The organism is Inquilinus ginsengisoli, from assembly GCF_050434925.1.
Taxonomy (GTDB): domain Bacteria; phylum Pseudomonadota; class Alphaproteobacteria; order DSM-16000; family Inquilinaceae; genus Inquilinus; species Inquilinus ginsengisoli_B.
Genome location: NZ_JBNDJK010000001.1, coordinates 8,400,351 through 8,455,789, shown reverse-complemented (window position 1 = coordinate 8,455,789; position 55,439 = coordinate 8,400,351). Strand labels below are relative to the sequence as shown.

At 66.3% G+C, this 55,439-nt stretch carries 54 protein-coding genes and 8 pseudogenes (2 of these 62 cut by a window edge); 24 read left to right on the top strand and 38 right to left on the bottom strand.

Features of this window, described 5'->3' with window-relative positions:
* The 3 genes from QFZ27_RS39440 to QFZ27_RS39430 all read right to left on the bottom strand — a co-directional run.
* On the bottom strand, positions 1-547 hold the 5' portion of the coding sequence (locus QFZ27_RS39440) for an SDR family oxidoreductase (RefSeq protein ID WP_429232395.1). The gene continues 173 nt to the left of window position 1, outside the view; only the first 547 of its 720 coding nucleotides appear in the window; it begins with the start codon at positions 545-547; its stop codon lies off the left edge, out of view.
* A gap of 286 nt (positions 548-833) precedes the next feature.
* Complete coding sequence (locus QFZ27_RS39435) at positions 834-1,508, bottom strand: OsmC family protein (protein ID WP_429232394.1); 675 nt, start codon at positions 1,506-1,508, stop codon at positions 834-836.
* A gap of 23 nt (positions 1,509-1,531) precedes the next feature.
* A complete protein-coding gene (locus tag QFZ27_RS39430; protein ID WP_429232538.1) occupies positions 1,532-2,266 on the bottom strand; it encodes an oxidoreductase in 735 nt (244 codons plus the stop codon).
* 417 nt (positions 2,267-2,683) lie between these two features.
* On the opposite strand from QFZ27_RS39430, the gene ltrA reads away from it, so the two are divergent.
* A complete protein-coding gene (gene ltrA, locus QFZ27_RS39425) occupies positions 2,684-4,162 on the top strand; it encodes a group II intron reverse transcriptase/maturase (RefSeq protein ID WP_429225542.1) in 1,479 nt (492 codons plus the stop codon).
* Positions 4,163-4,209: 47 nt separating this feature from the next.
* Here the strand turns inward: ltrA and QFZ27_RS39420 are convergent, their stop codons facing one another.
* Entirely contained in the window at positions 4,210-4,611 is a 402-nt protein-coding gene (locus tag QFZ27_RS39420; RefSeq protein WP_429232393.1) for an oxidoreductase, read from the bottom strand.
* A gap of 110 nt (positions 4,612-4,721) precedes the next feature.
* On the opposite strand from QFZ27_RS39420, the gene QFZ27_RS39415 reads away from it, so the two are divergent.
* A complete protein-coding gene (locus QFZ27_RS39415; RefSeq protein ID WP_429232392.1) occupies positions 4,722-5,633 on the top strand; it encodes a LysR family transcriptional regulator in 912 nt (303 codons plus the stop codon).
* Between the two features lie 312 nt (positions 5,634-5,945).
* On the opposite strand, the gene QFZ27_RS39410 is transcribed toward QFZ27_RS39415, so the two are convergent.
* Together QFZ27_RS39410 and QFZ27_RS39405 are read right to left on the bottom strand one after the other, a co-directional pair.
* On the bottom strand, positions 5,946-6,914 hold the full coding sequence (locus tag QFZ27_RS39410) for an NADP-dependent oxidoreductase (RefSeq protein WP_429232391.1): 969 nt from the start codon (positions 6,912-6,914) through the stop codon (positions 5,946-5,948).
* Positions 6,915-6,969: 55 nt separating this feature from the next.
* A complete protein-coding gene (locus tag QFZ27_RS39405) occupies positions 6,970-7,374 on the bottom strand; it encodes a cupin domain-containing protein (RefSeq protein ID WP_429232390.1) in 405 nt (134 codons plus the stop codon).
* A gap of 89 nt (positions 7,375-7,463) precedes the next feature.
* Between QFZ27_RS39405 and pdxR the strand changes: the two genes are divergently transcribed.
* Both pdxR and QFZ27_RS39395 read left to right on the top strand, forming a co-directional pair.
* The gene (gene pdxR / locus QFZ27_RS39400) at positions 7,464-8,870 is read left to right on the top strand and encodes a MocR-like pyridoxine biosynthesis transcription factor PdxR (protein WP_429232389.1); all 1,407 of its coding nucleotides are present in this window, start codon (positions 7,464-7,466) and stop codon (positions 8,868-8,870) included.
* Between the two features lie 161 nt (positions 8,871-9,031).
* Positions 9,032-9,682, top strand: a complete 651-nt coding sequence (locus QFZ27_RS39395) for an HD domain-containing protein (protein WP_429232388.1) — start codon at positions 9,032-9,034, stop codon at positions 9,680-9,682.
* A gap of 565 nt (positions 9,683-10,247) precedes the next feature.
* Here QFZ27_RS39395 and QFZ27_RS39390 read toward each other — a convergent pair.
* The 5 genes from QFZ27_RS39390 to QFZ27_RS39370 all read right to left on the bottom strand — a co-directional run bounded on the left by QFZ27_RS39390 (position 10,248) and on the right by QFZ27_RS39370 (position 14,607).
* Positions 10,248-11,081: an IS91 family transposase gene (locus QFZ27_RS39390; protein WP_429232387.1), complete on the bottom strand. Its 834-nt coding sequence runs from the start codon at positions 11,079-11,081 to the stop codon at positions 10,248-10,250.
* 10 nt (positions 11,082-11,091) lie between these two features.
* Positions 11,092-12,000: a tyrosine-type recombinase/integrase gene (locus tag QFZ27_RS39385; protein ID WP_429232386.1), complete on the bottom strand. Its 909-nt coding sequence runs from the start codon at positions 11,998-12,000 to the stop codon at positions 11,092-11,094.
* Between the two features lie 316 nt (positions 12,001-12,316).
* Positions 12,317-13,558 carry an extracellular catalytic domain type 1 short-chain-length polyhydroxyalkanoate depolymerase gene (locus QFZ27_RS39380; protein ID WP_429232385.1) on the bottom strand — a complete coding sequence of 414 codons (1,242 nt, stop codon included), beginning with the start codon at positions 13,556-13,558 and terminating at the stop codon, positions 12,317-12,319.
* 125 nt (positions 13,559-13,683) lie between these two features.
* The gene (locus tag QFZ27_RS39375) at positions 13,684-14,103 is read right to left on the bottom strand and encodes a CopG family transcriptional regulator (RefSeq protein ID WP_429232384.1); all 420 of its coding nucleotides are present in this window, start codon (positions 14,101-14,103) and stop codon (positions 13,684-13,686) included.
* Between the two features lie 126 nt (positions 14,104-14,229).
* Complete coding sequence (locus QFZ27_RS39370) at positions 14,230-14,607, bottom strand: PRC-barrel domain-containing protein (RefSeq protein ID WP_429232383.1); 378 nt, start codon at positions 14,605-14,607, stop codon at positions 14,230-14,232.
* A 298-nt stretch (positions 14,608-14,905) separates the two neighbouring features.
* Between QFZ27_RS39370 and QFZ27_RS39365 the strand changes: the two genes are divergently transcribed.
* The 4 genes from QFZ27_RS39365 (at position 14,906) to QFZ27_RS39350 (ending at position 18,075) form a co-directional block, all read left to right on the top strand.
* Positions 14,906-15,400, top strand: coding sequence for a YciE/YciF ferroxidase family protein (locus QFZ27_RS39365; RefSeq protein ID WP_429232382.1), 495 nt, complete (start codon positions 14,906-14,908; stop codon positions 15,398-15,400).
* Positions 15,401-15,853: 453 nt separating this feature from the next.
* Complete coding sequence (locus QFZ27_RS39360) at positions 15,854-16,399, top strand: 2'-5' RNA ligase family protein (protein ID WP_429232381.1); 546 nt, start codon at positions 15,854-15,856, stop codon at positions 16,397-16,399.
* 15 nt (positions 16,400-16,414) lie between these two features.
* Positions 16,415-17,002 (top strand): P-loop nucleotide/nucleoside kinase family protein, encoded by a 588-nt coding sequence (locus tag QFZ27_RS39355; protein WP_429232380.1) that lies wholly within the window; start codon positions 16,415-16,417, stop codon positions 17,000-17,002.
* A complete protein-coding gene (locus QFZ27_RS39350) occupies positions 16,999-18,075 on the top strand; it encodes a tyrosine-type recombinase/integrase (RefSeq protein WP_429232379.1) in 1,077 nt (358 codons plus the stop codon). Before QFZ27_RS39355 ends, QFZ27_RS39350 begins: the two co-directional genes overlap by 4 nt.
* Before the next feature lie 121 nt (positions 18,076-18,196).
* Here the strand turns inward: QFZ27_RS39350 and QFZ27_RS39345 are convergent, their stop codons facing one another.
* The 3 genes from QFZ27_RS39345 to QFZ27_RS39335 form a co-directional block, all read right to left on the bottom strand.
* Complete coding sequence (locus tag QFZ27_RS39345; protein WP_429232378.1) at positions 18,197-18,418, bottom strand: hypothetical protein; 222 nt, start codon at positions 18,416-18,418, stop codon at positions 18,197-18,199.
* A 277-nt stretch (positions 18,419-18,695) separates the two neighbouring features.
* On the bottom strand, positions 18,696-19,643 hold the full coding sequence (locus QFZ27_RS39340) for a homocysteine S-methyltransferase family protein (RefSeq protein ID WP_429232377.1): 948 nt from the start codon (positions 19,641-19,643) through the stop codon (positions 18,696-18,698).
* Between the two features lie 2 nt (positions 19,644-19,645).
* Positions 19,646-19,780 carry a YjiS-like domain-containing protein gene (locus QFZ27_RS39335; protein ID WP_429232376.1) on the bottom strand — a complete coding sequence of 45 codons (135 nt, stop codon included), beginning with the start codon at positions 19,778-19,780 and terminating at the stop codon, positions 19,646-19,648.
* Here QFZ27_RS39335 and QFZ27_RS39330 point away from each other — a divergent pair.
* Positions 19,718-21,058 (top strand): AraC family transcriptional regulator, encoded by a 1,341-nt coding sequence (locus QFZ27_RS39330; protein ID WP_429232375.1) that lies wholly within the window; start codon positions 19,718-19,720, stop codon positions 21,056-21,058. The two genes, QFZ27_RS39335 and QFZ27_RS39330, sit on opposite strands and share 63 nt — an antisense overlap.
* A gap of 174 nt (positions 21,059-21,232) precedes the next feature.
* Here the strand turns inward: QFZ27_RS39330 and QFZ27_RS39325 are convergent.
* The 3 genes and pseudogenes from QFZ27_RS39325 to QFZ27_RS39315 form a co-directional block, all read right to left on the bottom strand.
* Positions 21,233-21,502 (bottom strand): annotated as a pseudogene (locus tag QFZ27_RS39325) (ISKra4-like element ISBte1 family transposase); the annotation flags it as partial.
* A 59-nt stretch (positions 21,503-21,561) separates the two neighbouring features.
* A pseudogene (locus tag QFZ27_RS39320) lies at positions 21,562-21,753 on the bottom strand (Tn3 family transposase); the annotation flags it as partial.
* Between the two features lie 32 nt (positions 21,754-21,785).
* A complete protein-coding gene (locus QFZ27_RS39315; protein ID WP_429232374.1) occupies positions 21,786-22,505 on the bottom strand; it encodes a DUF4158 domain-containing protein in 720 nt (239 codons plus the stop codon).
* On the opposite strand from QFZ27_RS39315, the pseudogene QFZ27_RS39310 reads away from it, so the two are divergent.
* Positions 22,469-22,819, top strand: a pseudogene (locus tag QFZ27_RS39310) (IS6 family transposase); the annotation flags it as partial. The gene QFZ27_RS39315 and the pseudogene QFZ27_RS39310 sit on opposite strands and share 37 nt — an antisense overlap.
* On the opposite strand, the gene QFZ27_RS39305 reads toward QFZ27_RS39310, so the two are convergent.
* A complete protein-coding gene (locus QFZ27_RS39305; protein ID WP_429232537.1) occupies positions 22,786-22,872 on the bottom strand; it encodes a hypothetical protein in 87 nt (28 codons plus the stop codon). The pseudogene QFZ27_RS39310 and the gene QFZ27_RS39305 sit on opposite strands and share 34 nt — an antisense overlap.
* Before the next feature lie 503 nt (positions 22,873-23,375).
* Here QFZ27_RS39305 and QFZ27_RS39300 point away from each other — a divergent pair.
* Positions 23,376-24,536, top strand: a complete 1,161-nt coding sequence (locus QFZ27_RS39300) for an FUSC family protein (RefSeq protein WP_429232373.1) — start codon at positions 23,376-23,378, stop codon at positions 24,534-24,536.
* A 70-nt stretch (positions 24,537-24,606) separates the two neighbouring features.
* On the opposite strand, the gene QFZ27_RS39295 is transcribed toward QFZ27_RS39300, so the two are convergent.
* The 5 genes from QFZ27_RS39295 to QFZ27_RS39275 form a co-directional block, all read right to left on the bottom strand.
* Positions 24,607-25,032, bottom strand: a complete 426-nt coding sequence (locus QFZ27_RS39295; protein WP_429232372.1) for a cupin domain-containing protein — start codon at positions 25,030-25,032, stop codon at positions 24,607-24,609.
* Positions 25,033-25,552: 520 nt separating this feature from the next.
* Complete coding sequence (locus QFZ27_RS39290; protein WP_429232371.1) at positions 25,553-26,023, bottom strand: AP2/ERF family transcription factor; 471 nt, start codon at positions 26,021-26,023, stop codon at positions 25,553-25,555.
* Positions 26,024-26,335: 312 nt separating this feature from the next.
* On the bottom strand, positions 26,336-26,656 hold the full coding sequence (locus QFZ27_RS39285; RefSeq protein WP_429232370.1) for an MbtH family protein: 321 nt from the start codon (positions 26,654-26,656) through the stop codon (positions 26,336-26,338).
* Positions 26,653-31,140: a non-ribosomal peptide synthetase gene (locus tag QFZ27_RS39280; RefSeq protein ID WP_429232536.1), complete on the bottom strand. Its 4,488-nt coding sequence runs from the start codon at positions 31,138-31,140 to the stop codon at positions 26,653-26,655. The genes QFZ27_RS39285 and QFZ27_RS39280 overlap by 4 nt, the downstream gene beginning before the upstream one ends.
* On the bottom strand, positions 31,130-33,820 hold the full coding sequence (locus tag QFZ27_RS39275; RefSeq protein WP_429232369.1) for an amino acid adenylation domain-containing protein: 2,691 nt from the start codon (positions 33,818-33,820) through the stop codon (positions 31,130-31,132). The genes QFZ27_RS39280 and QFZ27_RS39275 overlap by 11 nt, the downstream gene beginning before the upstream one ends.
* Positions 33,821-34,257: 437 nt before the next feature.
* Between QFZ27_RS39275 and QFZ27_RS39270 the strand changes: the two are divergent.
* Positions 34,258-34,569, top strand: a pseudogene (locus tag QFZ27_RS39270) (transposase); the annotation flags it as partial.
* Positions 34,570-34,931: 362 nt separating this feature from the next.
* On the top strand, positions 34,932-35,651 hold the full coding sequence (locus tag QFZ27_RS39265) for a hypothetical protein (RefSeq protein ID WP_429232368.1): 720 nt from the start codon (positions 34,932-34,934) through the stop codon (positions 35,649-35,651).
* A 10-nt stretch (positions 35,652-35,661) separates the two neighbouring features.
* Here QFZ27_RS39265 and QFZ27_RS39260 read toward each other — a convergent pair whose 3' ends face one another.
* On the bottom strand, positions 35,662-36,114 hold the full coding sequence (locus QFZ27_RS39260) for a GlxA family transcriptional regulator (RefSeq protein ID WP_429232367.1): 453 nt from the start codon (positions 36,112-36,114) through the stop codon (positions 35,662-35,664).
* Positions 36,111-36,602 carry an AraC family transcriptional regulator gene (locus tag QFZ27_RS39255; RefSeq protein WP_429232366.1) on the bottom strand — a complete coding sequence of 164 codons (492 nt, stop codon included), beginning with the start codon at positions 36,600-36,602 and terminating at the stop codon, positions 36,111-36,113. The genes QFZ27_RS39260 and QFZ27_RS39255 overlap by 4 nt, the downstream gene beginning before the upstream one ends.
* Positions 36,603-36,962: 360 nt before the next feature.
* On the opposite strand from QFZ27_RS39255, the gene QFZ27_RS39250 reads away from it, so the two are divergent.
* Positions 36,963-37,715: an SDR family oxidoreductase gene (locus tag QFZ27_RS39250; protein WP_429232365.1), complete on the top strand. Its 753-nt coding sequence runs from the start codon at positions 36,963-36,965 to the stop codon at positions 37,713-37,715.
* A gap of 273 nt (positions 37,716-37,988) precedes the next feature.
* Here the strand turns inward: QFZ27_RS39250 and QFZ27_RS39245 are convergent, their stop codons facing one another.
* Positions 37,989-38,864 (bottom strand): N-acyl homoserine lactonase family protein, encoded by an 876-nt coding sequence (locus QFZ27_RS39245; RefSeq protein ID WP_429232364.1) that lies wholly within the window; start codon positions 38,862-38,864, stop codon positions 37,989-37,991.
* 49 nt (positions 38,865-38,913) lie between these two features.
* A complete protein-coding gene (locus QFZ27_RS39240) occupies positions 38,914-40,146 on the bottom strand; it encodes an MFS transporter (protein WP_429232363.1) in 1,233 nt (410 codons plus the stop codon).
* A 177-nt stretch (positions 40,147-40,323) separates the two neighbouring features.
* Here QFZ27_RS39240 and QFZ27_RS39235 point away from each other — a divergent pair, with 177 nt between their 5' ends.
* The 3 genes and pseudogenes from QFZ27_RS39235 (at position 40,324) to QFZ27_RS39225 (ending at position 42,545) form a co-directional block, all read left to right on the top strand.
* Complete coding sequence (locus QFZ27_RS39235; protein WP_429232362.1) at positions 40,324-40,878, top strand: TetR/AcrR family transcriptional regulator; 555 nt, start codon at positions 40,324-40,326, stop codon at positions 40,876-40,878.
* A 74-nt stretch (positions 40,879-40,952) separates the two neighbouring features.
* A pseudogene (locus QFZ27_RS39230) lies at positions 40,953-41,234 on the top strand (DDE-type integrase/transposase/recombinase); the annotation flags it as partial.
* A 66-nt stretch (positions 41,235-41,300) separates the two neighbouring features.
* Positions 41,301-42,545: an IS256 family transposase gene (locus tag QFZ27_RS39225; RefSeq protein ID WP_429232361.1), complete on the top strand. Its 1,245-nt coding sequence runs from the start codon at positions 41,301-41,303 to the stop codon at positions 42,543-42,545.
* 109 nt (positions 42,546-42,654) lie between these two features.
* On the opposite strand, the pseudogene QFZ27_RS39220 reads toward QFZ27_RS39225, so the two are convergent.
* From QFZ27_RS39220 to QFZ27_RS39195, 6 genes and pseudogenes are all read right to left on the bottom strand, one after another.
* Positions 42,655-42,909 (bottom strand): annotated as a pseudogene (locus QFZ27_RS39220) (transposase domain-containing protein); the annotation flags it as partial.
* A gap of 62 nt (positions 42,910-42,971) precedes the next feature.
* Positions 42,972-43,325 carry an IS66 family insertion sequence element accessory protein TnpB gene (tnpB, locus tag QFZ27_RS39215; RefSeq protein WP_429232360.1) on the bottom strand — a complete coding sequence of 118 codons (354 nt, stop codon included), beginning with the start codon at positions 43,323-43,325 and terminating at the stop codon, positions 42,972-42,974.
* On the bottom strand, positions 43,322-43,774 hold the full coding sequence (gene tnpA / locus QFZ27_RS39210) for an IS66-like element accessory protein TnpA (protein ID WP_429232359.1): 453 nt from the start codon (positions 43,772-43,774) through the stop codon (positions 43,322-43,324). The genes tnpB and tnpA overlap by 4 nt, the downstream gene beginning before the upstream one ends.
* A gap of 99 nt (positions 43,775-43,873) precedes the next feature.
* Positions 43,874-44,418 (bottom strand): annotated as a pseudogene (locus tag QFZ27_RS39205) (helix-turn-helix domain-containing protein); the annotation flags it as partial.
* A gap of 105 nt (positions 44,419-44,523) precedes the next feature.
* Positions 44,524-45,303: an amidohydrolase family protein gene (locus QFZ27_RS39200; protein ID WP_429232358.1), complete on the bottom strand. Its 780-nt coding sequence runs from the start codon at positions 45,301-45,303 to the stop codon at positions 44,524-44,526.
* Positions 45,245-45,577, bottom strand: a complete 333-nt coding sequence (locus tag QFZ27_RS39195) for an amidohydrolase family protein (protein ID WP_429232357.1) — start codon at positions 45,575-45,577, stop codon at positions 45,245-45,247. The genes QFZ27_RS39200 and QFZ27_RS39195 overlap by 59 nt, the downstream gene beginning before the upstream one ends.
* A 103-nt stretch (positions 45,578-45,680) precedes the next feature.
* Between QFZ27_RS39195 and QFZ27_RS39190 the strand changes: the two genes are divergently transcribed.
* The 7 genes and pseudogenes from QFZ27_RS39190 to QFZ27_RS39160 all read left to right on the top strand — a co-directional run bounded on the left by QFZ27_RS39190 (position 45,681) and on the right by QFZ27_RS39160 (position 52,207).
* A complete protein-coding gene (locus tag QFZ27_RS39190; RefSeq protein WP_429232356.1) occupies positions 45,681-46,466 on the top strand; it encodes an AraC family transcriptional regulator in 786 nt (261 codons plus the stop codon).
* A 43-nt stretch (positions 46,467-46,509) separates the two neighbouring features.
* Positions 46,510-47,060 (top strand): annotated as a pseudogene (gene istB, locus QFZ27_RS39185) (IS21-like element helper ATPase IstB); the annotation flags it as partial.
* 186 nt (positions 47,061-47,246) lie between these two features.
* Positions 47,247-47,684: a site-specific integrase gene (locus QFZ27_RS39180; protein ID WP_429232355.1), complete on the top strand. Its 438-nt coding sequence runs from the start codon at positions 47,247-47,249 to the stop codon at positions 47,682-47,684.
* A 243-nt stretch (positions 47,685-47,927) separates the two neighbouring features.
* The gene (locus QFZ27_RS39175) at positions 47,928-49,835 is read left to right on the top strand and encodes an adenylate/guanylate cyclase domain-containing protein (protein WP_429232354.1); all 1,908 of its coding nucleotides are present in this window, start codon (positions 47,928-47,930) and stop codon (positions 49,833-49,835) included.
* Between the two features lie 229 nt (positions 49,836-50,064).
* Positions 50,065-50,769, top strand: a complete 705-nt coding sequence (locus QFZ27_RS39170; RefSeq protein WP_429232535.1) for a substrate-binding domain-containing protein — start codon at positions 50,065-50,067, stop codon at positions 50,767-50,769.
* 240 nt (positions 50,770-51,009) lie between these two features.
* A complete protein-coding gene (locus QFZ27_RS39165) occupies positions 51,010-51,408 on the top strand; it encodes an autotransporter domain-containing protein (RefSeq protein ID WP_429232353.1) in 399 nt (132 codons plus the stop codon).
* A gap of 508 nt (positions 51,409-51,916) precedes the next feature.
* Positions 51,917-52,207, top strand: coding sequence for a hypothetical protein (locus QFZ27_RS39160; protein ID WP_429232352.1), 291 nt, complete (start codon positions 51,917-51,919; stop codon positions 52,205-52,207).
* On the opposite strand, the gene QFZ27_RS39155 is transcribed toward QFZ27_RS39160, so the two are convergent.
* From QFZ27_RS39155 to QFZ27_RS39135, 5 genes are all read right to left on the bottom strand, one after another.
* A complete protein-coding gene (locus QFZ27_RS39155; RefSeq protein ID WP_429232534.1) occupies positions 52,147-52,452 on the bottom strand; it encodes a DJ-1/PfpI family protein in 306 nt (101 codons plus the stop codon). The two genes, QFZ27_RS39160 and QFZ27_RS39155, sit on opposite strands and share 61 nt — an antisense overlap.
* Positions 52,453-52,667: 215 nt before the next feature.
* Positions 52,668-53,561: an alpha/beta fold hydrolase gene (locus QFZ27_RS39150; protein ID WP_429232351.1), complete on the bottom strand. Its 894-nt coding sequence runs from the start codon at positions 53,559-53,561 to the stop codon at positions 52,668-52,670.
* A gap of 30 nt (positions 53,562-53,591) precedes the next feature.
* Positions 53,592-54,080: a RidA family protein gene (locus QFZ27_RS39145; RefSeq protein WP_429232350.1), complete on the bottom strand. Its 489-nt coding sequence runs from the start codon at positions 54,078-54,080 to the stop codon at positions 53,592-53,594.
* Positions 54,074-54,799: an SDR family NAD(P)-dependent oxidoreductase gene (locus tag QFZ27_RS39140; protein ID WP_429232349.1), complete on the bottom strand. Its 726-nt coding sequence runs from the start codon at positions 54,797-54,799 to the stop codon at positions 54,074-54,076. The genes QFZ27_RS39145 and QFZ27_RS39140 overlap by 7 nt, the downstream gene beginning before the upstream one ends.
* A gap of 49 nt (positions 54,800-54,848) precedes the next feature.
* Positions 54,849-55,439 carry the end of an epoxide hydrolase family protein gene (locus QFZ27_RS39135; protein WP_429232348.1) on the bottom strand. The gene runs 705 nt beyond the window's last position, so the window shows 591 of its 1,296 coding nt (coding positions 706-1,296); its start codon lies beyond the right edge, outside the window; the stop codon is at positions 54,849-54,851.

Sequence of the window (55,439 nt, the reverse complement as noted above, 5' to 3'; positions counted from 1 at the left end):
CAGGGGTGTTGCGGCGGAACATCTCTGTTTCCACAGGACCAGGTGCGACCGCGTTTGCGGTGATGCCCGTCTCGGCCAGCTCCATCGCCCACGTCCGGGTCAGGCTGTTCAGCGCGGCTTTGGCGGCGGCATAGGCGCTACGCAGTGGCGTGCCCGTGACGACAACGCTGGTCACGTTGACGATCCGCCCCCAGTCCTTCTCTCGTAGCGTGGGCAGGATGGCTTGCGTCGTCAGGATGGCCGAATGCACGTTCATTCTGAAGAGGTCGTCGGCGTCGGCCAGAGTGATCTGCCCGAGCGGCGCCAGCCGGGCTAGTCCGACGTTGTTGACCACGCCGTCGAACGAGTAGCGGCGGGCGAGGTCAGTGAACGCTTCCTGCGCGCGGCTTGTGTCATCGAGGTCGATCGGGACCAGTGTACCGGGGAAGTCCGGGGCCTGCCCGCGAGCGATGCCGACGACGTCATGGCCGGCGTCCGCGAGCCGGTCTGAAAGGGCGCGGCCGATTCCTTTGCTGGCGCCCGTCACCAGAAAAGTCCGTTTGGTCATTGCCATTCCTTGGAGTTGGATGGGAAAGGCCGCTGCGCTACGACTTGCCGGCGTGAGGATTTCGCTGTCTTGGAGGCCGTCGTAGGGGCGGCAGACCGAGAGCGCGAGCGCAGGCCTTACCGCTCCGGTGAGAAGTGTCCTGTCCGCGGGGACGCGCGCCAGAACACGAATTCCCATGAACATCGCCAGCAATTGTCGCGCGGCATCGTCCGCGAATGCGCGAACGAAATTTCCCCGCACGCCTGGCCATGGCCGAGATTACGTCTGGGGTTGCGCCATTGTGCCATCACTCGACGATCAAGGCAGGTTTGAGAGCAACAGCTTGAGATAAATTGTAAAAGTTCGGCGAGGTGGCCATCACGGCGTTGTGGATCTCGGTGAACTGCTCATTTGTGCCGCTGCCTTTGATACGGACCCTGTAGCTGAGCTTTTCATAACCTGGCGGCACGGCGGAATCGATTCCGAGGAAGCCGCGAAGATCGATGTCGCCATCGGTCTCAATCGACAGACTTTCGAGGGTGATTCCACGCACTGCGCACTGCGCTACATATCCGACAGTCATACAGGCGTTGAGAGCCGCGATAAGATACTCCTGCGGATTGGCGAACTTGTTCGATCCGCCGAGTTCGCGAGGCTCGTCGATATCGATCGAAAACCATCGTGGTATCTTTTCTCCGCCGAACTCATAACCCTCGACTTCTGCGCGGCTCCGCATCTGGCCCTGCCAGGTGGTAATGACGTGCCAGTTCGTCTTGCCTTTTTCAGGTTCCCGCTTGATATCGTCGATCAGCGCAAACAAGTCGTCGACATTGATGCCGTTGACTACGGTGGATTCTGTAGCCTTCATTGACGCACCCATGATGGTGTTGATGTTTAGGGTTGTGTCGATTGCAGCGTCGCGAGCGCCTGCTGAATTTGGCATGGTCGACCAGCGGGGGCGGCAGAACCGCCCGGCACCCAACGCCCGCTCGACCCACGCGGCGGTCAGGCTGCGCCGCGTGCAGCACTCCCGATTGTATATGCTGGGAAGTCCGTGTACCCCAGCTCGCCGTTGCGAGTGTAATAGGCCGACCGGTCCGCTACCGCCAACGGCCAGCCGTGCTTGAGACGCTCGGCAAGGTCTGGGTTTGCGATATGGGGTCTGCCGAAGGCGATCAGGTCGACCAATCCGGTGTCGAGCGAAGCCTGGGCGCGCTCGCGGTCATTGAAGCCGCCACACCATATGAAGGCGCCAGGAAAAACGGCCCGGGCCTTGGCAAGGAGAGCGTGGTCGAGGTACCGAGGCTTGAACACCCCCGTCTCCATGTTTCCTTCGGGCAACAGTTCGTAGAGCAAATGGATATATGCCACGCCGCGGCGCCCCAGTTGCTCGACGACATAGAGGAAGGTTTCCTCTGTAAGAGGGTCGGTCGGCATGGAGCCGTACTTGCCGAACGGAGACAGGCGAACACCCACACGGCCTTGGCCGAATTCGGCCACGACCGCATCGACGACTTCCATCAGGAAGCGCGTCCGATCTTCCATGCTGGCGCCGCCGTAGCGGTCGGTGCGTGTATTGAGCACCGAGTTCATGAACTGTTCGATCAGATAGCCGTTGGCCGCATGGAGCTCGACACCATCGAAGCCGACATCCCGTGCACGGACGGCGGCTTTGGCGAAAGTGCCCACCATGGCCGACACCTCATCGGTGCTGAGGGGCCTCGGCGTGTCCGCTGGCATGAAACGCAACCGGCCGTCCGGGCCGTGGGCAAACACCTCTGAGCCCTCAGCTCGTTGCTCCGTCAGAGCGCCGGGAGACCGGCAAGGAGTAGGTGGTGGAAGTCCACTGCGATGAAGGAGTAGCGATCCACATCGGCCCCGAGCCGTGCGTTGTTGTCCGTGAGGGCAGGAGCGAAGCGTCGGCAGGGGAGAGCATAGGCCAGCCATCGAGCCGCGAAAGGCACAAATCCGGGCGCCGACGCCGTTGACAGGGTGGAAGGCAACATGGACGGGCGCGTCATGCGAGCACCCGTCCGGCCCGGCGTGGTCGCAGACCCTGGCATGTGCAGACGCTCCTTGTTCGGGAACCGGGAGGTCCCGCGTCCGACCGCCGTGTGGTGCGGCGGCCCGCATCGGGAAGGTGAGGAGCCGTAGCCGATGATGCACGGGCGCGGGACGTCAGACGCCGCCATAGTAGCTGTGAAGCCGACGAACAAGGCGGAGCGATCCGCTGCGGAGCCGGTGGAGCCAAGGGCGGCGACCGAGGGGAATGCGGGCCGGAACCGCACGCGCCGGGCGCAGAACCGGGCAAGCGTGTCCCAGGCGCTGGACCGCATACGGCAAGCCGCAAGGCAAAGGAAGAAGGAGAGGTTCAACGCGCTGTTCCACCATCTCAGCCTGGCCCTGCTCGAGGAGGCGTTCTTCGATCTGAAGAAGAATGCCGCTCCCGGCGTCGACGGGCTGACATGGCAGGACTATGAGGCAGATCTGGAGCGCAAGCTCGCAGACCTGCACGCCCGGGTCCAGCGGGGCGCGTATCGGGCGCTGCCGAGCCGGCGGGTCTTCATTCCCAAGCCGGACGGCCGGCAGCGGCCGCTGGCGGTTGCCGCCCTGGAGGACAAGATCGTCCAACGGGCGACGGCCGCGGTGCTGAATGCGATCTATGAGGAAGACTTCCTCGGGTTCTCGTATGGGTTCCGACCCGGGCGCGGGGCGCATGATGCGCTGGATGCGCTCGTGGTCGGGATCACCAGCACCAAGGTGAACTTCATCCTGGACGCCGATATCCGCAGCTTCTTCGACACGGTGAGCCAGCCCTGGCTTGTCCGCTTCCTGGAGCACCGGATCGGCGACCCGCGCGTCCTCCGCCTGATCCGCAAATGGCTCAGGGCGGGCATTCTTGAAGACGGGGTCGTGACAGCCAGTGACCAGGGGACGGGACAAGGGTCGGTGATCTCACCGCTCCTGGCCAACGTCTACCTGCACTATGTCTTCGACTTGTGGGCCCATCGCTGGCGACGGCGAGAGGCCACGGGCAACGTCATCATCGTGCGCTACGCCGACGACATCGTCGTCGGCTTCGAGCACGAGGCGGACGCCCGGCGCTTCCTGGAGGCGATGCGCGAGCGGTTCGAGGCGTTTGCGTTGTCGGTGCATCCGGACAAGACCCGCCTGATCGAGTTCGGCCGCCATGCGGCGGCCGACCGCGAGCGGCGCGGGCTCGGCAAACCGGAAACCTTCGACTTCCTGGGCTTCACCTTCATCTGCGGGCGATCGCGGGCGGGCAAGTTCCTGGTCAAGCGCAAGACCCGGCGCGATCGCATGCGGGCGAAGCTGCAAGCCATCAAACAGGAACTGCGGCAACGCATGCACCAGCCCATCCCCGATCAGGGCAGATGGCTGGGGCAGGTCGTCAAAGGCTACTTCAACTATCACGCCGTGCCGACCAACAGTCAGGCGCTGGTCACGTTCCGCTTCTTCGTCACCGAACTCTGGCGGCGAACGCTTCGGCGGCGCAGCCAGAAGGACAGCATGACCTGGACGCGGATGACGCGGCTGGCCAATGACTGGCTCCCCAAACCGCGAGTCCTACATCCCTGGCCACAACTGCGCTTCGCCGTCAAACACCCAAGGTAGGAGCCGTATGCCTTAATCGGGCACGTACGGATCTGTGCGGGGGGCGCTCAGCAATGGGCGTCCCTACCGCGATCGCCCATCGGGGCCTGGCGGTTCGGCAGAAGCGACGAATGGGCCAACCTGCCGACGTGCCACAACTGCGTGAAGGCGGTGCCGCCATGACGGTGAACCTCCGCGGTCACCAGACGCCAGCCCCGCATTTGGGCTTCCGAGTGGATTCCCGGTGTTCTCGCATAGCCGTGGCCGGACGGATCGACGTCGGTGGCCTCGGTAATGATCAGGCCGGCACCGGCCCGCTGGCCGTAATAGGTGGCCATCAGCTCGTTCGGGACGTCACCATCGGTCGGGAGATCGCCCTCGGACGTTCGCGTGCGAGTCATAGGCGGCAAGACGATGCGGTTCTTGAGGTGGACAGGGCCCAAAACGTAGGAGTCGAATAGAGACGGCATGAGCAAGCTCCGTTGGAGAATTGGTGCTCCATCGTACCTAATGTCATAATGGATGGTTATTAGGTGGCCTGGGATCGACTCACTGGTGCGTCTGGAGCTACAAAGCGCAGATGGAAAATCGTTTCGATGGCATTGCGGAATTCGTCGCTGTGACGCGATTGGGCAGTTTCACCGCCGTGGCTGCGGAGCTTGGCATGACCAAGTCCGCTGTCGGACGGGCGGTGTCGCGACTAGAGGCCCGATTGGGCTCCAAGTTGCTGCATCGAACGACACGTCGTTTGGTGTTGACGCCGGCTGGCGAGGCTTGGCTCGAACATTGTGTCGCAGCACTCGCTGAACTCGATCGGGGCGAGAGCGAACTCATGCTCGCTCGGGATACACCAAGTGGCGAAGTGCGGATCGATCTGCCGACAGCGTTCGGCCGGCTGTACATCATGCCTGTGCTGCTCGAGGTGGCTGAACGCTATCCGGCACTGCATTTCAACGTGAGTTTCACAGACCGGCGGGTCGACCTTATCGGCGAGAACATCGACCTCGCGGTGCGTATCGGCAATCTTGACGACTCGGCTGACTTGCTCGTTCACCAGATCGGGGTCCAGCACATGGCGATCGTTGGATCACCTGGTTATCTCGCGAAGAAAGGCGTTCCCCGGTCCTTGGACGATCTTGGACATCAGGACTGCATTGTCGGCCGACGTCGAGATAATCGAATTGCCTGGTTACTCAAACAACCGGACGGCTCTATTGCGCGGCATATTGTTTCCGTTAAACATGAATTTCAAGACTTCGAAGCCGTGCATATGGCAGTGAGCGAAGGACACGGCTTGGCGCAGCTTCCATTCTGGTTGGTTCGAGACGACATTCGTGATGGAAAGCTGCTGACCGTCCTGGATGGGATGTCAGGCGGTGAGGTGCCGATCAACATCCTTTGGCCGCGTACAAAGGCTTTGCCGGCTAAGCTAAGAGTTCTCATAGACGGTTTGGTCCGCGGGGTGCGCGAACTATCAAGTGCTATCGCTTGAACGAGATAGTATTTCGCAGTCTATTGTTGCCCATCGCGGAGCCAACGGGATCAGCGATCGTCCGCAACGAGCCGGCAGACCAGACAAAAAGCATGAGCTCGCTGCGTCCCATGACCGCCAAGGGGTCGTGTCCGGTCATGACCGGTTCGGGACCCGCCCGCGATGACTGGTCTCGGGCGCCCTGTTTCAGTTCGATCGGCGGAAAGCGGTGGGACCCCGCGGGTTTGGCTGATGTCCGCAATCAGGGCGCCGCGCCAATGACCGCAGATGGCGCGTCCCGTCCGCGCTGGTCACAGCCCTGCCCCCTGCTGCTTATGAGCCGATGCGCAGCACGATCTTGCCAGAGGGATGCGGCCGGGCGCCGTCAAGCATCTCGTGCGCGGTCCGCGCTTCGGCCAGTGGCAGGACCGTACCGATCCGGGTGACCAGTTCCCCGGCCTCGACCATGGCGGCGATCCGTTCCAGGTCCGCGGTGTTCACCTGGACCAGGAAGAAGCCCGCCTTCACGCCGCGGCCCGCCGCTTCCGCCTGATCCGGCTCCGACACCGCCGAGACCAGGACGCCGCCGCGCTTGAGCACCGCGAAGGAGGCGGCCTGCGCTTCGCCGCCGACGAGGTCGACCACGGCGTCGACTGGCCCGACCTGGACCTCGAGGCGCTCCTTACGGTCCACCACCTCGTCGGCGCCCAGGCTGCGGACATAAGCGAGGTCGCCGGTGCTGGCGGTGGCGATCACCCGGGGCCCGGCGCGGTGGGCGATCTGCACCGCACAAGCGCCGACGCTGCCGGCACCGCCGAGGATGAGCACGGTTTGGCCCCGGCCGACCTGTGCCTGCCCGAACAACGCCTGCCAGGCGGTGACCGCCACCACCGGCAGGGAGGCGGCGTCGACATGGCCGATCCGGGCAGGCTTGCGGGCGATCATGCCGGCGGCGGCGATGGCGTATTCGGCATAGGCGTCCGTGAACCGGGTGTTGGTCACGCCGAACACGTCGTCGCCTGGGGCAAAGCCGGTGATGCCAGGGCCGACCGCCGCGACCGTGCCGGAAAGATCGGAGCCGAGGGTCAGCGGCAAGGGCTGCGGCAAGACACTTTTGCCGGCCCGAATCCAGGCGTCCCAAGGGCCAACGCCGGCCGCGGCGATGCGGACCAGCACTTCGCCTTCGCCCGGCTCGGGCCGCTCGATGTCCTCGAGCACGATCGCCTCGGGCGGGCCGAAGCGGTGGACCCGCGCGGCCTTGATGGTGCGGGGCAGCGATGCGGGGGATGCGGTGGAGATCATAGGGAGTTTCCTTGGCGGTGCGCGGCGATGCTCGGGAGATCGCATCGGGAGATGGTCAATGGACCGGTGTGGTCAGGGCGTCGTGGTCGGAATCGACGACGAACACCGCCAGCAGCCGCGCGGGCTCGGTCGCGCTCGCATTCCGGCTGACGATATGGCGGGATCCGGGTGCCTCGTAGAAGCTCTCGCCCGCACGGTAGACCCGCTTGGGTCCGTCGTTCACCTGCGATTCAATGGCACCCGAGACGATGTAGGCGTAGATGAACGCCGATTTCGCATGGCTGTGCGAGGGTGAAGCCGCGCCCGGCGGATAGTCGACAACGACGGCGATCAGCGACTTGCCCGGAATGTTTGGGATCGCATGCTCGAAATTCGGCGTGACGGTCTCGCCCGGAACATGGGCTGCAGCCGGCGTTGCGATGGCGATGAAAGCTGCGGCGATAACGGATTTCATGGTCATGGCGATCGTTCTCCTTCGACCGTCTAATTGACCGTTCGATGGTTCAAAGATTAGCACCAGGAACCGACAAAAGTCGTGTACCACGGGGCATGACCAAGCTCCTCCCGCTGGACCTCGACCGCTCCGCCAAGACGCCGCTGGCCGAGCAGATCCGCAAGGGCATCAGCGCCGCGATCGAGAACGGCGCGCTGACGCCCGGGGCGCGCCTGCCCTCCTGGATCGACCTCGCGGCGCAACTCGGCGTGGCGCGGGGCACGGTGCGATCGGCCTATGAGAAGCTGTCCGCCGCCCAGTTGATCGTCGCTTCCCGCGCCGCCGGAACCCATGTGGCGGACCGGCCGCCCCTTGCCGTCCGCCAGGACGCGCCGCCCGACCCCGGATCGTTCATGGAGATGTACCGGGAGCTCACCGCCGGACCGGCGGTCTTCCAGATGGGCGTGCCAGCCCAGTCGACCTTTCCCGCCAAGCTCTTCGCCCGGATCCGCGCACATGCCGTCCGCGCGGAGTCGGGCGCGCCGGCCATGTATCCCGATCCGCGGGGAGAGCTGGAGCTGCGGCGGGAAATCGCCGCCTATCTCGCCATCGCCCGCGGGATCGAGTGCTCGCCCTCCCAGATCATCATCACCGGTGGCTTCAGCGGCGGCCTCGGCCTGGCGCTCCGCGTGCTTGGCGTCGAGGGACGGAAGGCTTGGATGGAGGATCCCGGCTTCTTCTTCACCCGGCGGGGCCTGGAGCTCGCGCGGCTGTCGCTCGTGCCGGTCCCGGTCGATGATGACGGCATCGATGTCGACCACGGCCTGCAGCATGCCTCGGACGCGGTAGTGGCGGTCGTAACCCCGGGCCAGCAGGCGCCGCTCGGGTCGACGCTGTCGCTGGCCAGGCGCCTGCGTCTCCTCGACTGGGCCGCCCAGGCGGGTGCCTGGGTGATCGAGGACGACTATCTGAGCGAGCTGCAGCTGAAGGGGCGGGCCACGCCGGCGCTCGCCTCGCTCGACCGCGCCGGGCGGGTCATCCACATCGGCTCCTTCAGCAAGACCCTCAGCCCGACGCTGCGCCTGGGCTTTCTCGTCGCCCCGCCGGCGCTGGCGTTCCGGTTTGCCGAGGCCGCCGCCAGCCTCGCCCCGGCGCCGGGGCCGTCGCTGCAGCTCGCGACCGCGGCGTTCATGCGGGAAGGGCACTATATGCGGCATCTCCGCCGCACCAAGCGCGTCTACTCCGCCCAGCGGGACGCGTTGCTGAAATGCCTGCAGCCGCGCGCCGATGGCGTCACCATCGCCGGGCTGGCCGCGCTGCTGTGGCTTCCGGACGGCGCGCCGGACCTGGCCATCGCCAAGGCAGCGCGGGTTTTCGGTTTGGCGCCCGTCCCGTTGTCGCTCTGGTATGCCTCGCCGGCCTCCGCACGATCGGGACTTGCGCTGGGCATCGCGACGGCGCCGCAGCGGCAGCTCGATAGGGCATGCGACCGGCTCCGTGAGGTCATCGACCGCTTCACCTGACAAGCCGGCCTCGCCCGCGGGGGCGGGCAGGGCCGTCGCCCCATGGTGCAGTCGGAAACGCCGGTCTTGGTCCTGTTTCGGCAGGGGGGCGCTGCGCATCTTTCCGCCACGATCACCAGCGGAAGCAACCGCCGCGCGATCGCGCATCGGCAGCCCCGCCAATGGAGGACGAAGTGGCGATACCGAACCCGATTGCCGGCGTCGGGATTCCCGCCAGCAGAATGGCGCGCGAGGCGACACAGCTGGTTCGCGACACCGAGAGCGACCTGCTGTTCCACCATTCCACCCGGGTCTATTTCTGGGGTGCCCTGGCCGGGAAGCGGAAGGGCCTGGCGTTCGACCCGGAGCTGCTCTACGTCGCAGCCATGTTTCACGATATCGGCCTGACCGCGCGGTATCGGGACAGTCAGCTTCGATTCGAAGTCGACGGTGCGAACGCTGCCCGCGAGTTCCTGCGGGGCCACGGCATCCGCGAAGCCGAAGTCGAAAGGGTCTGGGCCGCCGTTGCCCTTCACACCACTCCGGGCATCCCTGAGCACATGCATCCAGAGATTGCCCTGGTGCAGGCGGGCGCGGCGATGGATGTCCTCGGCCGCGGATATCACGACCTGACGGCAGAGCAGCGCGAGGCGGTGATCGCGGCCTACCCCCGCGGCAGCGATTTCAAGCACGAGATGATCGAGGCGTTCTATCAGGGCATGAAGCATCGGCCCGACAGCACGTTCGGCACCTTCAACGACGACATCCTCGCGTTCAAGGACCCGAGCTTCCGGCGCGGAGATCTGTGCAGCATTATCCTGGGCTCGCACTGACGCCATTGACCGGTTGTTCCATCCCCCCCCGCCCGACAGCGCACGCGGTGGATTTGGCGGCCGACGAGCCACATGCGACCATGTCCGCTCTGTCGAGCCGGTTGCCTTGGCGGCTTTCAGGAGCGCTCTGAGGCCGGGGCTGACTGGGAGAGAGCGGGGTGCTGCGGGTTCGTACGAATGTCTGGTGTCGGGGCGCCGACGCGATGACCGCATAGGTGAAGGGTTAGGTGAAGGGTTTCGGATGCCGGCCCGTCGAGACCTATCCGCCGGCGCTGAGGGCCGGCGTCCGAAACCCTCCCAGGAAGGACCCCGCGGCGGCCGGGTGGGGATCAGCGGTCTATGGGGATTTGATGGCGGCGGCGGGGTGCGTGAGGAATGCGCTGGCGGGTATCGATGGCGGCACGACGATAGCGGTCGGGAGTTTGTCGTCGCGACGGCCGTCGGCGGGGTTGTCCTGGCATGATCGACGGCGTCGCCCGCGCCTTCGGAGGCGCCGGGGCGACAGCGATGCGACGGCGGAAGCAAGGTCCCCCGGCAGGCGGCTGGTGCGATGAGGCAGTGGGCGTCATGGCATCGCGGCCCTGCCCCCGGCTCGGGGCGATGGTGGGCCGCGGGGTGCGTTGCCGCGCCTGAAGCTCTCGACGATGATCATGCGGCCGCCGCAACAGGGGCATGGCGGGCGATGGTCGGCCGCGACGCCGGCGGCCATGTCCGCGTCGTCATGCTGGGTTGCCGGATCGATCGAGATCGGGGGCGCGGCGATCAGTTCTTTGGCCCGCGCGATGTTGGCCTTGCAGGTGGCGCTGGCGAGCAATCCGTAGTGACGGATGCGGTGGAACCCCTTGGGCAGAACATGGAGCAGGAAGCGCCTGATGAACTCGTCGGGCGCCAGCGTCATCGTGCGAAGCCGCTCCCGGCCGTTGCGGCGGTAATCCTTGTCGCGGAAGGTGACGCCGCGCTCGTCGAGGCCGACCAGGCGGCTGTTGGAGATGGCGACGCGGTGGGTGTAGCGGGCGAGATAGGCGAGCACCGCCTCGGGCCCGGCGAAGGGCGGCTTGGCGTAGACGAACCAGTTCTTCCTGCCGAGCGGCGCGAGGTGCGCGGCGAAGGCCTGCCGGTCACGCAAGCCATCGAGTTCGCCGAAGAACGCCAGCCGGCCGGTTGCATGGGCGCCCTGGCACTTGGGACAATGGCGGTTGCGGCACGAGTTGTCGGCGATCCGGCTGTGGCCGCAATCCTCGCAGTGCTCGACATGACCGCCGAGGGCGGCCGAGCGGCAGCATTCGATGGCCGACATCACCTTGAGCTGGCCGAGGCTCACATGCCCGGCATTGGCTCGGCGCCAGGCGGCCGCATGGTGATGGAAGATGTCTGCGACCTCCAGCTTCGGGCGGCGCACCGCCGCCGGGCTAGGCTCCGGGTCTCGGCCTCCCTGCGGGCAGCGGCGCAAGCCGGTCGAGCGGGCTGGTCACGCTGCGGATCGTGATGTTGGCGACGCGGGTGTCGAGGGCCGTGGTGTCGAGCTTGGCGTGGCCGAGCAGCACTTGGATGACGCGGATGTCGGTGTCCTGTTCCAGCAGGTGGGTGGCGAAGCTGTGCCGCAGCGTGTGCGGCGACACCCGCTTCTTGATCCCGGCGACCTCGGCGGCGGCATGGACGGCACGGTTGAGCTGACGGGTCGACAGCGGCTCGACCGGGTTGCGGCCCGGAAACAGCCAGCCCCGCGGCAGCAGAACGCCCAAGCGCCGCCCCTCCCGCCACCAGGCGCGCAGCAGCTCGAGCCGCTGCGGCGACAGCATGGCGTGGCGGTCCTTGCGGCCCTTGCCCTGCTCGACCCGCAGCAGCATGCGCTCGGAATCGATGTCGCCGACCTTGAGCGCGACCACCTCGGAGACGCGCAGCCCGGCGCCGTAGGCGGTGGCGAGCGCCGCCTTGTACTTCGGCCCCGGCGACGCCTGGAGCAGCAGCGTGACCTCCTCGACGCTCAGCACGGCCGGCAGCCGGCGCGGCTCGCGCACCACGGTGAGCCGCCGGGCCAAGTCCGGCCGATCCAGCGTCACGGTGAAAAAGAAGCGCAGGGCCGAGACCGCGCTGTTGACGCTCGGCGGCTGCACGCCGGTCTGCGTCTGGTGCAACTGGAAACGGCGCAGGTCCTCCGCCGTCGCCGTGTCCGGCGACCGGCCGATGAAGGCCGCGAACGAACGGACGTGCCGAACATAGTCGCTGCGGGTCTTCTCGGTGAAGCCGCGCACCCTCATGTCCTCGATCATGCGCTCGCGGAGCGCGCTGACGGGACGATGTGACGGATGGATGGTCATCGGGGTGCTCCTCTCTCGAGCCGAAGGTTGCTGGACCTTCGATGCTCGGGATCGGATGCCCTGGTCGTCACGCCTTACCGCTCACCCACCCACTACCATCGCCAATAATGGTCCGGCTGCGACGCTCGTCCTCCCGCGAAAGCGGGTTCGTTCAAGGGTGATTACCGGACTCGGGGCAGCTCTCCAGATGCATCCGGTTCGCGTCACAAGCGGCCGCTGCGCCTGCGCCCCCAATACCGGACATCCATTGACGATCACGGCGACAAGCGGTTCATCCCCGACCGCCAGGATCTCTCACCCAGGCAGTGCTCTCCGCTCATTGGTATCGGCTCCCGCTCTTATGGGGCTTCGGCGATGGCTGCTGCCGGAAGAAGCGCATCATCTCGCGGCTGGCATCCGGCCCGCGCGGCTCGGTATAGGACCCGGCCGGGCTGCCGCCCGACCAGGCATGGCCGGCGCCGTGAAGCAGCCAGTGCTCCGACATCGGGCGGCCGTCGTCGTCCGTCCGAACCGTGCAGGTATAGCCGATACCACCCGGGGCGCTCCCACGGCTGACCGTGGTGCGGAGCAGCTTGGACCCGGCTGCGGCCTGGGCCAGAACCTGGTCGCCATTGACCGGGTTGACGGTCGTGTCGCGATCGCCATGGAACACGATGGTCGGAACGATGCCGGACCGCCGTGGCCCTGCCGACGCCGATGGCATGCCCTGCCGCATCGCCGTGAAGGCCGACACCATGTCGCTGGCGGCCCCGCAGGCCAATCCCGAATGCACGCCGACGGCGGCATAGAGATCGGGGTAGGCAGCCCCCATGATCGCCGCGGCGGCGCCGCCGGCCGACAGGCCGGCGACATACACCTGTCCCGGATCGACCGGGTGATCGCGCATGATCTGGCGGGTGATGCCGGCGATCAGCGCCGGTTCGCCGCCGTCGCGCCGCTGATCGCCCGGGTTGAACCAGTTCCAGCAGCGGGAAGCATTGGCCGAACGAGTCTGCTCGGGATAGGCGACGAGGAAGCCCTGTTCCTCGGCCAGCTCATTCATCCGCGTGCCGGCGGCGAAGTCGTCCGGCGACTGGGTGCACCCATGCAGCATCACCACCAGCGGCAGCGCCTGCCCGGCACGGCCACCGGGGATGTACAGCTTATATGTCCGCCGGCCCGCTTGTTCGGTGTAGGCGCATTCGTCGAACCGTGCGCCGCCAGGCACCGGAGCCGGCCCAGCGTCATCGGGACGGCCGGGGATGACGGTGTCACCGGCAGGGGCGTGGGGCCGCCGAAGGCGATCGAGGAACCCGTGGAACGCCTCGCGGGCCTGCGACCGGCCGGCCGGCACGGCGTCGGGACCGCCGGGGCCGGGCGATGTCCAGGTCTCGCCGGTTCCCGGGGATGGCGGCACCATGTCGACAAAGGCGCCCCTGTCGGGTCCGGGTTTCTCGGCGGGGCTGGCCTCTGGCGTTGCTGGTCGCGAAGGCGACGGCCCTGAGGCGAGAGCCCCGCGCAAAAGCGCCATGGCCTCGCCGAGCCGTCCGGCGCGGGTGAGGCGGGTCGCCTCCTGCATGTCGATCTTCGGGCGTGCGATCATGACACCTGTCCTGTGTGCCGGAAATCCGCCAGGCCGGGAGCATGGCCCGCCCAGATCGGCCGAGATTGGGAATAGTCTGTTCGAGGCCTGCCGCCGCTTCGTCAGCGGATGCGGTCGCTGAGGGCGGCCTTGACCGCGGCGCTGGCCTGCAGCGCGCCCAGCACGTGAAGCGAGGCGATGGTTTCGCGGGCCAGCTCGGGCGTGACGTCGTCGGCGATGACGGCCAGCCCCAGGACCTGGATGTGCAGGGTCTTGCCGGCGAGCCGGACGGCTTCCAGCTCTCGCCGGTCGAAGTGGCGAAGGCCGAGGTCGAGGCGATGATGGGCAACGGATTGCTGGATGGCGTCGCCATGCCGTTCCAGCTGGTTGCGGATGGCCGTGCGGATCAGGTCAGTCCGGTTGGAATAGAAGCCCTCCCGCACCAGCAGGTCGATATGGCCGAGATCGACATAACCGAGATTGATCGTGATCTTCTCGCTGTCGGTCGCTTTTGGCCGAAGGTCCCGCACTGAGTCAGCCATGATAACCATCCATACACCATCCAGATGGATGGTATATGGCGTGTGCGCCGATGAACGCAATCGGCCGGACGTAAAAAAACCCCGGCCGAAGCCGGGGTCCTTTTGAATGGCCGTTCTGCAGGCCGATCAGCGCGGCGGCATGCCGTCCCAATACGGCTTGACGCCATAATGGTCATGGATGCCCTGCTCGTATTCCCGCGTCCATTGCGGCTCGGAATCGTCGGCGAAGACCGGCGCGCCTTCGAGCTGTTCGCGGGACAGGTTCACGACATACCCGGCCTGGTCGGTGTCGTAGGTCAGCGAGGACCAGGGCAGCGGATGATACTTCTGGCCGATGCCGAGAAAGCCGCCGAACGACATCACGGCATAGGTGACGCGGCCCGAGGCCTTGTCGATCATGACGTCGTGCACCTCACCCAGGCTGTCGCCGGCAGTGTTGTAGACGTCCGTACCGGACACCTTGTCGCCCGAGATCAGGGTCGTCGTCTCTTCGCGATGTTCCATGGCCTTGCTCCTTGCTGGGTGTCGGCATGATAACGGCGCAATCGAGCACGGGTTCCGTCTCGGCAAAAAGAATCCAAGAATCATCTGAATTATAAAAACGACTCTTGGTCATATTGAAAATAAAATCCTACTCAAAATAACAAATGATAAAATATTTAAAACGCGAATCGACACTTATTATTTCGATCTATCGGAACCATCTCGGGCAGATCGTGTTTCTACTGTGGCCGGACCGATCCACCAACCCGTTCAACCCGTTTCGATCACGCAATCAGACCTTCAAACACGAGGTATCCCCATGGCGACGAATGAAAAAACCCTCAACGACCTGTTCCACGACACCCTCAAGGACATCTACTACGCCGAGAAGCAGATCCTGAAAGCCTTGCCCAAGATGGCGAAGGCCGCCCAGGCACCGGAGCTGACCGCGGCCTTCCAAAAGCATCTCACCGAGACCGAAGGCCAGATCGAGCGCCTGGAGAAGGTGTTCGAGCTGATCGGCAAGCGGCCGCAGGGCAAGCCCTGCGAGGCGATCCTCGGCATCCTCGACGAGGGCAAGGAGATCATGGAAGAGTTCAAGGGGGCCGTGGCGCTCGATGCCGGTCTCGTGGCCGGCGCACAGGCCGTTGAGCATTATGAGATGGCGCGCTACGGCACGCTGAAGACCTGGGCGACGACGCTGGGCCTGCCGGAGGCGGCGAAGCTGCTGGACCAGACGCTGCAGGAAGAGACCAGGACCGATCAGCTTCTCACCCAGCTGGGCGATCGCGGCCTCAACAAGAAAGCCGCCTGAACCGACGATCCGCGGCACTGAACGCCGCAATGAAGGGAGCCCGCCTTCCAGAACGGAGGGCGGGTTCAGCATTCTCGAGACAGTCGCGGCCGGGGCCGGCGCGATCGTCCCGCTGCGGCGAGTGGCCGTAATCGGCAATCACCCGCCGTGCCGCCGCGGCATTGCCGCTCTTACCTCTGGCCTCGAGCAATCGGCTCTGCAGTGGCGGCCCAGAAAGGTCCACTTGCGGGAGCCAGAAGGTCGAACGAAGGTCCGCAAAGGTGAAGGGTTTCGGATGCCGGCCCGTCGAGACCTATCCGCCGGCGCTGAGGGCCGGCGTCCGAAACCCTTCACCGCTGCGCACGTCCCAACTGCTTGAAAACGTTGGGCGATAAGGGGGCTTATCGGGCATTGGGGCTTCCGCCGGGTCCCCGAGGCGGGTAGACTCGTCCGGTCGCCCGCCCCGGAGGCTTCGTGCCGTTCGCCGTCACCCTCGATCTCGATCCGCATGGCGCCGGCGCCCTGGCGCCGCTGATCGACGCCGTCGAGCGGGCCGATCCCGAGGCAATGACACCGCGACGGGCCGGGATCGCGCCGCATCTCACGCTCGCCGTCTATGACCGCCTGGTCCCGGCAGCCATCACCGTGCCGCTGCAGCGCTTCGCCGAGGCGCAGCCGGCGATCGCCGTCCAGCTGGCGAGCCTGGGCCTGTTCCCGGGGCCGCCCTCCGTCCTGTTTGCGGCGCCCGTGGTCTCGGCCGAGCTGCTGGCCCTGCACCGTGCCTACCACCAGGCGACCTGGGCGTCCGGCCCGCGCTGCTGGGCGCATTACCTGTCGGAGAACTGGGTGCCCCATGTCACGCTCGGTGAAGGCCTGGGCCTGGCCGCCGTGCCCACGGCGGTCGGCAACGCGATCGCGGCCTGGCGGCCGCGGCCGGCGGTGCTGCACAAGATCTCCCTCATCCGGTTCCGCCCTGTCGAGGTGTTGTGGTCGACGGCGCTCGCGCCGGCGGTCCCATGAGCGGGGGAGGGGAGGGTGATCGTGCACCTCAACGGCTGGCCCGGGGTCGGAAAGCTCACCGTCGCGCGCCTGCTGGCGCCGCGGCTGCAGGCCCGCCTGATCGACAACCACCTGCTGCACGACGTCGCCATCCGCTGCACCGGCATCGATGACCCGGCGCGCTGGCCGCTCTACGAGGCGGTGCGCGCCGCCGCCTACCAGGTGCTGGCTGGCCGGCCGCGATCGGAGACCTTTGTCATGACCAACGCCCTGTGCCTCGGCGCTGCGCGCGAGCGCGAGGCCTGGCGCCATGTCGTCGCCCTGGCGGAGACGCGGGGCGTGCCGCTGATCCCGGTGGTGCTCGAGGCCGACGACGTCGTGCTGTGCTCCCGGGTCCAGAGGCTCGAGCGCCAGGGACGCAAGTTGACGGACCCGAACGTGCTGGCAGCGATGATCCGATCCGACCGGCTGCTGAAGCCCGACGTGCCCGAGCGGCTTGACCTCGACACCACCCATCTCGCCGCCGCCGACGCGGCCGCGGCGATCGAGGCGCATCTGCTGGCCGTTCGCGGCCGCCTGGCGACGGCGGATGCCAGGCACCTGGCATTGGTGGACGCGCCATGAACGACGAGACGATCGGTGGAGGAGGGGAGGCCGCACTGGCGGCCGACGCGCCGCGCCCGACGGCGATGCTGCCGGACGCGGATGGGGCGCGCCTGACCGACCTCCAGCGCGCCGAAATCCGCCGGCTCGCGCAGCGGGCGGACGAGCTGGTCGAGGCCTCACTCTCGGCCAACACCCGACGCGCCTACGCCACCGCCTGGCAGCAATGGACCAGCTGGTGCCTCGGCTTCGACCTCGACCCGGCCATCGCGGACGCCTCCTGGCTGGCGATGCACCTCACCGCCCTGTCCGAGACCCGGTCGCTGTCGACGATCGAGCTGCGCCGGGCCGCCGTCCTGGCGATTCGCCGCCGGCTCGGCCGACCGATCCATCTCGACGACGGGTATTTCCCGGAGTTCCTGGCCGGCCTGCGCCGGACCAAGGGCGCCCGGCCGGCGAAGAAGGCGGCGCTGCTCGAGGAGAATCTGCGCGCGGTCCTGCTGCTGCTCGATCCGGAGACAGCACCCGACCCGAAGCGGCGCCTGCGCGACCGGGCGCTGCTGCTGACCGGCTTCGCCGGCGGCTTCCGCCGCTCCGAGCTGGCCGGCTTCGACCTGCGGGACATCAGCTTCACGTCCGACGGTCTGGTGCTGTTCGTCGCCGGCTCCAAGACCGACCAGGAGCGGCGAGGGGAGGAGGTCGGTGTCCAGGCGGTGCCGGCATCGCCGCTCTGCGCCGTAACCGCGGTCTCGGCCTGGCTCGCGGCGCGGGGCGACACGCCCGGGCCGCTGTTCTGCCGGATCGACCGCGGTGGCCATCTGACCTATGGCGTCGACGGCCGGCTGCAGCCGATCGACACCAAGACCGTCGCCCGCCTGGTCAAGCGGGTGATCGCCGGCACCGGGCTCGGATCCGCGGAGTTCTCCGCCCACAGCCTGCGCGCCGGGATGATGACCGCCGCCGACCGCAAGGGCGTGCCGCTCGAGGCGGCAATGCAGCACGGCCGCTGGAAGGACGCGCGCACGGCCCGCGGCTACCGCCGACACTCCAGCCTGTGGCAGGGGAACTTCACCGGCAAGCTGCTGGCCGATTAGAGCTGGAAGCGCACCGGGTAGGAAGGGCCGAATCGGGTCAGGTCCGCTTTCCGGAGCTAAGGTCGATGGCCGCTATCGGGTAGCCTCCCGTCGGCCCGGCTGACCGCGGAAAGCGGCCCATCTAACCGCGGCCGCTTTTCTTTCGAATCCGGATTGCGATAGCTGCGGCAATGCCCACCACCCAGCCGATCGGCCCGAAATCAAATGCCATCGGATACTGCTTCTCCAGCATCGATCCGGCAAAACCAGCTGAAAAACCGATTACCGCCACGAGACGAAGCGGATCCTGCCAAAACAGCTTTCTCGGCATCTGGAATACCTTAGATGTGTTAAGATTTTCCATAATGAATTCTCACGATTTATGCGCCCCATCAGGAAGTCAGTAATTCCTCATCGGCCGGCGCGTACATACAATCCATTGGTCAGCCGAACCGTGAGGTCCGCTCCGGGTCGCGTCCGGTCATGTCCGCTTCGTAGAGCCGCCTAGGACGGCTGCTTTCGGGCGCGCTCCGGGGTTCGGGCTGAACGAGAAGGGCCAAATTCAGGGATTGAGCGATGTCCGGTATCGATGCGCCGCAGCTATGGCCGGATACGGCGCCTCAACGACCTTTACCGCAGACTCAAGCGACAAGTTTGCATGCCATGCCGATCTGCTCGACATGGCGATGGTCGGTGCCGCAGCAGCCGCCGAGGACGTTGATCTGTGGATGACGCTTCAGCAGGTCGCCGTATTGGCGGCCGAGTTCCACCGGATCCCCATCGTCGAGATCGGGCGCTCCATCGAGCTCCTGATGGCTGCGCCGGGACGCGTTCGCGCGAACGCCCCGCACGCGTTCGACCCAGGCGTCGAGGACGATGAGCACTGCTGCGAAATGGGTCGGATGGGCGCAGTTGATCATGTAGTAGATCGGCCCGCCGGAGGTCGCTTCGTCCACCTCCTCGATCGCCTCCTTCAGGTCCTGGCCCGTCGGCAGTCTGCCGTCGGTCTCGAGGGTGAAGGAGACGGCCACGGGCACGCCCGCCTCTCGCGCGGCGCGGGTCACACCGATGGCCTCGTTCGCATTGGTCATGGTGATGGCCGTGACCATGTCGACCCCGGCCTCGCCGAACGTGCGGATCTGGCTCCCGTGATAGGCCGCCGCCTCCTCCGGCCGCATCACCTGGCCCGGATCGTAGCCGTCGCCGCGCGGGCCGACGCAGCCGCTGATGACGATCGGCGTCAGCCCGGTCTCGAACTCATCGCGCAGCTCCCGCATCAGCGCGATCGAGTCGCGGTTGGCCCTGGCCAGTTCCTCCTCGGAGTAGCCGAGTTTGCGGCCCCAGTCCGAGCTCGCACGCCAGGTTGGGCTTTCCAGGATGAAGCCGGCATCTTCCCTCCGTGCGATCTCGATGTACCGCGCATAGTACCTGCGCAGCGCCGCCCGGCCGCTATCGTCCCTTAGGATGTGGAAGGCGGCGAAATAGGGCAGATCGAGTCCTTCGTGAAAGATCAGCGTGGTCTCTATGCCGCCATCGGTGAGGAACAGGCCGCCCTGCAGCTGGGGCGGGTCGGATCTGTACTTGGTCATGATTACCATTCCTTGATTGCTTCGGAAGGTCGGAGGCGGAGCGCGTCGGCGGCTCCGCGCCCGAGGAGAGCAGCGTGGGCGATCTCGGCTCGGGTGAGGCCAATGTCCCGCAGGATGTGATCGTCGAGCCGCGCCAAGGCCTCGGAGCGCTGGATCCGCGTCTCCCGGGTCATCACAATGGCGATCTTGCCTGCAATCGCGGTGATCCAGCCGGCGCCACGGTGTACACTGCTGTCGTCGACGGGCGCAGCCAAGCGCCCTGCCAGGGTGGAGGCATTCATGATCTTCCCCTGCGCGTGTTCGGAAGGCGGGACCGCCGCTCGGCTTCGCCGCAGGCGGTGCGGTGCCCCAACAGCAGCGACGCCAAGATGAAGCACGGGTCGCCCAGAGTGAATGACCAACCCGCCGGATCAGTTGGCCGTCTGACCGGCGCCGGCCGACAGGAAGGTGCCACGGACCCGCTGTCAGAGGTGCTGCGGGCGGTGCGGCTGACTGGGGGCATGTTTCTCGAAGCCAGCTTCACCGCACCGTGGTGCGTGATGTCCAAGATTGATCCCGAGGACTGCCAGCCGTTCCTCGCCGAACCGCTCCAGGTGATCGCCTATCACTATGTCGTGGAAGGCCGGATGCTCGTGAGCGTCGACGGACAGGATCCGGTGGAAGTCTGCGCCGGCGATACGGTGCTGCTACCCCGCAACGATCCGCATCTGCTCTGCAGTTGCATCGGCCTGAGGCCGGTCTACGCCCATGAGCTCATCCAGCCCGGGGACTCGGGAGGGCTGCTGCGGATCGCCCATGGCGGCGGGGGCGATACCACTCGCATCATCTGCGGATTCCTGGGCAGCGACCAGGACAGGAACCCGCTGATCGCGACGCTTCCCCGCATCCTGAAAGTGGATATGGGCCTGGCGAGATCGAGCGAGTGGATCGAATCCTCGCTGCGATTTGCCATTCAAGGCCTGCAGCAGGGAGAGCTCGGCTCGTCGATGGTCGTGTCGAGGCTTTCGGAGTTGATGTTCGTGGAGGCGGTGCGCAGCTATGCGGCGACGCTTCCGGCCGAGCAGAGAGGCTGGCTCGCCGGCATTCGCGATCCGATCGTCGGGCGGGCACTGGCCTTGGTGCACAGCAACCTCGACCGCCCATGCACGGCGGAAAGCCTGGCCAGGGACGTCGCGCTCTCCCGCTCGGCCTTCACCGATCGCTTCACGGCACTCGTGGGAATGCCGCCAAAACGCTATCTCACCTTCTGGCGCATGCAGGTCGCCAAGGACAAGCTGCGCGGCGGACGCCAGCCGATCGCGCAGATCGCCTACGAGGTCGGCTACGAGGCGGAGGCGGCGTTCATCCGCGCCTTCAAGCGGGAATTCGGGGTTCCGCCTGGCACCTGGCGCAGACAGGCGCAATCGCCGAGCTAGATTGCTCGCCAGAGCCTAGCCTGACGATGGGTTCGAGCAGCGCTATAGATGACGATCCGACGGCCATCGACAGCCAGGTCGACGAATGTCCGCTTCGCGGCACCCTTCGATATGTTCGGAATCGACGCGCTCCCGCCCGGGCGGCCGGCGGCGGAGACCGTGCCAAACCGGGTGCTAGGCTGCCCTGCTGTGCGTGGCAACATCGGCGGCCATAGACGGGTACCATTGTTCGAAGTGGTGTCGCAGGTCGCCGTTGAGGACGGCGGGGCGGATCTGAAGGAGGCCGTGGGCGGCAGCGTCCGACCAGACCATCTGCTGCTTCTTGACGAAGCGCTTGGCGACGACCTAGTTGGCGCCGGATTCGACGAAGCTACTGGCGATGGGCTCGCCATACGGGTGGCGATCACAATAGTCGACGATGGATCCCCGATTGTTTTCGACGTAGGGGGCACCTCAAGGTTTTACCGCCAATGCACCTTTCGCCGGACAAAGCGAGAACATGATCAGCCGACGGCGGCGAGGATGTCGTCCTGGAGCCGGAGCGGCCAGTAGTCGAGCGGGGTCTGGGCGGCCTGCTCCCAGAGGTAGTCGCCGGTCAGGCTGATGTGCTCCCAGCCCAGCGGTGCGACGTGGGTCAGCAACTGATCGGGCGCTGGGATCCCCGTCGAGCGGAGGTGCCGGACGGTCCGCTCCTTGTAGACCGTGTTTCAGTAGACGATCGCCGCGATCACCAGGTTGAGTCCGGAGGCGCGGAAGGACTGGTTGAGCAAGGTGCGGTCGGTGATCCGGCCCTGACGCCATCGATGATCACGGGATCGATCGCCAAGGCTCGGAGCCGCGTGAGCTGGTCGATCAGTCGGGCCAGTGCGCGGTGCCCAGCCGATCCCGGCACCTGGCGCGTCCAGGCCAGAGTGCTGAGTGGGCTGTCGGGGTGGATCTTCAGCAGAGACTCCAGCGCATCCCGCTGCGGCCCGGACAGACCAGCGTCGACCTGCCGCTCCACATGGCGCTCCGCTTGCAACAGGGCGGCGGCCACCAAGCGCTCGATGACACTGGGTCCAGGGGCGGCGATGGCACGACGCCGCAACTCCTGCAGCAGCAGGCTGGCGAGCGCCACGCCGCTGGTTGTGGCCAGGGCCACCGGCAGCAGCCACTTGGCCATCTCCCGCTGATCGGGTTGGGTAAAAGTCCGGAACCCGTAAGTGGCCCGTAGCGCCTCAAGTTGGTCATACCGGGTCGGTGAGCGGACGGCATAGGCTGCCAGCGTATCGGGGTCGACATCGAGCTGACCGGCGACGAAGGCCAGTACCTCCCGCGGCACGACCTCGCCCGGGCGCAACAGGCGACCGGGGAAGGGGCTTGTCACGTTCACGGCCTTGCGGGTCGCCAGCGGTGAGCGTAGCGGTAGCCATGACTCCGCCTTGCTATTCCGGTGATCGCTTTCCATCCGACGTGATCCAGCGCGCCGTCTGGATGTATCTCCGCTTCACCCTGAGCTACCGTGACGTCGAGGACCTGCTCGCCGAGCGCGGCATCGAGGTGACGTACGAGACGATCCGCCGCTGGGTGAGCAGGTTCGGTCCGATCATCGCCCGGCGCCTCTGCGCGAAACGGCCAGCGCCGCACCGGCGCTGGCACCTCGACGAGATGTTCGTCCGGATCGGCGGCAAGCCGATGTATCTCTGGCGAGCCGTCGATGCCGAAGGTGAGGTGCTCGAGGTGCTGGTTCAGGCTAGGCGGGACGCGGCTGCCGCCCGCAAGCCGCAATGCTGGCAGACATGGAGGTTGGCCTCCAGGTCGCGATGGAACAGCATCGCCTCGCAGTTCGGGCACTTCGTCCACAGATCGTCCGGCGTCTTCGGCCGGGACGAGACGAGGGCCCGGAGCTTCGGACGAATGTAGTTGTTCAGCCAGTTCATCCATCTACTCCGCGGATTCGCTGAAGTCAGCACTTTTAGCCGAATCGGTAAGGCCAATCCAGCCGTGGATAGTATACGCGTCAGGTATCCCGTATTGGGTGTCACTTCCGTTTGCCGCACCTGCACAATAGAACGCGAGTAAATATTACGATCATGTCGTTCTCCGGGGAGAATATCTATAGAGTGATTGCCATTTGCCAAATTATCATAACCAAGGCCGGGCCCTGCGAATTCGACGATGCCCGGTATCGGGACACCAACGTGATGACCGCATATGGCGCGAACCTGGCGAAAGCGATTGCGCAGCCGACCGGCATTCCGGACACTGGCGGACCATTGTTTCGAACTCCCATTGCGTGATGTGGCCAGCCCGGTGCCACGCGACGTAGGGGACGGCCGTGGACGACGACAAGCACGTGGCTCCCGCCGAGCACCGCCGATCGAACCACGAGGCTGCATCCGCCGGTGCACGCCGGATTGCCACCGGACTCCTGGCATCGCTTGCAGGATGGCTGAACCGCATCGATCCGGGCACGCATCGCCGTATCAAGGGACTGCGCCTGGTCACCGCATACGGCGTCGCGGCGATGCTGGGGGCCATGCCGGAGATCGACCGCGGCCTCGCCGGTGGCGCATCACTTAGCGTGCTGGCCGGTGGCTTCGCACTGTGGGCGAGCGTCTCCGAAGGCCGCTCCACGAGAGCCGAATCCAGCCGAGATCTGTTCCTTCTGTGCACTGCCGCAGCGCTGGGCGCGGCTGTCTTCATCCTCCTGGGCTCATTGCTGACGGGGGTTGGCCAGGCGGGATCGGAGCTGACGCTCGCGACGGGTGCCTTTCTGGTCGGGTATCTGAAGCGCTTCGGCATTCTGGGCGCCGGGATCGGTTCGCAGGTCTTCATCGGCCAGCTCCTCGCCTATGGCGCCGGCCTGACCGAGGCGGATATCGCAATGGTCGGGGTTGCTGCCGCCGTCGCAACGCTTGCGGCGATCGTCCCCCGCGTTCTGAGCGGCCCGGCCGAACGCCCGCCGCCGATCCCCTCGGCTCCCGCCTCCATCGGCGGTCGGGACGGCCTGTCGCCGGAGCTCGTTGCCGGCTTGCAGGCAGCGGCTTCCACCCTCGTCATCGTTGCCCTCAACGACATGATCGGGCTTGCCGAATCCGCTTGGGCCATCACGGCGTGCGCGTATGTCGTGACCAGCTCGCCGACCGGAACGATCGAGCGGGTGCGCCGCCGCATCATGGGCACCGCAGTCGGTGTCCCGCTGGGGCTCATCTGCCTCCCGATCGCCGTCGATGCGCCGCTCCTGATCTGGGCCGCGGCGGCGCTTGCCATGATCATCTATGCGATGGCGTTGCCCGAGCGATACGATATCGCCTGCGGAGCGTACGCCTTCACGCTCGTCGTGACGTTGGCGGTCACGGGCGAGCATTCGATCTGGCTGCTCGCAGCACGGGCCTGGGAGACCTTGCTCGGCGGGGCGCTCGGACTGGCGGCTGCCATGCTCCTGGCGCCGCTGCAGACCGCCCGGACGGGTCGGCCGCCGCCCGACGGGGGATGAGGCTCAGGGAGAATACTCGCAGGAAGCTCCTCGGCGGCTGCGGAGGGCGCCCGGTGGTGCCCTGCCCGGCTCAGTGGGCAGGAAGATCGCCCCGGGTCAGCGGCGGCCCGAGGAATTCGACGCCCCACCTGGCCCCGAAGGCGTTGAGCGCCTCCCGATCCGGAATGCCAGCCCGCATCGTGCCCGCAAGCTCCGTGAAGAAGGCTTCGGCATCGAGTGCCGGGGTGATGAGGATGTACTGGCGGGCCGGAGCGTCTGTCACGTTGACGAAGCCATGGGCTGCGCCACCGGGAATGCTCACGACATCGCCAGCCTCGGCGAAGAACCGCCGGCCGTCCACCTCGTAGAGGTAGCACCCCTCGATGACGCGAAAGATCTCCGCCTCGCGGTGCCGATGCCGCGGTGGGCCCGCACCCGGCGCATTGATCGTCTCGATGAAGCAGAACTCGCCTGCGCTCGCGACAAGGGGCATACGGATAAACAGTTCGAGACCCATGGCGGGGATCCGGATGGGGGCTTGCGTGCCCCGGGAATGAAGGAAGGATATGCTCATGCGTCCATCCTCACGGTGCCGCTGGAGGGCCGATAGGATCCGAGCGCGACATGCGCCCGGAAATGCTCCGAGGTAAAGATGGCCAGCGGACTGAGGAGGGCAGGTCACGTAAGCTCCGAAAATCCCTCGTATCCCGCGTGGTCTGATCCAGCGCCATCGCCGCCGACCCTCAGTGTGTCCGCTGTTGGGAAGGTCCCCAATGACCGCTTGTGGTGCGCGCAGCTTACCCTATCAGCCCGTAAACCCGCGGAAGCCGTTAGGTTCTGGCGACGTCCGGTGTTGAACCGGAGGTATCGTGGCCGCAAATGGCGCGCTCCAGCCCGACTAGGCCGGCCATTACTCTTCTGGATTTTCCTTGCTGCCCGCTACCAATCGCTCTGTCGATCGCCATGCGCGGCTCGGGCGTTCGCCTTGGTCTTCCGCGTGAGCCTGCTTGGCGGCGGGATCCGATCTGCGATAATGATCATTTCTTCCGTTTGGGCGCCGCCAACCGGCCGAGGGCGTGGATCTTGAGCAGCTCCGTCAGACGCTCCAGGTTGCCGGCGGTCATGTCGGCACGGGTGGCAAAGGCCAGTTCGCGCGCCTCGCGTTCACCATGCCGGGCGACCGAATACTTTTTTTGACGCCGCACGCCGTCCTGGGTCCAATAGGCAGTCCAGAAGGCGGACGTGCCCCCGGGGCGGACATAGCGTGCGACCCCGGGGATGCCATGAGGCGTGTTCTTGCGGGGCATGAGCCTGCTCCGCAGCGATCTGATCTCGTGGTGCTCTCCAAGGTCCTTGATCGCAAACGCCTCCGCCGCGGCCTTTGCCCGTGCGGAGGTGCCGAACGCCAGGTCGGAGAAGAATTTGCGCGTATGTCGTGCCGCAACCGAGTACTCGACAAGCCAGCCGCGCATCCGTTTCGTTGGGTCGTCAATCCGTCTGACACGCATCGGACTCTCCAAGCCTCGCGCGCAGCTCTTGCCCGTATGAGGGTGCCTTACATCTTGTCCGCTCTTCAGCGTCGAGCACAACGGCCGCTTTCGGGCACCCCGGTCGAGCAAGGTCGGCCGGAGAGCGCCGGGATCGCTCGCACCGGTCTATGTCCGCTGCCGAGACGCGAATCCGATGGCCGGAAGTGGCGCATCCAGGCCGGCTTCAATTGGCGGCTCAAGGTCGGCCCGGGGGCCAACAACACCTATGGTGGAGCACTCGGGATATCCAGAATTCAGCCGACGGCGACACAATCGTCTATCCGAGCGGGACTATTGCTCAGGATGGCGCGAGTTCCGTCCGGTATTGTCTTTGATATCCGCTCGGCAGTACATCTCTGTCCAGGCTCCGCCCGGTACATCGACGTTGCTTGCTGATGGGGCTGCTTCGTGCATCCCGCTGACGAGACTCAGGGGGCGCATATCCGTCCAATTGGTGTCGACATAGTCGAGGCAGGTCCGGCGATCGTCGGGTCCGAAGACGGTGCGCCAGCCGGCGGGGATGTCGATGAATTCCGGCCAAAGGGAATGCTGTCCCTCATCGTTGGCCAGCACGTGGAAGCTGCCGGTCTCGGTCTCGAGCGGGTTGCTCATGCGGTGGGCTCCTTGGCGGATGGGGAGAAGCGCGCGTCCGCCCGGTCGAGGGTGGCGGCGAGTATCGGGCCGATCGCGGCCAGCGCCTCGGGCCGCATCATCCTCTCGTGCCGGCAGGCGATGCCGTGGGCGGTGATGCGGCCCTGGACATAGGGCCGCCAGGCTTCCGGGGGCGGCATCGCGGCGTCGCCATCGTTGCCTAGGGTTGCCTGGAAGAACAGGAGATCGCCCTTGAAGGCACGCGGTCTGAAGGCCTCCAGGAGACGCGGGTGCTCCCTGAATGCGGTGAGGGTAGCGCCAATGACGTCGTCCTCGAGGCCGCCGAGCGCGAGCTCGGACTGGGCAAGGCGATGCTTGAGGGCCGGGATAGACAGCAATTCGTCGCCGGGCTCGAATGGCGCATCGGAGAGAGTAGAGACCAGCATCATGAAGAGCTCCTGATCAGTCGGCTCAGAACCCTCGCGCTTGTCTTCATGCCCCGGCGGATAGCCATCGAGGAGAACGAGCGAGGCGACCGGTTCGCCTTCGTTCTGGAGCCGAGAGGCGACAGCATGGGCAACAAGGGCGCCGAAGGACCAGCCGAGCAGGTGATAGGGTCCGGCGGGCTGGACGGTGCGGATCTGCGCCAGATAGTCGGCGGCTATTGCCTCGATGCTGGTGGGGCGTCGGTCGGGCTGGCGGATACTGCGGGCCTGGAGGCCGTAGAGAGGGCGGTCCGGCAAATGGCGCAGGAGCCCGGCATAAGACCAGCTGAGACCGCCGGCCGGATGCATGCAAAACAGCGGTGGCCGGCTACCCTGGGCTCGAAGCGGCAACAGCACGGCGAAGGTGTCGGCGGCGGCGGCGTCGTCGAGGCGGAGCGCGAGCGCGGCCGGTGTCGGCGCCTCGAACAGGCTGCGGATGGCGAGCTCGATCCCGAGCGCTGCCCGGAGCCGGGAGATCAGTCGGGTGGCCAGCAGCGAGTGGCCGCCGAGGTCGAAGAAGCCGTCCTCGGGGCCGACCCGCTCCAGCCCGAGCACCTCGGCGAAGAGGCGGCAGAGCAGGGCCTCCTGCGGCGTCCGCGGTTCCCGGCCCCGGCTTTCGAACGCCGGCGCCGGCAGGGCCCGGCGGTCGAGCTTGCCGTTCGGGGTCAGCGGCAGCGCCGCCAGCACCACCACCGCCGCCGGCACCATGTGATCCGGCAGCCGCTCGGCCACCCTCCGGCGCAGCGCCTGGGGCTCGGCCGCCGTCCCGGTCCGGGCCACGACATAGCCGACCAGCTGCTTCTGCCCCGGCCGGTCCTCGCGCGCCACGACCGCCGCCTGCGCCAACGCCGGATCGGCCAGCAACGCCGCCTCGACCTCGCCCGGCTCGATCCGGAAGCCACGGATCTTGACCTGATGATCGGCCCGGCCGCGGAACTCCAGGACCCCGTCGGCCCGCCAGCAGGCGAGGTCGCCCGTGCGGTACATCCGGCTCCCCGGGATCCCGAACGGATCGGCCACGAACCGCTCCGCCGTCAGCCCCGGCCGCCCGTGATACCCTCGCGCCAGGCCCGCTCCCGCAATGTACAGCTCCCCCACCACCCCCGCCGGCACCGGACGAAGCGCAGCATTGAGGACATACGCCCGCGTGTTCCAGATCGGCGAACCAAGAGTAGTGACGAGTTCTCCTTCATCCTGAGGTTCAATCTGGGAGTCGACGCAGACATCGGAGATCTCCGTCGGCCCATAGCTATTGATGAAGCGCAGCCCTGGGACAGACGGACCGATTGCTCGAAGTGCATCAGCCTTGATGCTCTCGCCGCCAAGAATAGCAAGCTTGAGGGTGCGAAGCGTTGTCGCCGTCTCGGCAATATCATCGGTCAGGACATAGAACTGCGACGGAGCGCAATTTAGGAGAGTGGCTTGTGATGCGTGAATGAGCCGCGCGAGCCGCTGCCCGTCAAGCAGGACGTTGGGCCCGAGGACAATCGGTGCGCCCGAGATCAACGATGCAAAGAGGTTCTTGAGTGTCAGATCAAAGGCGTAAGACGAGATGACGAGGACGCGAGTGTCTCGGGATAGGTGGTACTGTTGGGCATACCACCGATAAAGATTGACCGCTCCTTGATGCGGCACCAGGACGCCCTTTGGCGTACCGGTGGAACCTGAGGTGTAGATGAGGTAGGCGGGGTGGCGGGGGTCAAGGGGGGCGGTGCGATCGGCGTCGGTGGGGGCGGTGGCGGGCCGGGCGGCAAGCTCGGCGGCGAGGCCCGGGCCATCGAGCGCGAGCCGCGGCGCGGCCGCGGGCAGCCGGGCGGCGAGCTCGGTGGTGGTGATGACGCACAAGGGAGCGGCGTCGGCGACCATGAAGGCGAGGCGCTCTGCGGGGTAGTCCGGGTCGAGCGGCAGGTAGGCGGCGCCGGCCTTGAGGATGGCGAGCAGTGCCACCACCATCGCCGGCGAGCGCTCCAGGCACAGCCCGACGATCGTCTCCGGCCCGGCGCCGCGCGCGATCAGGTGATGAGCCAGCCGGTTGGCCCGGGCATCGAGCTCGGCGTAGGTGAGGCTCTGCTCCTCGTAGATCAGCGCCGTGGCCGCGGGGGTCCGGGCGGCCTGCGCCTCGAGCAGCTCGGGCAGCGTCGCCTCGGGGGAGGGGTGCGCCGTGGCGTTCCACTCCTCCAGGATCCGCCGCCGCTCGGTCGGCGCGAGGATCTCCACCGTCCCGATCCGCTGTGACGGATCCTCGACCATCGCCTCGAACAGCCGGATCAGGCGTTCCGCCAGCGCCTCCACCGTCGCCCGGTCGAACAGGTCGCAGGCGAACTCGATGGTGCCGTCGAGCCCCTCCGGCGCCCCATCGGCGCCGCGCCGCTCGGCGAAGCTGAAAGAGAGGTCGAACTTGGTGGTCCCGGTGCCGACCGCGAGCGACCTGACGCTGAGACCGGGCAGCTCCAGGCGCGGCGCCACATTGTTCTGCAGCACCAGCATGACCTGGAACAGCGGGTGCCGGGCCAGCGAGCGGGCAGGGTTTAGATGCTCGACCAGGCGCTCGAATGGCAGGTCCTGATGGGCGTAGGCGGCGAGGTCGGCCTCGCGCACTCGGGCCAGCAGCTCTGCGAAGCTCGGGTCGCCCGCGGTGTCGGTCCTGAGCACCAGCGTGTTGACGAACAAGCCGACCAGCTCATCCAGCGCCTGGTCGGTGCGGCCCGCGATCGGGCTGCCGAGCGGGATGTCGGGGCCACAGCCGAGCCGGGCGAGGAGAGCCGCCAGCCCGGCCTGCAGTACCATGAACAGGCTGGCGCCGCCGGCCCGGGCAAGCTCCAGCAGCCGGCCGTGCAGCCCGGCGTCGAGGCGGAAGCTCAGGGTCTCGCCCCGTCGGCTGGGCCGCGCCGGGCGCGGCCGGTCGGACGGCAGAGCCAGCTCCTCCGGCAGCCCGGCCAGAGTCTCGCCCCAGAATCTCAGCTGGCCGGCGATCGCACTGCCCGGATCGGTCTCCTCACCGAGCCGCTCGCGTTCCCACAGCGTATAGTCGGCATACTGAACCGGCAGCGGCGCGAAGTCCGGAGCCCGTCCCCCAAGCCTGGCGGCATAGGCCTGGCCCAGGTCGCGCAGCAGCGGCGCCAGCGACCAGCCGTCGCCGGCGGCATGGTGCAGCAGCACGAGCAGCACATGCCGCTCAACCCCGACCCGCAGCAGCGTCGCCCGCAGCGGCAGCTCTCGCGCCAGGTCGAAGCCGTGCCCAGCCGCCTCGGCCAGCATCTCCGCGACCCGGTCCGCGCCGGTCTCCACCACCTCGAGCGCCGGTTGCGCCGTGGCCAGGATCCGCTGCTCCGGTCCCGCCTCGCCCTCGACCAGCAGGGTGCGTAGGCTCTCGTGCCGCCCGGCCACATCGGCCAGCGCCATCTGCAGCGCCCTGGCGTCGAGCGATCCATCGAGGGCCAGCGCGAGCGGGATGTTGTAGGTCGGGCCTGGCCCCTCGAGCTGATCGAGAAACCACAGCCGGGCCTGGGCGAAGGACAGCGGGATCGCCGCCGGCCGCGGCATCGGCCGCAGCGCCGATCGGGCGGCGGCGGCGTTGTCGAGGTGGAGCGCGAGCCCGGCCGGGGTCGGCGCCTCGAACAGGCTGCGGATGGCGAGCTCGATCCCGAGCGCCGCCCGCAGCCGGGAGATCAGCCGGGTCGCGAGCAGCGAGTGGCCGCCGAGATCGAAGAAGCTGTCCTCGGGGCCGACCCGCTCCAGCCCGAGCACCTCGGCGAACAGACGGCAGAGCAGGGCCTCCTGCGGCGTCCGCGGCTCCCGGCCCCGGCTTTCGAACGCCGGCGCCGGCAGGGCCCGGCGGTCGAGCTTGCCGTTCGGGGTCAGCGGCAGCGCCGCCAGCACCACCACCGCCGCCGGCACCATGTGATCGGGCAGCCGCTCGGCCACCGTCCGGCGCAGCGCCTGGGGCTCGGCCGCCGTCCCGGCCCGGGCCACGACATAGCCGACCAGCTGCTTCTGCCCCGGCCGGTCCTCACGCGCCACCACCGCCGCCTGCGCCAACGCCGGATCGGCCAGCAACGCCGCCTCGACCTCGCCCGGCTCGATCCGGAAGCCACGGATCTTGACCTGATGATCGGCCCGGCCGCGGAACTCCAGGACCCCGTCGGCCCGCCAGCAGGCGAGGTCGCCCGTGCGGTACATTCCGGCTCCCCGGGATCCCGAACGGATCGGCCACGAACCGCTCCGCCGTCAGCCCCGGCCGCCCGTGATACCCTCGCGCCAGGCCCGCTCCCGCAATGTACAGCTCCCCCACCACCCCCGCCGGCACCGGACGAAGCGCATCATCGAGGACATATGCCCGCGTGTTCCAGATCGGCGTACCGATCGGCACCAGTCCATGCGTGCTCCCTCCGGACAAGCCGCACTCGGCATAGACGCTGTCGCCGGCCGCTTCCGAAGCACCGTAGAGGTTGAGAAATCGCGCATCGGGGCACGCCGTCTTCAGGCATGTCACATGGGATTGCGAAAGCGCTTCGCCGCTGGTGATCCATAGTAGGCAGGAGGCGAACCGCTGCGGTTCGCCCTGCTCGAGGAGAGGTGCCAGCAGGCTGGGCACGAGGGTGATGCAGCCGATGGAATGGCGCTCGATCAAGCGCGCCATCTCGGCCGGACTCCTGGTTGCGGCGGAGGTCGCGAGGACGATTTTGGCACCGTGGAGGAGGGGTCCCAGGAGTTCCGTCGAGCCATCGATGAAGCTCGAAGAGCTCTTGGCCAGTGCGGGGCCCTTTCCATAGGGTTGCAGCTCACCCACCCACCGCAGACGATTGACCATGCCGGCGTGCAGGCCAAGGACGCCCTTTGGCGTGCCGGTGGATCCTGAGGTGTAGATGAGGTAGGCGGGGTGGCGGGGGTCGAGCGGGGCGGTGCGGTCGGCGTCGGTGGGGGCGGTGGCGGGCCGGACGGCGAGCTCGGCGGCCAGGCCGGGATCGTCGAGCGCGAGCCGCGGCGCGGCCGCGGGCAGCCGGGCGGCAAGCGCGGCGGTGGTGATGACGCACAAGGGGGCGGCATCGGCGACCATGAAGGCCAAGCGCTCTGCGGGGTAGTCCGGGTCGAGCGGCAGGTAGGCGGCGCCGGCCTTGAGAATGGCGAGCAGCGCCACCACCATCGCCGGCGAGCGCTCCAGGCACAGCCCGACGATCGTCTCCGGCCCGGCGCCGCGCGCGATCAGGTGATGGGCCAGCCGGTTGGCCCGGGCGTCGAGCTCGGCGTAGGTGAGGCTCTGCTCCTCGTAGATCAGCGCCGTCGCCGCGGGGGTCCGCGCGGCCTGCGCCTCGAGCAGCTCGGGCAGCGTCGCCTCGGGGGAGGGGTGCGCCGTGGCGTTCCACTCCTCCAGGATCCGCCGCCGCTCGGCCGCCGCGAGGATCTCGACCGCCCCGATCCGCCGTGACGGATCCTCGACCATCGCCTCGAACAGCCGGATCAGGCGGGCTTCGTGCGCGGCCAGCTGATCGGCTTCATAGAGCGCCGCATTGGCATCGAAGCCGAACTCAAGCGCCTGGCCGGCGCCGCGGTCGAGGAGGTAGATGTCGAGGTCCCGGGCCGGGCCGTTCGCCAGGTTGTGCGCCCTCGCCATATGACCGCCGAAGCGCAGGTCGTAATCGAACGGCATGATATTGACCGACGTCGCGAACAGATGCTGCCGCCCCGCCGCCAGCCCGAGGTCCCGGCGCAGATCCTCATACCGATATCGCTGGTGGCGCAAGGCCAGCCGGACTTCGCGGCCGACCTGGCCGAGGAGATCCGCGAGCCTCATCTCGGGCGACATCGCCAAACGCAGCGGCACCACGTTCGCGACCATGCCCGGAATGCCCCGAAGCGTCCGGCCGGATCGCGCCGTCACCGGGAACCCGATCACCAGATCCGTCTCGCCGGTCATCCTGTGGAGATAGGCCGTGGTCAGGGCGATCAGGAGCTGCGGCAGGGTGGTGCCGCCCGCCCGCGCCAGATCCCGCAGCGCCGCGCTGGTCCCGATCGGCAGACGGGTCCGATGGCGCACGATGCCACCAGCTGGCTCCCGCTGGCCGGCGAGGCTCACCGGGGCAGGCCGGTCGGCGAAGCGCTCGGTCCAGTAGCGTCGATCCTGCAGGAACGCGCCCGAACCGCGATACTCCACGTCCGCCGCGAGCAGATCCCGGAACACGCCGAAAGGACTGGCTTCCGGCTCCCGGCTTTCGACCAGCGCCGTGTAGACATCGGCAAGACGGCCCGCGAACAGCGCCCCACCGAAGGCGTCCAGGGCGATGTGGTGACTGCGCTGATACCAGTAGAAGCGATCAGGTGCCGCGCGGAGGAGGGCGTAAGCGAAGAGAGGGCCATGGGCGAGCTCGACCGGTCGGGCCAGATCCGCCTGCATCCAGTCTTCGGCCGCGACCCGGGGATCGGTCTCGCCGCTGAAGTCGATCACCGGGAACGGCCAGTCGGCCGTCACGTCCCAGATCTGCCGCGGGCCGGCACCATCGTCGATGAACGAAAAGTGCAGGCTCTCCGCCTCCGCCACCACCCGCCGCAGTGCCGTCTCGAACCGGAACGGGTCGATCGGCCCGTGGATCTCCAGATATTCGGCGATGGTGTATTGCGCCGTGGCCGGAGTCAGCGCCTCCGCCAGCCAGACTTCCGACTGAGCCGCCGTCAGCGGATGCGCTATCTGCTGCATGTCGTTCATGATCTGACGATCCTCGGCTCGTCGCGCTCCGGTCGTTGCGGCGCGGAGACCATTGGCGGTGATGTTGCGGCTGACGGGAGAGGTGCTGGCGAGGCATGAGGTGCGGGCGATCTGTCGCCGAGGTCCCAAGGATCACCCGTGGTATGGATCGCCTCGCGAGCGCTCCCGCGCGCAGCCGCAGGTTTGCGATGTTGCGGCATCGACGCAGCGGACTTGCTTGCCGGGCGTTCAAGGCGGTGTCGAGGGCAGGCAATGTCGGTTCGCCGATTCAGAAAAGCAGTTTGACTATACTTGATCTCGGAATCGAAATCAGAGTCAAATCAATAAATCTGCGGATTGTATTAAAATATAGTAAAATAAAGCGTAGCGCAAATTCGCTTTAAACCCGTGGAAATGTAATGCATCGAGAAGCGAAATTTTCAGTGTTGGCCTTCCCGTGCAACACGTCTCCGATCAAGCTGCGATGCACGACCGGACAGGAGCGGCGCATCAAGCGCTGGGAGCATGAAGCCGTCATCGACGCCATGCAGCAGCGGCTGGACCAGGCGCCAAACGCCATGCGCGTTCGCCGCCAGACGGCCGAGCACCCGTTCGGCACCCTTAAGGCCTGGATGGGAGCGACACACTTCCTGACCCGCACCTTGAAGCGGGTCAGCACGGAGATGAGCCTTTACGTCCTCGCCTACAATCTCAAGCGCGTGATCTCGATCCTCGGCGTCGACGGCTCGCTGCAGGCGATCCGAGCCTGACGCCTGGCTTACAACCAGTCCCAACGACCACACCCAACCCATCCAGCTCATCGCACGCGCGTTTCCACACAGCCTGGGTCGCGTGCAGTCGTGTCCGTTTCGAGGTGCCGGCCTGCGATGGCCGGGTTTCGGCCACGTTCCGAGATCCGGGCTTGGCCGGGAAGGCCAGGATCCTATGGGTTCTAGCGATGTCCGGTGTCGGGGCGCCGATGCCCTGACCGCTTTTGGCGCGGACGCGAAGCTGAGCGGCTGATGAAGGCGGTGGCCGGAAACAAGGCATCTACGGCGTTCGCGGAATGCTTGCCGGGGCCTTAGCCTTCGGGCGGTAGGTAGACTTTCTTGCCACCGTAGCGGAGCGTGCCATGTCGAGGCTCAGGGACTTTGCGATCGAAGCCCCATGGGGATTGCAGCGTTGGCGGCAGTTCGAACGGCTCACCGCCGATCTCGAGCAGGGCGGGGTGCTGTGGCCGTTGAAGGGGCAGCCGCAGACCCTCGAACGCACCACGGTCACGGTCGACCTGCGCAAGGAATGGGCGTCCCATGCGCCGTTCGGCGCCGGGCGCCGCCGTTCCGAATTCGAGCCCGGACGGGTGGCCCTGGAAGCCGCGGACGGGACGTTGCTGGAGGAACTCCGGGATCCTCGCAGGAGCTTCGCGGGCCACACGCTGCAGACGCCGTGGACAGAGCTTCAACTGGCCTACTTCGCCGGTTGCGCCATGTGGGCGTATCTCAACACGCCCTTCCTGCTCGCCTGGCCGGGCGTCGAGACCGAGGAGATCGAGCCGTGGCGGACGGGTGAGGGCCTCTGGCGTCGTCTCGCCGTCCGCTTCCCGGCTGAGATCGCGACGCACTGCGCGGTGCAGACGCTCTACTTCGATGCCGAGGGGCTGCTGAAGCGCCACGACTATGACGTGGAGATCGCCGGCAACGCGCCGGGCGCCCACCTCGTCGACGACTATGTGGACGTCTCGGGCATCAGGTTTCCGACCAAGAGGCGGATCTTCGCGCGGCAGCCCGACGGCAGCTTCAGCGAAGAGCCGCTGGTGGTGTCGATCGATCTGTCCAACATCCGGCTGAGCTGACGTCCGGTCACTAAAGCACGGCGAGGGTGCCCGATTCATTGCGGATCGCTCTGGGCACCTCGCCATGCACCCGGATGAAGGCCTGGCGCATGCGCTCGCGGTTGGCGAAGCCGGACTCCTGCGCGACGGCCTCGATGGGCAGCCGGCTCTGCTCCAGCATCAGTTTCGCGGCCTCGATCCGCAGGGCCTCGACCGCCTTGGCCGGGGTCGTCCCGGTCTGGGAACGGAACAGGCGCGTGAACTGCCGCGGGCTCAGGCATGCGGCGCGCGCCAGATCCTCGATGCTCAGACCCTCGCGCAGATTCTGCCTGGCATTGGTCAGCGCCCGTTGGATCCTGTCCTCGCTGACGCCGAGATCCAGCATGGCGGAATGCTGCGACTGCCCGCCGGACCGCCGGTGATACATCACCATGCCTTTGGCGACGGCCCGGGCCCGGTCCGGCCCCAGGTCCCGCTCGATCATCCCGACACCAGGTCCGTTCCGGCGCTCATGCCGGCGGAGGTCCAGATCTGGCCGTCCGCCATGAAGATCTTGTCCATGTCGACCCGGCACTCCGGGAACCGGGCCCGCAGCTCGGCCGCATAGCGCCAATGCGTCGTCGCGCGCCGCCCGTTCAGCAGCCCTGCATCCCCGAGAACGAAGGAGCCCAGGCAAATGGACGCGACACGCCGCGCGTCCCGGGCGGCGGCGCGGAGAAGCCGGACCAGGCCGGGCGACGACGTCGGGATCTCGAGACCTGCGGCGACGATAAGCGTGTCGAAGGGGGGCTGGTCGAAGGGCTCCGTCATGACCTGGATCCCCGAGGAGGAGGCGACCAGCCCGCCATCCTCCGACAGCACGTGGAGGTCGTAGACCTTCTCTCCCGCATGCTTGTTGGCCACGTCGAAGGCCGCCACCGCGCCGAAGCAGACCGCCTGGAAGCTCGGGCACAGAACCAAGCCAACTCTCATGATTCCTCCTGGACACAAGGCTCATCGTATCTGGTTGCGCGCCTCCTCCTTCGCCAATGTCATGGCCGAAAGGATGTCATCTACGTCCTGTCCGCCCGGATTGTCCATTGATACGGCCGCCACCGAGAGCGCAAGAGCAACGCCACCCACACGTGAAGTATTTCCGACATTCCAAGATTAGATTCGCTCTTTTGCCGCCACCAAGTCGTGTTCGGCCCGGAAAGGCGATATGGCCGGAAACCAAGCATCTATGTCGTTCGCGAGATGACGCAGGTCGACCATTGTTCCTGCACTGCAACTGCAACATGGCCCAAGGCAAGTTGTGCGGGTCATCTTCTCCAAGGACGATTCCTCATGCAAATGACAGGTAACACCATCTTCATCACCGGAGGCACGTCGGGCATCGGACGCGGGCTTGCCGAGGCCTTTCACCGGCTTGGCAACAAGGTGATCATTGCGGGCCGGCGTAAGGCCTTGCTGGACGAGGTGGCGACTGCCAATCCCGGCATCGAGGGCATTGAACTCGACATAGCCGATCCGGCCGACGTTGCGCGCGTCGCGGCCAAGCTGATCAGTGACCACCCCGCGCTCAATGTCCTAATCAACAATGCGGGTATCATGCCTTTCGATGATGCCTCCGGTTCTATTGACGAGGCGGTCATGCGCCAGCTGATCGACACCAATCTCGTCGGCCCTATCCTCATGACGTCAGCCTTGATCGAGCATCTCAAGTCGCAGTCGCGGGCTACGATCATTCACAACACATCCGTCCTGGCCTTTGTGCCGCTGGCCGCGACGGCTATCTATTCGGCGACCAAGGCCGCCCTGCATTCCTATGCGCTGTCGCAGCGCTTCAAATTGCGCAACACCACGGTGCGGGTTCAGGAGATCGCGCCGCCATGGGTCGACACGGATCTGATCAAGAAGAGCGGTGATCCGCGCGCCATGCCGCTCGATGCCTTCATCACCGAGACGATGAAAGGCCTGGAGACTGACAGCGAAGAGGTTTTCGTCGAGGCGATCCGTGTGCTGCGGGATAATCCGGGCAGCGGCGAACATCAGCTCATCAATTCTTTTAATGCGGAGATGGAAGCCAACCCCCTCCCGGTCTGACGGCACGGGGCGCCCCTCTTGCGGTTCACCATGGCAGGAGACGCGCCCGCCGCGCCCGCTGCCTTTTTTCCGGCGGGGCGGAGAGGCATCCTTTGTCGGGAGGCCGCCATCACTGCCCGACCTATGGGACCACAGGGGCCACAGGATGCCGTAGTCACCCTGTCTCGATTCACGAATGAAGAGGCACGGCTTCCAAGGTGCCGATAGGTTTGGGGCGGAGTGATCGATCTGCGGGAGGAAGCTGCCGGCGCCGCTCCCTCCCGCCCCCTCGCCTTATGCAGCTACGGACAGGCTCTGCGCCAGCAGCCCATAGTTCGCGGCGCGGGTGACATCGGCTTCGGGATTGCTGATCGCGCCGGCATAGCGCCCGATGACGCGCCCTCCCGAAATCAGCGCAGGGTCGTCATGCCCGATCAGCAGGAAGCGGCTGTCCGACAGGGCGCGCTTGATCGCGCGCTTCTCCTCCAGTGACGACATGGCTCGGTTCGCCGTGATGGTCGGCTCATGGAAATTGTGGTCAAGGATCGGCGCAACCAGCTGATCGTCGATGTGATACGCAATGTCTCCCGCAATGTTGGCGATGCCTTCGTCGGTTTCGACCAGCACGGAGATCGACCCCGGCGTATGCCCGCCCGACAGTCGAACCGCAACGCCCGGGATCACCTCCTCCTCATAGGTCCCATCGACATCGAACAAGCGCAGTGCGCCGCGGGTGTGCAGCCGATCGATGAGATGCTTTGTATCGGCGGCCGTGTACATGCCGGAGCCCATGACGCCGGACGCCGAGAACTCCAATTCGCGTCGTGCCAGTGCCACGGTGGTGGTCATCGGGAAGAGATCATCGCCGCCGGCATGGTCGATATGGGCATGCGTGTGCACGATGTAGCGAATGTCGGATCGGGTGAGCCCATGCACGGCGAGGTGGTGGTCGAGCGTCATCTCCGGCGTCCGCACCCCCTGCATGCCGAAAGCGTCGAATATGTCGACGTCGCGTGGCCCCGTATCCACCAGCACCGGCGCCTCGCCGCCGGTGATCAGGAATCCAAGGAACGGGATCCTGGTTTTCACGCCGGGGGTCCGGAACAGGACGAGCCCGGACGCATCCATGGTGAGTTCGCCCAGCCGAATCGGATGGATCTTGAGTGTCATGATCAGTCTCCTGAGGTTGAAGAGTATCGAACCGAACGGTTCAAAATTGTCATGCTTCTGACGAAGGGCGTTCGCCGCTCCCGTCCGCCGCGCCAAGCGGGAGCATGCTGGCTCCCGCGACCACCACCAGGCAGAGTGTCGCCATGATTGTGATGCCGGTCAGGGCGGCAACTGGCAGGCCCGAGATCGTCGCCGTCTTGCCGAGGCCGAGCGCCAGCGCGCCGGTGAACAGATAGGCGAGCAGGAACACCGCGGACATGATCGAGCCGCGTATCGCCTTCGGTGTGTGGGCGCTCACGATGGCAAGGCCGCCATAGACCATGAACGCGTAGCCGATGCCGGAGACAGCCGAGGCCGCAACGAAGGCGGCGAGGCTGTGCGCCAGCACCGCGATGGCCAGAAACAGCATGCCGACCAGCGAGGCTGCCGAACCAAGGAGGATCGCCAGCCGGGCAGCCAGTCGCCGGCCGACCAGGCCAGTGACGCCGAGAGCCACCGCGAAGATCGACAGGGCGGCGCCGTTGATGAAGACGTTCGACGATCGTACGAGCTGCTCGGCAATCTCCGCACCCAGCGAGGTGACGAGAACGCCGTGCGTGTAGGCCGTCATCACCGTCACCGCGGTGAACCAGAAGGGGAGGCGCATTTCCGGCGGAATCTGCGGTAGGCGCAGGCGCCAGGGCCCGCCGGTTGCGACCCCCTCCCGTCCCGGCAGCCGGCTGAGGGCGGCAAGCAGCAGAAGCAGGAGCGCAAGGAGAACGGCGAAGCTGAGCCGTGTCGGAAAAGGAGCGTACTGAGTGAGCGCGCCCCCGACGAGCAGTGCTGCCGAGAAGCCGGTGGCCTGTGCGACGATTGCCACCGAACTCGCCCGCGCCTCGGCGCCTTCACCCGCAAAGTCGACCAATGCGGCCGCCGAGGGGCCGGCGGAGAGGCCAACGCCGATGCCCATCAGCACCCGTCCAGCGAACAGAATGTCGACATCGGTCGCCAGCGCGAAGAGCAGCACGCCCGACGCCGACGCCGCCACGCCATAGAACATGGCGCGCCCACGGCCGATGCGATCCGAAAGATCCCCGAAGACCAGCAATGCACCGACCACCGTCACAGGATAGATGGCGAAGATGGCCGTGGTCAGCGTGGGCGTGAGATTCCACTGTCGCGCATAGAGCGGATAGGTCATCGCCGGCGCCGCGCTGGTCCAGAGGGTGTGGGCGACAACGCCGGCGGCAGTCCAGAAACTGGCTCGGCGCGAGAGCACACGTCTGCTGATGAGCCGCGACATCAATTTCCTGCCAGGTCGAGGGAAGACATTTTGAACCGATCGGTTCATAACTAGGCGACCCATCGGCTGCTTGCAAGCCTTAATGAACCGTTCGGTTCAAATAATTTCTCGAGAGGGAGGGACGGAAGCGTCGCCCAAGCAATTGAACTGATCAGTTCGGAATTCTATCTTCAGGAGATGGCAAGACCGAAGAAATTCGACCGCAACTCCTTGCTCGACAAGGCGATCCCGCTATTTTGGCGTTCGGGCTATGTGGGCACCAACCTACACGAGCTCGAGCGCGCGACCGGGGTGAACAAGTCCGGCCTCTATTCCGAGTTCGAGAACAAGGACGACCTCTTTGTCTCGGCGCTGAAGCGCTACTTTGATACGCGACCTGGACTTGCCATGCTGCAGCGCCCCCCGTTGGGCTGGGGCAATGTCGAGACCTTTCTGCGGACATTACCGTTCAATACCCCAGGATGTGCCGGCTGCCTGTCGGTGAATTCGACCCGGGAGGTCGCCGATCTGCCCGAGCGGGCCGTCTCGCTGATCCGCGACTTCAACGCGGCACAGAGAGCTGCGCTCGCCGGCAATGTGGCGGAGGAGGGGCCGGCCATGCCGGTGGACGCGGTCTGTGATCTCATTGCCACCTTCTTTGCGGGCGCCTGCATTGAGGCCAATCTGGGCGCCGACCGGAACACCCATGAGGCGCGCGTCACTCGCTTCATGGAGCTGCTGCGCAAGCTCTGAAAGCCAACGCCACTCGGCTCGTGTCGCCAGCAGGGAGGGGCGGTTCCTGACCACGTTGGCATCCAGCAGGGAAAGTGACGTACGAGACGATCCGCCGCTGGGTGAGCAGGTTCGGTCCGATCATCGCCCGGCGCCTTCGGGCGCGGCGGCCGGCGCCGCACCGTCGCTGACACCTCGACGAGATGTTCGTCCGGATCGGCGGCAAGTCGATGTATCTCTGGCGGGCCGTCGATGCCGAAGGTGAGGTGCTCGAGGTGCTGGTTCAGGCCAGGCGGGACGCGGCTGCCGCCTGCAAGCTGATGCGCAAGCTCCTCCGGAGGCAGGGGATCGCTCCAACCGCCGGGGTCACCGACAAGGAGGGTGTCCGGTATCTTGTGTAAGTGAGCTCCGCGGGTTCAACATTTAGTAGTGGAGGACTTGCGATGACGACACTGCGACCGGAGCTTCTGGACGAGCTGCTGTCGGGGTATGAGCAGCCGGAGGATCTGCTGGGCGAGGCCGGACTGTTCCGGCAGTTGAAGAAGGCGCTGCTGGAGCGGGCGCTGGGGGCGGAGCTGAGCGCGCACCTGGGCTACGAGAAGGGCGACCCGGCCGGGCGGGGCACGGGCAACAGCCGCGACGGCACCTCGGCCAAGACGGTGCTGACCGAGGAGGGCGAGCTGGAGCTGGCGGTGCCGCGCGACCGCAACGGCACCTTCGAGCCGCTGATCGTGCCCAAGGGCGCACGCCGTCTCGACGGCTTCGACGAGCGGATCGTGTCGCTTTACGCCCGCGGTATGACGGTGCGCGAGATTCAGGGCCACCTGCAGGAGATGTACGGCGTCGAGGTGTCGCCGGACCTGATCAGCCGGGTCACCGACGCCGTGCTCGAGGAGGTCCGGACGTGGCAGACCCGGCCGCTCGACCCGGTCTATCCGGTGGTGTTCTTCGACGCGCTCAGGGTCAAGATCCGCGACGAGGGCCTGGTCCGCAACAAGGCGGTCTACGTTGCGCTGGCGATCACGGCCGAGGGCGACAAGGAGGTGCTCGGCCTGTGGATCGAGCAGACCGAAGGCGCCAAGTTCTGGCTCAAGGTCATGAACGAGCTGAAGGCCCGCGGCGTCGGCGACATCCTGATCGCGGTGGTCGACGGGCTGACCGGCTTCCCCGATGCGATCGGCGCCGTGTTCCCGCAGACGACGGTGCAGACCCCCGATCGGGTCGGGGGCAGGCTCTGCATCGTCCATCTGATCCGCAACTCGCTGGCCTTCGTGTCGTGGAAGGACCGCCGCACGGTGCTGCCCGACATCAAGGCGATCTACCGGGCCGAGACAATCGAGGCGGCTGCGGCCAGGCTCGACGAGTTCGAGACCGAGTGGGGGGCGCGCTATCCGGCGATCGCGCCGATGTGGCGGCGGTCCTGGGAGCACGTGGTGCCGATGTTCGCCTTCCCGCCGGCGATCCGGAAGATGATCTACACCACCAACGCGGTGGAGAGCCTGCACCGCTCGCTGCGCAAGATCATCAAGACCCGCGGCAGCTTCCCGAGTGACGAGGCCGCGACCAAGTTGCTGTTCCTGGCGATCCGCAACGCCGGCCTGCGCTGGAAACGGCCGGTTGAATGGACCGCCGCGATGGGGCAGTTTGCCATTCTGTTCGCCGACCGCTTTGCGGCCTCAGCGCGCTGAGGCCGCAAAGCACGATGCCCGCGGGCCACTTACACAGATCATCGGATACACCCCGCTTGCCCTCGCGCCCAGATGCCGACGGCACTGCCTCCGTCCGCGCCTCGGTCTCGGCGTGGTCCTCCTTGATGTCGCCGATAACCAACTCGAGCTGCTCGACGGCGCGGTCGAGCTTCTCCGACGAGCGGCCGAACCGGGCCCGGCGCAACGCCGCCAGCTCCGCCTTCAGCTTCTCGATGTGCAGGGTCTTGGCATGGATCTCGGCGTTCCGGGCCGCGATCTCCCGCTGCACCTCGACCTGCAGCGCGGCTGCGAAGGCGCGCAATTCGGCAGGATCGGTGGGTAGGGAGGCCGTCGCCAGCGACATGCCCCCTGTCTAGCAGATCCGACCCGCCGAAGCCAGGATTCCCGCATGGAATCAGCGCGTTGTCAGATCACCGCGGGCCGCCGCGGTGGCTCCGGCGGCACCGTCCGCCGCCAGTCCATCGCCTCGACCAGCAACGCCATCTGGGCTGGAGTCAGCACCATCGTGCCGTCGACGATCGGCGGCCACACGAACTTGCCCTTCTCCAGCCTCTTGGCGAACAGGCACAGCCCCGTGCCGTCGTAGTGAAGAATCTTCAGGTAGTCCGCTTTTCTGGACCTGAAGAGGAACAGATGGCCGGAATACGGATCCTGCCTCAACACCGCGGCGACGTCGGCGGCAAGGCCGTCAAAGCTGCGCCGCATGTCTGTCGGACGGCAGCAGAGATACACCTTCGTGCCGGGCGTCACCGTGATCACGGCAATTCCTTCAGCGCCTGCAGCACGCGCCGTAGCGCCCCCTGGTTGACGAAGGCGTCGACCCGGACCCGGGCCCCGCCCGGCAGGGCGATCTCGATCGCTCCCGGCCGCTGCTCGGTGCACGCCGCGGAGGAGGCTGGATCGGAACTCGCGGACCGCTCCGGTGCCGCCAGCGGCAGGCTCGCCGCCGCGGCCGTCCTCTCGCTCCCGCCGAACACGCCCAGCGGCACGAACTCCATCGGCACCGCGGATGCCCCGTCGCCAACACGCCCGGTCCGCTTCGCGACACCACGACCCTGGCCCGCCTGGCGCAACCACTTGAACAGCAGGTTGGCGTTCACCTCGTGCTGCCGGGCCACCTCCGCCACCGACGCTCCGGGCACCAGCGTCGCTTCGATGATCCGCTGCTTCTGCTCACCGCTCCAACTCCGCCGGCCCGAGCTCGACATCTGACTCCACTCCACCATGGTGTCCACCAACGCTGATAGTGGACACCAGCCTGGAGCCTACTCTCCTCCACCGGCAGGCGGCCTTCACATCACGCGTACCTGGATCTGGCTCTTCTCGTCGACCGACAGCACCACCGCATGGGCGGGGGGATCGACATAGAGGCCGACCACGTCATGAAGCTTGGCGACGAAGGCGGGGTCGGTCAGAGCTTGAAGGCGCGCCAGCGATGCGGTGCCAGGCCGTGGGTCTTCCAGATCTCCTGCACGGTCGAGACGGCGAGGCCGCAGGCCTTGGCCATGGCGCGCACCGTCCAGTGGGTCGCCTCGTGCGGCGGCTCCGTCTGGGTCAGGCGGACCACCTCGGCGACCCGGTCCGGCGCGACTGGCGCGCGTCCGGGCGGCCGCGTCTTGTCGCGCAACAGGCCGTCCACACCCTCGGCCATGAAGCGCTCCTGCCAGCGCCAGGCCGCTGTCTTGAACACTCCCGCTTCGCGCATGATTGTGGCCGTACCCGCCCCCGCGGCGCTGAGAAGCACGATCCGGGCTCGCCAGACATGCTTCTGTGCCGTGTTGCGGTCCGCAACCACCGCCTCCAGCCGGCGCCGATCCTCGGCGGCGACGTCGATGGAAATCCCTGTGCGCATCCCACACACTCGCACAGACTGCGCCCCATAAGAATCCTCAGCCGGACTCTTCCCTTCCGGTCAATCCACTAGGAAGGCTGACGGAGAGATCGACGAGGCGCCGGGTCATGAGGGTACTCCGCCGTCGATACCATCGATCCTGAAATGCCCCAGTGTGTCGGCGCCGTCACACGGCAGTGCTTGATCTGCACCGGCAACATGATGTGTGGCGCGCCGGAGCCGCGCCGCTGCGCCCGGAAATAATGACAGAGCATTATGACCGATCTGCTCGATCTGCTCTGGAGCCAGCCCGGCGAAGCCTAATATGGCCTCGATGTTCGCCCGCATCGTCTCCTCTACCGTGCAGGGAACGCCACAATCGGACCCGTAGACGATGTGGTCGCAGGTCGTCATAGCGAGCGCCGGCGCCAGCGTGTGGGCCGAGCCGGTCATAGCCGTGTCGAGGAACAACGCGCGCAAGTGCTGGCGCATCTCGTCCTGCGTGATGCCGTTCGGGTTGGGGATCCAGGGTTGGGTGCCGAGCAGGATCAGCCGTCCCGAGAGCGCCGGCAGTGCCGCCCCGCAATGGGCAAGTACCAGTTTGACGGCGGGAAATCGGCGGAAGATCCCAGCATACAGCATGTCGACAACGGTGCGGGTCGTCTCAAACGCTACGTCCAGCAACGGGCTGGGACGGCCGAATGTCCCGGCGGCGTAGGCATCGGGGTGCCCGAAGACCACGGCCTCCCGCCGGTTAAGTTCGGCCCAAACTGGCTCCAACCGCGGATCGCTTAAGTATACGCCGTTGTAGCAGAACGTGACCGCGAACCCATCTGCGTCCAGTTCGTCATAGCCACGGTATATTTCCGCCAATGCCGCTTCGGGATTGTCGGTTGGCAGCGGCAACGAGCAAGCCGAACCGGGATGGATGCCGGGCCACTAACGACGCGCCGTAGTCGTTGGACGTTTGCAACGCATGCAATGTCTTGGGGATATTGCTGAGCATCTGCATGGCGATGCCAATGCGGTCCATCGTGTCCAGCGCGGCTTCAAGGCTCCAGTCGGCCGGCTTGGGGCCGATCCAATCGGCCCTCTGCATCGCAAGCCAGCGCTCGGCGCTTTGCTCCGGCGTCATCGGCGGCGTGAAATGGGCGTGCACGTCGATCCACTGATCAACCATGGGGTGTCTCCCGACTCATGCCCTGCTTGGGCAAGTCAGATATAGAATTTGTCCGAAAAACGCGAGATAGTGACTTTCAGACAAAAGATTGCGAGGACCGGACATGCCCACGCGCCTGCCCAACCCCAATGCCGTCGGACAAATATCGGAACCGATTTCTCTTAGGACCTTGGATTTCGCCGCCGGAACTTTATTCCCACCCCAGCGTGCTCCATGGGGCAAACTGCTGTTTCCTGTTTCAGGCGTTGCGGACTTCACGATTGCGGGCGAGCGTTACGTGTCGCCGCCAGCCTACGCGATCTGGATTCCGCCGGAGGTTCTGCATGACTCGCGAACCCCGCACGCGACCCGTTACGCTTCGGTCTACGTCCGGCGGGACTTGTGCTGTGGCCTGCCTGACTTTCCCAGCACGCTCTCCCTCAGCCTGCTCATCAGGGCGATCGTGGCGGACTTCGCCATGCGCGACGTCACCTACCCGATTACAGCCGAGGATGAACGGCTTGGCCGGGTTTTGCTCGACCAGCTCCGGCTGGCTCCGCGGCATGAAAGCTATCTGCCATCCTCAGATGATCCCCTGCTCAGCCCGGTGTTGTCAGCGCTCCGGAATGCTCCCGGTGACCGCCGTTCGCTGGCTGAATGGGCTAGAGTCGTGAACACGACGGAGCGAACCTTGTCGAGGCGATGCCAGACCTCTCTCGGCCTGTCGTTCCATGAATGGCGTCAACGATTGAAACTCGTGACCGCCCTGACTCTGCTGGAAGCAGGCACGCCAGTTAAGGTAGTGTCACAACAACTTGGATACAGCGCCACTTCTGCATTCATCGCGATGTTTCACCAACTCACGGGCATGAGTCCGACTCGAATGATTAGGGACTATAAAGATTCCTGACCCCAGGGCGGTTCAACGCTGGCCAGATAGCCTTGTATGTGAGATCACGATCGCCAAGCTGCCGCTCGCCAAGGAGATCGACGACTTCGTCTTCGACGGCACACCGATCAACGAGACCCTGGTCCGCGATCTCGCCGGCGGCAACTTCCTCGCCCATCAGCGCAACATCGTGCTCGTTGGCGGCACCGGCACGGGCAAGACCCATCTTGCCGTCGCCATCGCGCGCGCCTGCATCCGGGACGGCGCCCGGGGCCGCTTCTTCAACGTCGTCGATCTGGTCAACAAGCTCGAGGCCGAAGCCCGCTCCGGCCGGCAGGGCCGCATGGCCGACTATCTCTGCAGGATGGGCTTCATCGTCCTCGACGAGCTCGGCTACTGCCCTTCGCCCAATCCGGCGGCCAGTTGCTGTTCCACCTGGTCAGCCGCCTCTATGAGCAATCCTCGGTCATCGTCACCACCAATCTGGCCTTCGGCGAATGGCCGAGCGTATTCGGCGACGCCAAGATGACCGCCGCGCTCCTGGACCGCTTGACCCATCACTGCGACATCGTCGAGACCGGAAACGAGAGCTGGCGCTTCAAGAACCGCGCCTGATCCCCCGCCCCGGACCCCACCCCCTGCGGTCGACCCGGTGGGACCACAGCGCCTCCCCGCGCGTGTCGCTCCGCCGCTCCTGGGGGCTACTCCGCGCCACGCGCGGGGCCCCTCCATGGACTACCGGGACGACCCGCTCAAGGGGTCAACATTCGACGCCGATACGGGGTCAATCTTGTCCGCCGATTGACATCCAAGACCGACCAGGAGCGGCGAGGGGAGGAGGTCGGCGTCCAGGCGGTGCCGGCATCGCCGCTCTGCGCCGTGACCGCGGTCTTGGCCTGGCTCGGGGCGCGGGGCGACACGCCCGGGCCGCTGTTCTGCCGGATCGACCGCGGCGGCCATCTAACCTATGGCGTCGACGGCCGGCTGCGGCCGATCGACAGCAAGACCGTCGCCCGCCTGGTCAAGCGGGTGATCGCCGGCACCGGGCTCGCAGAAGCGGAGTTCTCCGCCCATAGCCTGCGCGCCGGGATGATGACCGCCGCCGACCGCAAAGGCGTGCCGCTCGAGGCGGCGATGCAGCACGGCCGCTGGAAGGACGCGCGCACCGCCCGCGGCTACCGGCGGCATTCGAGCCTGTGGCAGGGGAACTTCACCGGCAAGCTGCTCGGGGACGAATAGCACAGGGAGATCATGCGACCGCGGAACTGCGAATTCCTGCCCGCGTTTGCGATTACGCACCGGGAGGAGTTCTCCCGCCTTTCGCGCCGGGCCGGTGCCATCGCGTCACAGCTCCGGCGGGTGTATGCTGTACTGGAGTCGACGGCTAACCGGGGCTGTGGGCGGGCGCCGACTTGGCCTCGCGAAGCGCACCGAAGAGCGACGTGCGGAACGGGCGGTGTAGGCGCTCTGGAGAGTGTCGGCATGGCTGTGCCTGTGCACCGGCGGCTCGCGGCCATCATGGCGGCCGACATCGTCGGGTATTCCCGGCTGATGGAGGCCGATGAGGCGGCGACCCTCGCCGCGATCAAGGACCTGAGATGCGCGGTGATCGATCCGCTGCTGGTCGAGCATCATGGCCGCATCGTCAAGCTGATGGGCGACGGCGCGATCGTCGAGTTCGGCTCCGTCGTCGATGCTGTGGCGTGCGCCGTTGCGGTGCAGAAGGGATGTGAAGCCCGGCAGACCGAGCGTCCGGGCGGACGCCGCATCGTCTTTCGCATCGGCGTCAACCTCGGCGATGTGGTCGTCGAAGGCGAGGATCTGCTCGGCGACGGCGTCAATGTCGCTGCCAGGCTGGAGCAGCTCTGCAGCCCCGGCGGCATCCTGATCTCTGGCACGGTCTTCGACCAGTTGCAGGGCAAGATCGACCGGCTGACGCTGGATTATGCCGGGGACCAGCATGTGAAGAACATCGCCCGGCCGGTCCGCACCTACAATGTCCGGCAGGACGGCGGCGGGCGGCCCTGGCGACTGCGCATGAGGCCGCATCTCAGCGAGATGCGCTGGGCGGCCGCGATCCTGACCGTGCTGGTGTTGGCCGGTGCCGGCTGGTGGTGGCTGGCGGCGGGCGAGCCGATGCGGGCCAGGGCGTCGATCGCCGTGATTCCCTTCGACAACCTCGGCGGCGACGAAGCTACCGGCCGCCTTGCCGACGGCGTCACCGACGACATCATCACCGACCTTGCCCGGTTCCGCGATCTGGAGGTCATCGCGCGGCACTCGACGATGATCTACAAAGGCAAGCCGATCGACGCTCGGGTGATCGGCAGCGACCTCAATGTGCGATTCGTGCTGGAAGGTTCGGTCCAGCGGGAGGGAAGCCGGGTTCGGGTAGCCGCGCAACTGGTCGATGCCAAGTCGGCGGCCCACCTCTGGTCGGAGCGTTGGGACAGGCCGGACCAGGATGTATTTGCCATTCAGACCGAATTGGCCCAGTTGCTCGCTGCGAAACTCGGCGGCTACACCGGCACGATCACATTGTCCGACCGGGATGCCGCGCGACGCAAGCGCCCGAGCGATCTCAACGCCTATGATCTCTATCTGCTGGGCATCGAGGCGAAGCACCGCGAGACGAAAGAAAGCCTCACCGAGGCCATTCAACTCCTGAAGCGGAGCATCGAGATCGATCCGAAGTTCGCTCGCGCCTGGACAGGACTTTCTTGGTCCTACGCCATGATGGCCGGGCGTGCCGAGAACATTGCCGAACTGACGGCGCTACAGCTGGATGCCGCGCGAAGGGCGGCGGAGCTTGATCCGCTGGACGCGGAGGCGCATGCCGCTTTCGGATCCGCGCTCGGGATGACAGGCGACTTGCAACAAGCATCCTCGGAACTGCGGCACGCCGTCAGTCTCAATCCAAACTCGGCTGATATCCTAACCTTCTATGCGGGCTGGGCGAGCGCCTTTGGCGACGTTGGGCCGGGCGTCGAAGCGGCGGAGCGCGCCATCCGGCTGAACCCCGAGAGCCCGAACTGGGCAATCGCCCAGTATCGCTACGCCTTCTTCATGGCGGGCCGCTACGAAGAGGCGTTGCAGTTGCAAAGACAGCGCCCGAAGCAGGGTTTTGCACGAGCCGACCATGCCTACTTGGCAGCGATTCTGGCGGCACTCGGTCGTGAAGAGGAGGCGCACACTGCCGTTGCCGAGGCGCTGGCGCAGTTTCCCGATCTGTCGATCGAAGGCTTTGCCGGGGGACCGGAATGGAGCGAGGCGGAACGGCACCGGTTTATCGAGACCATGGGCAAGGCGAATTTCCCGCCCTGCGCCAGCGAAGCCGTCCTGAAGGCCAGACCGGACCTCGTACGCTTGCCAGAATGCATCCAGAGTTAGTGTGTACTCGCTCGCGCCGCGAATCGGATCGGGCGTGTAAATCGGCATGGGGTACCGGCGCCGATCGGCGTCGTGAGTGCCTGATTTCTCGCGATAGTGAGCGATCCCGATCTGACGCTTATTCACAGTTTCGCATCTCAACCCGTCGCGGCTATGCTGACGCCAAGTGGCGGGGTCCAAATATCAGTCCAGGGAGCTGCGGTCATGTCCGTAGCAAGCGACACATCCTCTGCGATCCCCGCTGCTGAGCTCAAGCTGCTCAGCGCAGTCGCGGTCAGGTCCGCCATTTCTGGACCTTCTTCCTGTTATCGAGCGAGTGACTGGCCGCAGGATTGCCGCGTCATTCGGGCTCAATCCAGCGGTCAAGATGCGGATTGAGTCTGGCGAGACGTTCGATGTCGCAATCATCAATGGGGAAATGCTCGAAGACCTGATCAGGCAAGGAAAGATTGCCTTCGGAAGTCAACGAGCTTTCGGCCGGGTGGGCCTGGGCGTCGCAGTCCGAGCAGGCGCGCCCAAGCCGGACTTGAGGTCGGTCGAAGCTCTCAAGCGCGCGCTGGTGAGCGCCAAGTCCATCGCATACGCAGGTGAGGGTTCAAGCGGGGCTCATTTCACCGCATTGCTGGCTCGCCTCGGTATCCAGGAGGAAGTGGGGCCTAAGCTCAGGTCGGTAGGGGGCGGCGAGACAGGGCAAGTCGTTGCGACGGGCGAGGCAGAGCTCGGCGTTGTCCCCGTCACGACTATCCTGGCCGCTGCGCCCGGCGCCGAGCTGGCCGGGATGTTTCCCGCCGAGTTGCAGAGCTATATCGACTTTGCGGCCGGTCTCAGCGCGGCGGCCACGGACGTCGGCGGCGGCAACGCGCTCTTGAACTTTCTCACCGGTCCCGAGAGCGACGAGCTGCTCAAATCCAAAGGTGTCGAGCGTCTAACATGAACCTGCTCCAGAGTTTGGCTGAACGACTGTCCGTTTTTAATCCGTGAGTTTCGGGACGGGCTCTAAGGGTTGTGTCGGGCGACGCGTAAACCTGGACGTACGTATTTCGCCTTGAGGATCTGGACCCTCCTCCTGGGCGAGGTCGCCCGCCGGGGTGAGCTAAGATGTTGAAACAACACGTGATATGGGCAGTTATCGCGCGCTGGAAAGCTTGTTGCGCAGCGCGGATGCGGTAGAATCATGATCGAGGCGCCGCCGGGCTTCCAGGAGAAGGGCGACGACCTCTACGCGCTGGATGTGCGCGGCAGCAGCAAGACCAGCGTGGCGCTGTCGCCGATGGTGGAGTTCGGCGGCCGGCTGGACCTGGACCCGGAGACGGCGCTGCGGGCCTATGTCGCCTTCGGCATGAGCTACCAGCCGGACAACACCCGGACGATCCATTCCAGCTTCGCCGGGGCGTCCTCGGCCAACGGCACCTTCAGCGACCACATCGACTCGCCGGACGTGCTGGGTCGGATCGATGTCGGGCTGCAGCTGTTCCGGGCCGGCGGCTTCGAGCTGAAGGGCGAGTGCACCGCCGATATCGGCGGCTCGTTCCTCAGCCAGTCCGCCAGCGCCCGCGCCGCCTATCACTTCTGACGGCGAGGGCTATCAGGAGCCGGGCGGCCATGGGATTCTTGTTTCGACAGCAAGCGGCAACGGAGGGCCAACTACTATCAAATAATGGGTCCTGGCCGGATCTGGTACCATTGATTCCCCCCAACTGGATCTATGGCTGGAATACATACGGCAATAAGCTCCCTCCGGCCGCGCCTGCGGGATGAGCGGCACATTTGATTGAGGCTTTGGGGGGTCATGGCGCAAGGATTGTCCGGGGCAGATTTCAAGTCTGGCGCGATCTTGGTGAACGATGCGGCGGCGAGTCTTGCCGGGGCGCTGAGCTACCGGGCGCAGTCGTCATCTCCGAGCCTGGCCGCCTTCAGAGCAGCGTTGCCGACCCAACCGGTCCTGCATCGGCGACCCTGGTCGCCGGGCTGCTGGGAACCGCAGCCTGGCTCGCTCTGCCGAACCCGGCCGCGGCACAGGCCTGCAACATGGTCATGGTGGGGGGCGTCAACACCTGCACCTATTCCGGCATCGGGTCCACATGGGGCTTCCAGACCGACAATATCGATGCGCCGCCGATGCTGGTGACCTGACCGGCAACATCATCATGTATGTGAAGACCGACGAGGCGGTCGGGCTGAATTTCGGTTCCTTTGGTGCGACCGGTAACAGTGGGCGCGGCGGCAACGTCCAGGGGCTGCAGCTCACCAATGCCGGAAAGATCACTCTGGACGAAGCTTCGACGACGGGCGGCCAGACCTACGGCATTCGTCACGCGGTGCAGCACGCCGGCGCATGGCAGACGGCAGCGATGGGCTTGCCCGAATTGTAGAAGGATTCAATCAGGGCGATGGAGTCCGGGTCGTCGGCCAGGTCCCACATCGGCCCATGGCCGCCCGGATAGAAGACCGCGTCGAAGCCGTCGGAACGCATGTCCTTCAGCTTCGCCGTGTTCGCGAACTCCTGCTGCGCCTGGAGATCCTGCTTGAACCGCGCCATGGCCGGCGTCTGATTCTCCGGCAGGTCGCTCTTCGGGTCGATAGGCGGCTGACCACCCTTGGGCGAGGCGAGCGTCAGAGCGACGCCGGCGTCGCGGAAGACAAAATACGGGGCCGCCCCCTCTTCGAGTCAGAATCCGGTCTTACGCCTGGTATTTCCGAGCGTGTCGTGGGATGTCAGAACCATCAGAATCTTCATGGTCTTCTCCGTTACTTTCGGCGATTGAACGACGTTATTTTCGTGATGAGAGGCGATGCCGTCGATTGGACGTTGGCGTCGGCGAGATTTTCGTATCAGTCGGGGTCGGCCTTGAGCGTTCCGGAGCTGCGGTTCTGCTTCAGGAAGGCATCCATCAGTTCGGCGATTTCGTCTGCCGCGGTGTCGAGCGCGAAATGGCCGCCCTCCAGGATATGGACCTCCGCTGCGGGAACATCGCGCTTGTAGGCGTCAGGCTCCGAGAGACCGAAGGACGGGTCGTATTTTCCCCACAGCACCAGCATCGGCGGCTGGTTCTCGCGCATCCATGCCTGCCATGCCGGATAGGAGGCGACATTGTTGCGGTAGTCGTAGAACAGCTCTGTCTGGATGTCGGCCTGGCCTTCCCGGTTGAGGAAGGCGAATTCGTCGGCCCACAGGTCCGGGTCGTAGCGGTCGGTCCGCGGATCGCTGCCGACATGGCGGGCGCGCGTGGTCTCGAGCGACAGCAGATTGGTGCGTAAGGCCGCTTCGTGCGCCGCGCGGTCCGCCCAGAAGGCGCGCCTGGTTGCCCAGATCCTGCCCAGGCCCTCGTCATGCGCCACGGCATTCTGGATGATCAGGCTGTCGACGCGATCCGGGTGGGCGAGCGCGAGCCGGAAGCCGACCGGCCCGCCGTAATCCTGCATGTAGAGATGGTACCGCGAGAGTCCGATTTTCTCGATGAAGCGGGCGATGACATCGGCAAGGTGGTCGAAGGTGTAGGAGAAGTCGTTCGGCTTCGGCGCGTCGCTGTGGCCGAAGCCGGGATAGTCCGGAGCGACCAGGTGAAAGCGGTCCGAGAGCCGCTGCAGCAGCGGCTCGAACATCCGCGACGATGACGGCAGGCCGTGCAGCAGAAGAACGGTCGGCGCATCCGGCGGGCCGGCCTCCCGGTAGAAGATCGACAGGCCGTCGACATCGACGGTGCGGTAGCGGACCGGGTGCTTCATGCGGGTCTCCTGGGGATGTGCCTGCCGGGCTCAGTCACCGACCTGCAGGATGATCTCGATTTCGACCGGCATGCCAAGCGGCAGGCTGGCGACCCCGAGCACGATGCGCGGCGAAAGCATCCCGATCCCGAAGGCCTTGACGAGGATCTCCGACGCGCCGTCGGCAACCTTCGGGTGCTCCCGGAAATCGCCTGCGGTCGCGATGTAGACGCCGAGCTTTGCGACGGCGGTCACCTTGTCGAGCGTGCCGAGCTGCGCCTTGGCCGCGGACAATGCGTTGAGACAGGCGATCCGTGCCGCCTCCCGCCCCGCCTCGACCGACAGTTCGGCGCCGAGCCGGCCGATGGATTGCGGGGTTCGGCCGACGACCGGGAGCATCCCGCTCAGGAAGAGCAGGTCGCCGATCTTCACGGCCTCGACATAGGCGCCGAGCGGTATGGGTGGCGGCGGCAGCTCGATGCCCAGGCTCTTCAGCCGCTGTTCCGCGCCGGCGGCCGGCACCGTGCCGAGAGCTACCATCGGCCCAGATGGGCGCCGCCATCGACGTGCAGCACCTCCCCGGTGATGTGCGGAGCCTCGGTCAGGAAGACGACGGCGTCGACGATATCCTGAACGGTGGAGATGACGCCCATCGGCGACAGCGTCTTGAGGACGTCCTTCGGATCGTCCTTATGGAGCGGCGTGTCGACGATGCCGGGCGCCACCGTGTTCACGCGGATTCCCACCTTCGCATACTCCATCGCGATGTTCTTCGACGCGGCCTCGATGCCGCCCTTGGTGATCATCGCGACCGAGACGTCGACGCCCGCGATCGGATGATCGACCAGCGGCGTGGTGATGCTGACGATGCTGCCGCCGGACTTCTGCGCCAGCATCTGCCGGACCACGAGCTGGGTGAGATGCAGGAATCCTTCGGTGTTCGTCGACGCGAGCTTGCGGTAGTCGTCGACGGTGTAGTCGATGAACGGCTTGGTGAAGAAGATCCCGGCATTGTTGACCAGGGCGTTGATCGCGCCGAACCGGGCCAGGGCGATTTCGGCGACGTTCCGCGCCGTCGCCGGATTCGCGATGTCGCCGTCGACGCGGGCCACGCGGTCGGAATCGGGGATCTCCCCCGACCGGCTGACCTGCCGCGATGTCGCGACGACGTTGTAGCCGCGGTCGAGGAAGGCGTTGGCAACTCCTGCACCGATGCCCTGCGAGGCACCGGTGACGATCACTGTCTTGTCAGCGTGCATGATCATCTCCGAACTGTGATGCGGCAGCACTCGGGCGAGCCGGTGGCGATCAGGTCGTCTGGCGCAGGGGCCGGAAGGCGGCGCGCAGCTCGGCGCTGAACGCGGCTGGCTGCTCCCAGGCGGCGAAATGGCCGCCCTTCTCGGGCCTGTTGTAGTGGATCAGCTTCGGATAGGCCTGCTCCGCCCAGCTCCTGGGCGCCTGGTAGATCTCGTCCGGGAAGGCGCTCACGGCGACCGGGATCTTGATCCCCCGGGGGTCGAAGAAGCCTCCCGACGGGAAATGCGCGTTGTCCCAGTACAGGCGCGCCGAGGAGATCGCGGTGTTGGTCAGCCAGTACAGCGTGACGTTGTCGAGGATGTCGTCGCGCGTCAGGCCTTCGGTCGTGCCGTCGAAGACGCGGGCGATCAGCCTGTAGCTGCGGATGTCGTGGTCGAGCATCCACGCCGCGAGGCCGACCGGCGAGTCGACGATCCCGTACAGCGTCTGCGGCCGGTTGTTCATCTCGATCGCGTAGCCCAGCCCGTTCTTGTAGAAGTCGTCGAGCTGGTCCCAGGCGTACTTCTCGTCCGGCGAAAGGCCAGCAGGTGGCGGGCCGCCGGCGGCGAGCGCCTTCGCGACATCGGCGGGGACGGTGGCCGC

Coding starts and splice junctions, on each gene's coding strand:
- QFZ27_RS39430 (WP_429232538.1), bottom strand. CDS start 2,266: ATGCCAGCGGACACGCCGAGGCCCCTCAGCACCGATGAGGTGTCGGCC.
- ltrA (WP_429225542.1), top strand. CDS start 2,684: ATGATGCACGGGCGCGGGACGTCAGACGCCGCCATAGTAGCTGTGAAG.
- QFZ27_RS39420 (WP_429232393.1), bottom strand. CDS start 4,611: ATGCCGTCTCTATTCGACTCCTACGTTTTGGGCCCTGTCCACCTCAAG.
- QFZ27_RS39415 (WP_429232392.1), top strand. CDS start 4,722: ATGGAAAATCGTTTCGATGGCATTGCGGAATTCGTCGCTGTGACGCGA.
- QFZ27_RS39410 (WP_429232391.1), bottom strand. CDS start 6,914: ATGATCTCCACCGCATCCCCCGCATCGCTGCCCCGCACCATCAAGGCC.
- QFZ27_RS39405 (WP_429232390.1), bottom strand. CDS start 7,374: ATGACCATGAAATCCGTTATCGCCGCAGCTTTCATCGCCATCGCAACG.
- pdxR (WP_429232389.1), top strand. CDS start 7,464: ATGACCAAGCTCCTCCCGCTGGACCTCGACCGCTCCGCCAAGACGCCG.
- QFZ27_RS39395 (WP_429232388.1), top strand. CDS start 9,032: ATGGAGGACGAAGTGGCGATACCGAACCCGATTGCCGGCGTCGGGATT.
- QFZ27_RS39385 (WP_429232386.1), bottom strand. CDS start 12,000: ATGACCATCCATCCGTCACATCGTCCCGTCAGCGCGCTCCGCGAGCGC.
- QFZ27_RS39380 (WP_429232385.1), bottom strand. CDS start 13,558: ATGCAGGAGGCGACCCGCCTCACCCGCGCCGGACGGCTCGGCGAGGCC.
- QFZ27_RS39375 (WP_429232384.1), bottom strand. CDS start 14,103: ATGGCTGACTCAGTGCGGGACCTTCGGCCAAAAGCGACCGACAGCGAG.
- QFZ27_RS39370 (WP_429232383.1), bottom strand. CDS start 14,607: ATGGAACATCGCGAAGAGACGACGACCCTGATCTCGGGCGACAAGGTG.
- QFZ27_RS39365 (WP_429232382.1), top strand. CDS start 14,906: ATGGCGACGAATGAAAAAACCCTCAACGACCTGTTCCACGACACCCTC.
- QFZ27_RS39350 (WP_429232379.1), top strand. CDS start 16,999: ATGAACGACGAGACGATCGGTGGAGGAGGGGAGGCCGCACTGGCGGCC.
- QFZ27_RS39345 (WP_429232378.1), bottom strand. CDS start 18,418: ATGGAAAATCTTAACACATCTAAGGTATTCCAGATGCCGAGAAAGCTG.
- QFZ27_RS39340 (WP_429232377.1), bottom strand. CDS start 19,643: ATGACCAAGTACAGATCCGACCCGCCCCAGCTGCAGGGCGGCCTGTTC.
- QFZ27_RS39315 (WP_429232374.1), bottom strand. CDS start 22,505: ATGGAAAGCGATCACCGGAATAGCAAGGCGGAGTCATGGCTACCGCTA.
- QFZ27_RS39305 (WP_429232537.1), bottom strand. CDS start 22,872: ATGCTGTTCCATCGCGACCTGGAGGCCAACCTCCATGTCTGCCAGCAT.
- QFZ27_RS39295 (WP_429232372.1), bottom strand. CDS start 25,032: ATGGGTCTCGAACTGTTTATCCGTATGCCCCTTGTCGCGAGCGCAGGC.
- QFZ27_RS39290 (WP_429232371.1), bottom strand. CDS start 26,023: ATGCGTGTCAGACGGATTGACGACCCAACGAAACGGATGCGCGGCTGG.
- QFZ27_RS39285 (WP_429232370.1), bottom strand. CDS start 26,656: ATGAGCAACCCGCTCGAGACCGAGACCGGCAGCTTCCACGTGCTGGCC.
- QFZ27_RS39275 (WP_429232369.1), bottom strand. CDS start 33,820: ATGAACGACATGCAGCAGATAGCGCATCCGCTGACGGCGGCTCAGTCG.
- QFZ27_RS39265 (WP_429232368.1), top strand. CDS start 34,932: ATGTCGAGGCTCAGGGACTTTGCGATCGAAGCCCCATGGGGATTGCAG.
- QFZ27_RS39260 (WP_429232367.1), bottom strand. CDS start 36,114: ATGATCGAGCGGGACCTGGGGCCGGACCGGGCCCGGGCCGTCGCCAAA.
- QFZ27_RS39255 (WP_429232366.1), bottom strand. CDS start 36,602: ATGAGAGTTGGCTTGGTTCTGTGCCCGAGCTTCCAGGCGGTCTGCTTC.
- QFZ27_RS39250 (WP_429232365.1), top strand. CDS start 36,963: ATGACAGGTAACACCATCTTCATCACCGGAGGCACGTCGGGCATCGGA.
- QFZ27_RS39245 (WP_429232364.1), bottom strand. CDS start 38,864: ATGACACTCAAGATCCATCCGATTCGGCTGGGCGAACTCACCATGGAT.
- QFZ27_RS39240 (WP_429232363.1), bottom strand. CDS start 40,146: ATGTCGCGGCTCATCAGCAGACGTGTGCTCTCGCGCCGAGCCAGTTTC.
- QFZ27_RS39235 (WP_429232362.1), top strand. CDS start 40,324: ATGGCAAGACCGAAGAAATTCGACCGCAACTCCTTGCTCGACAAGGCG.
- QFZ27_RS39225 (WP_429232361.1), top strand. CDS start 41,301: ATGACGACACTGCGACCGGAGCTTCTGGACGAGCTGCTGTCGGGGTAT.
- tnpA (WP_429232359.1), bottom strand. CDS start 43,774: ATGTCGAGCTCGGGCCGGCGGAGTTGGAGCGGTGAGCAGAAGCAGCGG.
- QFZ27_RS39195 (WP_429232357.1), bottom strand. CDS start 45,577: ATGGTTGATCAGTGGATCGACGTGCACGCCCATTTCACGCCGCCGATG.
- QFZ27_RS39190 (WP_429232356.1), top strand. CDS start 45,681: ATGCCCACGCGCCTGCCCAACCCCAATGCCGTCGGACAAATATCGGAA.
- QFZ27_RS39175 (WP_429232354.1), top strand. CDS start 47,928: ATGGCTGTGCCTGTGCACCGGCGGCTCGCGGCCATCATGGCGGCCGAC.
- QFZ27_RS39165 (WP_429232353.1), top strand. CDS start 51,010: ATGATCGAGGCGCCGCCGGGCTTCCAGGAGAAGGGCGACGACCTCTAC.
- QFZ27_RS39160 (WP_429232352.1), top strand. CDS start 51,917: ATGGGGCTTCCAGACCGACAATATCGATGCGCCGCCGATGCTGGTGAC.
- QFZ27_RS39150 (WP_429232351.1), bottom strand. CDS start 53,561: ATGAAGCACCCGGTCCGCTACCGCACCGTCGATGTCGACGGCCTGTCG.
- QFZ27_RS39145 (WP_429232350.1), bottom strand. CDS start 54,080: ATGGTAGCTCTCGGCACGGTGCCGGCCGCCGGCGCGGAACAGCGGCTG.
- QFZ27_RS39140 (WP_429232349.1), bottom strand. CDS start 54,799: ATGCACGCTGACAAGACAGTGATCGTCACCGGTGCCTCGCAGGGCATC.